This is a genomic window from Caballeronia sp. BCC1704, from assembly GCF_902833455.1.
GTDB lineage: Bacteria > Pseudomonadota > Gammaproteobacteria > Burkholderiales > Burkholderiaceae > Caballeronia.
Window position 1 is genome coordinate 111357 of record NZ_CADFFT010000002.1, and the last position, 57106, is coordinate 168462.

Annotated in this window: 51 protein-coding genes and 1 pseudogene (2 of these 52 only partly in view); 27 read left to right on the forward strand and 25 right to left on the reverse strand. The window is 63.8% G+C overall.

The features are described 5' to 3' along the window. The 6 genes from shc to HWX53_RS10385 form a co-directional block, all read right to left on the reverse strand. A protein-coding gene (gene shc, locus HWX53_RS10360) for a squalene--hopene cyclase (protein ID WP_175940770.1) crosses the window boundary here: on the reverse strand, positions 1-1220 show its 5' portion. The gene continues 760 nt to the left of window position 1, outside the view; the window shows 1220 of its 1980 coding nt (coding positions 1-1220); it begins with the start codon at positions 1218-1220; its stop codon lies beyond the left edge, outside the window. Beyond that, positions 1220-2515 (reverse strand): hydroxysqualene dehydroxylase HpnE, encoded by a 1296-nt coding sequence (gene hpnE, locus HWX53_RS10365; protein WP_175940771.1) that lies wholly within the window; start codon positions 2513-2515, stop codon positions 1220-1222. The genes shc and hpnE overlap by 1 nt, the downstream gene beginning before the upstream one ends. Further along, positions 2515-3363, reverse strand: coding sequence for a presqualene diphosphate synthase HpnD (gene hpnD / locus HWX53_RS10370; protein WP_175940772.1), 849 nt, complete (start codon positions 3361-3363; stop codon positions 2515-2517). The genes hpnE and hpnD overlap by 1 nt, the downstream gene beginning before the upstream one ends. 213 nt (positions 3364-3576) lie before the next feature. Then, positions 3577-4518 (reverse strand): diguanylate cyclase, encoded by a 942-nt coding sequence (locus HWX53_RS10375; RefSeq protein WP_175940773.1) that lies wholly within the window; start codon positions 4516-4518, stop codon positions 3577-3579. 12 nt (positions 4519-4530) lie between these two features. Continuing rightward, complete coding sequence (locus HWX53_RS10380) at positions 4531-5154, reverse strand: chemotaxis protein CheC (protein ID WP_175940774.1); 624 nt, start codon at positions 5152-5154, stop codon at positions 4531-4533. Then, the gene (locus tag HWX53_RS10385; protein ID WP_175940775.1) at positions 5147-5515 is read right to left on the reverse strand and encodes a response regulator; all 369 of its coding nucleotides are present in this window, start codon (positions 5513-5515) and stop codon (positions 5147-5149) included. Before HWX53_RS10385 ends, HWX53_RS10380 begins: the two co-directional genes overlap by 8 nt. Positions 5516-6228: 713 nt before the next feature. Here HWX53_RS10385 and HWX53_RS10390 point away from each other — a divergent pair. Further along, the gene (locus HWX53_RS10390; RefSeq protein ID WP_175940776.1) at positions 6229-8478 is read left to right on the forward strand and encodes a hybrid sensor histidine kinase/response regulator; all 2250 of its coding nucleotides are present in this window, start codon (positions 6229-6231) and stop codon (positions 8476-8478) included. A 92-nt stretch (positions 8479-8570) separates the two neighbouring features. Continuing rightward, positions 8571-9956, forward strand: coding sequence for a hypothetical protein (locus HWX53_RS10395; RefSeq protein ID WP_175940777.1), 1386 nt, complete (start codon positions 8571-8573; stop codon positions 9954-9956). Positions 9957-10018: 62 nt separating this feature from the next. Here the strand turns inward: HWX53_RS10395 and HWX53_RS10400 are convergent, their stop codons facing one another. The 3 genes from HWX53_RS10400 to HWX53_RS10405 form a co-directional block, all read right to left on the reverse strand. Continuing rightward, a complete protein-coding gene (locus HWX53_RS10400; protein WP_175940778.1) occupies positions 10019-10570 on the reverse strand; it encodes an NADPH-dependent FMN reductase in 552 nt (183 codons plus the stop codon). Between the two features lie 311 nt (positions 10571-10881). Then, positions 10882-11016, reverse strand: coding sequence for a hypothetical protein (locus HWX53_RS27895; RefSeq protein ID WP_279612490.1), 135 nt, complete (start codon positions 11014-11016; stop codon positions 10882-10884). 142 nt (positions 11017-11158) lie between these two features. Beyond that, positions 11159-12133, reverse strand: a complete 975-nt coding sequence (locus HWX53_RS10405; protein ID WP_175940779.1) for an AEC family transporter — start codon at positions 12131-12133, stop codon at positions 11159-11161. 461 nt (positions 12134-12594) lie between these two features. On the opposite strand from HWX53_RS10405, the gene HWX53_RS10410 reads away from it, so the two are divergent. Beyond that, a complete protein-coding gene (locus HWX53_RS10410; protein ID WP_175940780.1) occupies positions 12595-13164 on the forward strand; it encodes a lipocalin family protein in 570 nt (189 codons plus the stop codon). A 12-nt stretch (positions 13165-13176) separates the two neighbouring features. Here HWX53_RS10410 and HWX53_RS10415 read toward each other — a convergent pair whose 3' ends face one another. Beyond that, on the reverse strand, positions 13177-13431 hold the full coding sequence (locus tag HWX53_RS10415) for a hypothetical protein (protein WP_175940781.1): 255 nt from the start codon (positions 13429-13431) through the stop codon (positions 13177-13179). 97 nt (positions 13432-13528) lie between these two features. After that, on the reverse strand, positions 13529-14971 hold the full coding sequence (locus HWX53_RS10420; protein WP_175940782.1) for a sigma 54-interacting transcriptional regulator: 1443 nt from the start codon (positions 14969-14971) through the stop codon (positions 13529-13531). A gap of 275 nt (positions 14972-15246) precedes the next feature. Between HWX53_RS10420 and HWX53_RS10425 the strand changes: the two genes are divergently transcribed. From HWX53_RS10425 to HWX53_RS10445, 5 genes are all read left to right on the forward strand, one after another. After that, positions 15247-16647 carry a GntP family permease gene (locus HWX53_RS10425; protein ID WP_175940783.1) on the forward strand — a complete coding sequence of 467 codons (1401 nt, stop codon included), beginning with the start codon at positions 15247-15249 and terminating at the stop codon, positions 16645-16647. Positions 16648-16875: 228 nt separating this feature from the next. Continuing rightward, a complete protein-coding gene (locus HWX53_RS10430; RefSeq protein ID WP_175940784.1) occupies positions 16876-18075 on the forward strand; it encodes a GNAT family N-acetyltransferase in 1200 nt (399 codons plus the stop codon). 66 nt (positions 18076-18141) lie between these two features. Next, positions 18142-18933, forward strand: coding sequence for a 3-hydroxybutyrate dehydrogenase (locus HWX53_RS10435; RefSeq protein WP_175940785.1), 792 nt, complete (start codon positions 18142-18144; stop codon positions 18931-18933). A 138-nt stretch (positions 18934-19071) separates the two neighbouring features. Beyond that, entirely contained in the window at positions 19072-20649 is a 1578-nt protein-coding gene (locus tag HWX53_RS10440; protein ID WP_175940786.1) for a PAS domain-containing methyl-accepting chemotaxis protein, read from the forward strand. Positions 20650-20706: 57 nt separating this feature from the next. Next, entirely contained in the window at positions 20707-20940 is a 234-nt protein-coding gene (locus HWX53_RS10445; RefSeq protein WP_159839271.1) for a hypothetical protein, read from the forward strand. Here HWX53_RS10445 and HWX53_RS10450 read toward each other — a convergent pair. Beyond that, a complete protein-coding gene (locus tag HWX53_RS10450) occupies positions 20937-22961 on the reverse strand; it encodes an AI-2E family transporter (protein WP_175940787.1) in 2025 nt (674 codons plus the stop codon). The two genes, HWX53_RS10445 and HWX53_RS10450, sit on opposite strands and share 4 nt — an antisense overlap. A 227-nt stretch (positions 22962-23188) precedes the next feature. On the opposite strand from HWX53_RS10450, the gene HWX53_RS10455 reads away from it, so the two are divergent. The 4 genes from HWX53_RS10455 to zwf all read left to right on the forward strand — a co-directional run bounded on the left by HWX53_RS10455 (position 23189) and on the right by zwf (position 28553). Next, entirely contained in the window at positions 23189-23809 is a 621-nt protein-coding gene (locus HWX53_RS10455; RefSeq protein WP_175940788.1) for a glutathione S-transferase, read from the forward strand. A gap of 22 nt (positions 23810-23831) precedes the next feature. Beyond that, on the forward strand, positions 23832-25919 hold the full coding sequence (locus tag HWX53_RS10460; protein WP_175940789.1) for a pyridoxamine 5'-phosphate oxidase family protein: 2088 nt from the start codon (positions 23832-23834) through the stop codon (positions 25917-25919). 77 nt (positions 25920-25996) lie between these two features. Next, entirely contained in the window at positions 25997-26896 is a 900-nt protein-coding gene (locus tag HWX53_RS10465; RefSeq protein ID WP_175940790.1) for a LysR family transcriptional regulator, read from the forward strand. Positions 26897-27077: 181 nt separating this feature from the next. Continuing rightward, positions 27078-28553, forward strand: a complete 1476-nt coding sequence (gene zwf, locus HWX53_RS10470; protein WP_175940791.1) for a glucose-6-phosphate dehydrogenase — start codon at positions 27078-27080, stop codon at positions 28551-28553. Position 28554: 1 nt separating this feature from the next. On the opposite strand, the gene HWX53_RS10475 is transcribed toward zwf, so the two are convergent. Then, the gene (locus HWX53_RS10475) at positions 28555-29838 is read right to left on the reverse strand and encodes an FUSC family protein (protein WP_175940792.1); all 1284 of its coding nucleotides are present in this window, start codon (positions 29836-29838) and stop codon (positions 28555-28557) included. Between the two features lie 147 nt (positions 29839-29985). Between HWX53_RS10475 and wrbA the strand changes: the two are divergent. Both wrbA and HWX53_RS10485 read left to right on the forward strand, forming a co-directional pair. After that, positions 29986-30590: pseudogene (gene wrbA / locus HWX53_RS10480) on the forward strand (NAD(P)H:quinone oxidoreductase). Between the two features lie 751 nt (positions 30591-31341). Beyond that, positions 31342-31875, forward strand: a complete 534-nt coding sequence (locus HWX53_RS10485; protein ID WP_175940793.1) for a nucleoside deaminase — start codon at positions 31342-31344, stop codon at positions 31873-31875. Positions 31876-31889: 14 nt separating this feature from the next. On the opposite strand, the gene HWX53_RS10490 is transcribed toward HWX53_RS10485, so the two are convergent. Then, a complete protein-coding gene (locus HWX53_RS10490) occupies positions 31890-32660 on the reverse strand; it encodes an IclR family transcriptional regulator C-terminal domain-containing protein (RefSeq protein ID WP_175940794.1) in 771 nt (256 codons plus the stop codon). Positions 32661-32932: 272 nt separating this feature from the next. Between HWX53_RS10490 and HWX53_RS10495 the strand changes: the two genes are divergently transcribed. Together HWX53_RS10495 and HWX53_RS10500 are read left to right on the forward strand one after the other, a co-directional pair. Next, positions 32933-34339: an MFS transporter gene (locus tag HWX53_RS10495; RefSeq protein WP_175940795.1), complete on the forward strand. Its 1407-nt coding sequence runs from the start codon at positions 32933-32935 to the stop codon at positions 34337-34339. Between the two features lie 95 nt (positions 34340-34434). Continuing rightward, entirely contained in the window at positions 34435-35358 is a 924-nt protein-coding gene (locus HWX53_RS10500; protein WP_175940796.1) for a LysR family transcriptional regulator, read from the forward strand. A 47-nt stretch (positions 35359-35405) separates the two neighbouring features. Here HWX53_RS10500 and HWX53_RS10505 read toward each other — a convergent pair whose 3' ends face one another. The 6 genes from HWX53_RS10505 to HWX53_RS10530 all read right to left on the reverse strand — a co-directional run bounded on the left by HWX53_RS10505 (position 35406) and on the right by HWX53_RS10530 (position 41061). Further along, positions 35406-35624, reverse strand: a complete 219-nt coding sequence (locus tag HWX53_RS10505) for a hypothetical protein (RefSeq protein WP_175940797.1) — start codon at positions 35622-35624, stop codon at positions 35406-35408. Positions 35625-35654: 30 nt separating this feature from the next. Continuing rightward, the gene (locus tag HWX53_RS10510; protein WP_175940798.1) at positions 35655-37034 is read right to left on the reverse strand and encodes an ATP-binding protein; all 1380 of its coding nucleotides are present in this window, start codon (positions 37032-37034) and stop codon (positions 35655-35657) included. Next, positions 37031-37693, reverse strand: coding sequence for a response regulator (locus HWX53_RS10515; RefSeq protein ID WP_175940799.1), 663 nt, complete (start codon positions 37691-37693; stop codon positions 37031-37033). The genes HWX53_RS10510 and HWX53_RS10515 overlap by 4 nt, the downstream gene beginning before the upstream one ends. Before the next feature lie 862 nt (positions 37694-38555). Continuing rightward, positions 38556-38834: a muconolactone Delta-isomerase gene (gene catC, locus HWX53_RS10520; protein WP_175940800.1), complete on the reverse strand. Its 279-nt coding sequence runs from the start codon at positions 38832-38834 to the stop codon at positions 38556-38558. A 73-nt stretch (positions 38835-38907) separates the two neighbouring features. Next, positions 38908-40035, reverse strand: coding sequence for a muconate/chloromuconate family cycloisomerase (locus tag HWX53_RS10525; RefSeq protein ID WP_175942321.1), 1128 nt, complete (start codon positions 40033-40035; stop codon positions 38908-38910). Positions 40036-40137: 102 nt separating this feature from the next. After that, positions 40138-41061 carry a LysR family transcriptional regulator gene (locus tag HWX53_RS10530; protein WP_175940801.1) on the reverse strand — a complete coding sequence of 308 codons (924 nt, stop codon included), beginning with the start codon at positions 41059-41061 and terminating at the stop codon, positions 40138-40140. 172 nt (positions 41062-41233) lie between these two features. On the opposite strand from HWX53_RS10530, the gene catA reads away from it, so the two are divergent. The 6 genes from catA (at position 41234) to HWX53_RS10560 (ending at position 46377) form a co-directional block, all read left to right on the forward strand. Further along, entirely contained in the window at positions 41234-42169 is a 936-nt protein-coding gene (gene catA / locus HWX53_RS10535; protein WP_175940802.1) for a catechol 1,2-dioxygenase, read from the forward strand. Between the two features lie 98 nt (positions 42170-42267). Continuing rightward, on the forward strand, positions 42268-43626 hold the full coding sequence (locus tag HWX53_RS10540) for a Rieske 2Fe-2S domain-containing protein (RefSeq protein WP_175940803.1): 1359 nt from the start codon (positions 42268-42270) through the stop codon (positions 43624-43626). After that, positions 43623-44111 (forward strand): benzoate 1,2-dioxygenase small subunit, encoded by a 489-nt coding sequence (gene benB / locus HWX53_RS10545; RefSeq protein WP_175940804.1) that lies wholly within the window; start codon positions 43623-43625, stop codon positions 44109-44111. Before HWX53_RS10540 ends, benB begins: the two co-directional genes overlap by 4 nt. Positions 44112-44147: 36 nt before the next feature. After that, on the forward strand, positions 44148-45170 hold the full coding sequence (gene benC / locus HWX53_RS10550; protein ID WP_175940805.1) for a benzoate 1,2-dioxygenase electron transfer component BenC: 1023 nt from the start codon (positions 44148-44150) through the stop codon (positions 45168-45170). Further along, the gene (gene benD, locus HWX53_RS10555; protein WP_175940806.1) at positions 45167-45943 is read left to right on the forward strand and encodes a benzoate diol dehydrogenase BenD; all 777 of its coding nucleotides are present in this window, start codon (positions 45167-45169) and stop codon (positions 45941-45943) included. The genes benC and benD overlap by 4 nt, the downstream gene beginning before the upstream one ends. A 35-nt stretch (positions 45944-45978) precedes the next feature. Continuing rightward, a complete protein-coding gene (locus HWX53_RS10560) occupies positions 45979-46377 on the forward strand; it encodes a RidA family protein (protein WP_175940807.1) in 399 nt (132 codons plus the stop codon). Between the two features lie 807 nt (positions 46378-47184). Here HWX53_RS10560 and HWX53_RS10565 read toward each other — a convergent pair. Beyond that, positions 47185-47712 carry a hypothetical protein gene (locus HWX53_RS10565; RefSeq protein ID WP_175940808.1) on the reverse strand — a complete coding sequence of 176 codons (528 nt, stop codon included), beginning with the start codon at positions 47710-47712 and terminating at the stop codon, positions 47185-47187. 185 nt (positions 47713-47897) lie between these two features. Here HWX53_RS10565 and HWX53_RS10570 point away from each other — a divergent pair, with 185 nt between their 5' ends. Continuing rightward, positions 47898-48500, forward strand: coding sequence for a YceI family protein (locus tag HWX53_RS10570; RefSeq protein ID WP_244140131.1), 603 nt, complete (start codon positions 47898-47900; stop codon positions 48498-48500). Positions 48501-48508: 8 nt separating this feature from the next. Here HWX53_RS10570 and tdh read toward each other — a convergent pair whose 3' ends face one another. Together tdh and HWX53_RS10580 are read right to left on the reverse strand one after the other, a co-directional pair. Next, complete coding sequence (gene tdh / locus HWX53_RS10575; RefSeq protein WP_175940809.1) at positions 48509-49540, reverse strand: L-threonine 3-dehydrogenase; 1032 nt, start codon at positions 49538-49540, stop codon at positions 48509-48511. Between the two features lie 97 nt (positions 49541-49637). Next, complete coding sequence (locus tag HWX53_RS10580; RefSeq protein WP_175940810.1) at positions 49638-50840, reverse strand: glycine C-acetyltransferase; 1203 nt, start codon at positions 50838-50840, stop codon at positions 49638-49640. Positions 50841-50972: 132 nt separating this feature from the next. Between HWX53_RS10580 and HWX53_RS10585 the strand changes: the two genes are divergently transcribed. Then, positions 50973-51575: an XRE family transcriptional regulator gene (locus HWX53_RS10585; protein WP_175940811.1), complete on the forward strand. Its 603-nt coding sequence runs from the start codon at positions 50973-50975 to the stop codon at positions 51573-51575. A 124-nt stretch (positions 51576-51699) separates the two neighbouring features. Here HWX53_RS10585 and HWX53_RS10590 read toward each other — a convergent pair whose 3' ends face one another. After that, complete coding sequence (locus HWX53_RS10590; protein WP_175940812.1) at positions 51700-51888, reverse strand: CsbD family protein; 189 nt, start codon at positions 51886-51888, stop codon at positions 51700-51702. A gap of 251 nt (positions 51889-52139) precedes the next feature. Between HWX53_RS10590 and HWX53_RS10595 the strand changes: the two genes are divergently transcribed. Continuing rightward, positions 52140-52496 carry a DUF2471 family protein gene (locus tag HWX53_RS10595; protein WP_175940813.1) on the forward strand — a complete coding sequence of 119 codons (357 nt, stop codon included), beginning with the start codon at positions 52140-52142 and terminating at the stop codon, positions 52494-52496. A 169-nt stretch (positions 52497-52665) separates the two neighbouring features. Next, on the forward strand, positions 52666-53679 hold the full coding sequence (locus HWX53_RS10600) for a tyrosine-type recombinase/integrase (protein WP_175942325.1): 1014 nt from the start codon (positions 52666-52668) through the stop codon (positions 53677-53679). Positions 53680-53729: 50 nt separating this feature from the next. Here HWX53_RS10600 and HWX53_RS10605 read toward each other — a convergent pair whose 3' ends face one another. After that, the gene (locus HWX53_RS10605; protein ID WP_175940814.1) at positions 53730-54926 is read right to left on the reverse strand and encodes a DNA-binding protein; all 1197 of its coding nucleotides are present in this window, start codon (positions 54924-54926) and stop codon (positions 53730-53732) included. Between the two features lie 1724 nt (positions 54927-56650). Here HWX53_RS10605 and HWX53_RS10610 point away from each other — a divergent pair. Continuing rightward, on the forward strand, positions 56651-57106 hold the beginning of the coding sequence (locus HWX53_RS10610) for a replication initiation protein (protein WP_175940815.1). Its footprint extends 909 nt past the window's final position; 456 of the gene's 1365 nt are visible here — the first part of the coding sequence; it begins with the start codon at positions 56651-56653; the stop codon falls past the right edge of the window.

Genomic DNA, 57106 nt, shown 5'->3' on the forward strand with positions numbered 1-57106 from the left:
CGGCCGGCGCGCTCCATCGCCATCGCGACGACGGCGGTGTCATCGACATCCGGATAGTGCGGGTTCGCGAACTGGAACGCCCAGCCGCCGGGCCGCACGTTCGGACGGCGCGAGATCCAGTCGCCGCGCACGTCGAGAATCTGCAACGGACGCAGCCATTCGAGCCCGCGCGCGACGGCGGCGCGCGCCTTCGGCATGCCGGTTTCGAGCAACGCGTGCGCCGCGAGCGACGTGTCCCAGACCGGCGACAGACACGGCTGGCAATACGCCTCGCCGTCGTCCGCTTCGTCGATGACCAGCAGCTTGTCGACCGACTTGCGCGCGATCGCGCGGTTCGGATGCTCGGGCGGATAGCCGAGCACGTCGTACATCATCACGGCGTTCGCCATGGCCGGGAAGATGGCGCCGAGGCCGTCTTCGCCGTTCAGCCGCTCGTCGACGAAGCGCACGGCCTCCGCGATCGCGCGCTCGCGGCCGGCTTTCGGGAATGCGCTGTCGGTTGCGCGCAGCACGGTATCGACCATGCGGAAGAAGGTGAACCAGCCGCGGCTCTGATGCCCCGCGCGCTCCGGCATGCCGGTGTTCACGGGCGCGTCGGTGAACACTTCGTCGATGCGCACGCCGCGCGGATTGCGCGCCACCGGCCGCTTGGCGTTCAGCACGAGCAGCGGCACGATCACCGTGCGCGCCCAGTACGACACCTTCGACAGGTGGAACGGAAACCACATCGGCAGCCGCATGATTTCGACGGGCATCATCGGCACTGCGCGCCACGACACTACGCCGAAGAGCGCGAGCAGAATGCGCGTGAAGACGTTGACCTTTTCCGCGCCGCCCGCCGCGAGAATGGCGCGACGCGCGCGCTGCATGTGCTCCGCATCGGGCGAATCGCCGATCATCTTCAGCGCGAAGTACGCCTTCACGGTCGCGGAGACGTCCATCGCGCCGTCCGTGAAAAGCGGCCAGCCGCCGTCTGCGCGCTGAATGCGGCGCAGATAGCGGCCGATCTTCGCTTCCAGCTTGTCGTCAGCCGTCTCGCCGAGGTAATGCACGAGCAGCACGTATTCAGCGGGAATCGTTGCGTCGGCTTCGAGTTCGTAGAGCCAGTAGCCTTCGGGAAACTGCGCCGCGAGCAGCGCGTCGGTGGCGTGGGTGACGGCGTGGTCCAGCGCGGCATTCGACGCCGGCGCGCCAACGGCCGACAGGGATAAATCGTTCATCAGCGTTCCATCGATGGGTTCAACAGCGCATCCGCGGCCTTCTGGCCGGAGCGGATTGCGCCTTCGATCGTCGCGGGGAGGTCCGTTGCCGTCCAGTCGCCCGCGAGCGTGAGATTGGGCCAGCGCGTGCGCGTCGCGGCCCGCAAGCCTTCCTGCGAGGGCACCGTCGCGAAGGTCGCGCGTTCTTCCGCGATGACCTGCCACGGCGGCATCGGCACGGGCGGCAGGCGCACGGCTTTCGCCACGTCGCGCCAGGCAGCCGCCGCGATCTCCTCGTGCGGCGTCGATAGCAGCCGATCCGCGCTGACGATGGTCGCCGTGAGCCGGCCATCGCCTGCGCAGAGCCAGTCCGCCGCGCCGTTCACGAAGAACGTCAGCCGCTCCGAGCCGATCGAACCGATCGAACCGACCGGCGCATCCACCGCGAAGTGCACGGTGACGATCGCGCGGAATTCATCCGGCGCGACGATTTCCGGCACCAGCGCGCGCGCCGCGTCGGGCGGCACCGCGAGCACGACGCCATCGCCCGGTCCGAGCGCGACAGACTCGCCCGCGCCCTCGAAAGCGAGCGAGCTTACCCGTTCCTTCGAATCCGTGCCCGAAAAACGGATGTTCGTCGCCCGCGCGCCGAGCCGGATGTCCGCGCCGCCGTACTGCAAGAGCCGCAGCGCGGGTTCGACGAACGCATGCGCCACGCCGTTTTTCGCGATGAGCGGCCGGCACGCCTGGCCGCCCGCCGCCAGCGTCTCGCGCAGAAGATGCGACGCGACCGTCGCGCTGGCTTCGGACGGGTCAGCCTTCAGCAGCGTGCGCAACAGTGGCCGCGCAAGTGAATCCCACACGCGGCCGCGCGCGCGCATCGACTCCTCGACGGTGCGCCCCGGCTTGCCGAAAAAGAGCGGCAGCATGGGCAGATAGTCGGCGGGCTGCGTGCCGGGCAGCCGCGCCTCGGCGTCGAAGATCCAGCGCGGCAAGCGTCCCGGCGTCATGCGGATGGCCCACGCCTGACCGCTCGCGGCATCGAAAAAAGGATAGTCGGCCTGCGTCGGGCCGCTGACGTTATCTGCGGAACTGATCGCCCGCAGAAAGCCGAGCGTGGCGTGATCGCCCGAGAGCAGCAGATGACAGCCGTTATCGACCGTCATGCCGAGTTTCGCGTCGAAGTACGAGCGGCTGCGGCCGCCTGCGCGAGGCGCCGATTCGTGGAGAACGACGCGCGCGCCGCGCCGCTGCGCCTGCACTGCGGCGGCGAGACCGGCGAGGCCGGCCCCGACGACGTGTACGAGCCGGGACATCAGAGAAGATTGCGCGCGACGATCCAGAGCAGGCGCGCACGCGGCGTGCGCACGCGCGTGCGCGGCAGGTCGAAGCCGCGTTTCAGGTTCGCCTCGAGCACCGCGCGATACGCCGCCGACATGATGCGCGGCGCGCGCACTTCGTGGCGCGGCGAGGCCGCCATGATGGCGTCGGACTGCGCGTAGTGGCCTTTCGCGCGCTCGGCGAGCACGGCGCACACGCGCGGCAGCCGCGCATCGCCGACGATCGCCGCCGGGTTGCTCGTCGCGATGCCTTCGCGCGCCAGCAGTTCGCGCGGCAGATAAACGCGGCCGATGGCGGCGTCCTCGTCGATATCGCGCAGGATGTTGGTGAGTTGCAGCGCGCGCCCGAGGTGATGCGCGAGCCGCCGGCCCGCGTCTTCCTGCATCCCGAAGATTCTCACCGACAGCCGCCCGACCGCGCTCGCGACGCGGTCGCAATACAGGTCGAGCGTGGCTTCGTCGGGCGCGACGATGTCGCCGGCGGCGTCCATCGCCATGCCGTCGATCACGGCGTGAAAGTCGTCGCGGGAAAGATGGAAAGCGTGAATGTGGCGGGTCAGCGCCTCGAGGGAGCGCTTCGGCGCGCCGCGATAGCAGGCGTCGATGTCCTCGCGCCAGCCTTCCAGCGCGAGCGCGCGTTCGCGGCGCGGCAGCGCGCCTTCGTCGGCGATATCGTCCACCGCGCGGCAAAAGGCGTAGATCTGGTACATCGCGTCCCGCTGCGCAGCCGGAAGGATGCGCATGGCGAGATAGAACGAACTGCCCGACGATGCCTTCGCGGCCTCGGTGGTGGATTCGTCGGCGATGATGTTGGAAACGGCCAAGACGGACTCCGCTGTGGCGCCCCCAAGGGCAAATTAAGAGATCGGGCGCCGGTTCCGACGATCCCGTCGAGCGCGCGGAACGACGTGGCGCTGAAGAGGGAATGACCGAAGGAGACGGCCGGCGCGCGCCGGCTGCGAACTGCGCCGGAAGCGGCTAGGAGTATACCAATGATTCGGCCCGATTGTGCCTTGCGGCGGCGCGCGTGGCCGCGATCAGGCGAAGCCGACCGAGCGGTTGCGCCCCTCGCGCTTCGCCACGTACAGCGCGGCGTCGGCTTCGTTGATGAGCGCCTCGTAAGACGACGTCACCTCGCGCCGCGCGCACGCCACGCCGACACTCGCCGTCACCGGCACGCGCGCGCCCTGCACGTCGATAGGCGTTTCGCAGATCGAGTGGCGCACTTTCTCCGCGACGATCATGGCGTCGTCGAAGTTCGTGCACGGCAGAAGCAGCGCGAATTCCTCGCCGCCGAAGCGCCCGAACACGTCCTGCACGCGCACGGTCGCCGCAACGCGCTCGGCCATCACGCGCAGCACCGTGTCGCCGACCAGATGGCCGAACTCGTCGTTGATGCGCTTGAAGTGGTCGAGATCGAACAGCAGCATCGACAAATCGCCGCCGTAGCGTTGCCAGCGCGAGAATTCGTCGCGAATGCGCAGCTCGAAATAGCGCCGGTTCGCGATGCCGGTCAGGCCGTCGCGGTCGGCAAATTCCTGTAGCTTGGCCACGGCTTCGTCGCGGGCGCGCTGCATCATGCTCGCGTGGGTGGCATCGGAAATGGTCACGCAGACGGCCCGCACTTCGCGCTCGTGCGTGAGCGGCATGAACGTGCAGTCCTGCTGCATGAAGTCGACGCCGCCGGTAATCGGCCGGTCGTGATCGAACTTGAAGAGATACGGCCGCTGTTCCCACGAACTGAACGCGAAGCTGCCGAGTTGGAACACGCTTTCCACCTTGCGCGTGAGCCACACGCGCGGCAGTTCCGGAAAGCTCGCGAAAATCGACTTGCCCGTCACCTGCTCGGCCGTTTTGCCGCTGTGGTCCGCCATGAAGCGGTTCCACATGAGCACGTTCAGATCGCGGTCGAGCACGAAAATGCCGAAGCCGACGCGCTCGATCACCAGTTCGCTCAGCACATGCCGCAGTTCTTCCATATCGGCGCGGCGTCAGAAGCTGGAAAGCAGCGCGTCGAGCGCCTCGTTCAGATGCGCAATGGCGTCTTCGGCCATCAGCATCACCAGATGCGCGCGGAAGCTGTGATCCTCCAGCGCGAAGTTGACTTCGAGCAGCAGCGCCGTTTTCCACGCGAGCATCGCGGGCTGGAAGACTTCTTCGAGCGCCAGTTCCGCGCCGAGCATGCCGGGCGGCGAGAAGATCGGCGCGCGGCCGAGGCGGTCCAGAATGCACGACACGCACGCGCCGATCAACACCGTCGCCACGTCGAAGACGAGTTCCGTGCGCGTGGTCGCTTCGTAGGTGGACTTGGTGTAGGGATCGTCGACGAGCGCGCACAGGTCATCGACGCTGCCGCTCTTGCACAGCACGATCGCCTCGCCCTTGATGTCCGAGCGAAAGCCCTGGCGCACGGCGGTCACGGCGTCGGTGATGCCGGTCATCTCGCGCAGCGCGGCGGACGCTTCGGACACGTTCACCACGCGCACGCGCGGCACCGACAGTTCGATGAACGTGCCGAGGAGCTTCGACAGGCGCGTGGCGGCCTGACCCATCGCCATGTTGGCGACTTCCTGCAGCGCGTCGCGCTGGTCTTCGTTGAGGGCGGGTTCAACCATGGAGACCGTACTCCTTCAAAACGGGACGCAGCGCTTCGGGCGTCACGGGCTTCGGCAGGAACGCAATGGCGCCGAGCGCGCGCACGCGTTCCTGCGCGAGCGGTTGCACGTCGGCGGAAACGACGATCACGAACGTGTTCAGGTCTTCGTGCTGAAGCGCGTCGAGAACCTGATAGCCGGTCATGTCCGGCATCGTCAGATCGAGAAACATGACGGATGCGCGGCCCGCGCGATACAACTCGAGCGCCTCGCGTCCATTCGTCGCGTAGGAGATATCGACGTCCCAGTCCGCGGGCAGTGCGCGCGTCAACACCTTGCGCGCGAGCAGGGAATCATCGGCAATGACAATCGGCAAAGGCATGGTCGGTCGAATCGGTGAACGTTCGTGGCTGACGGGATGCATGGCTACACGGCATGCTCTCGTATGCGTTTACGGCGTGGCTGCGGAGTTCTTTAGGGAGACGGGCGGCGCGTACGTCGCCAGCCGCTGATGGCAGGCGAAATCGAATGTAAAGGCGCCCAAGCAGCGCGGCTATCCGGCGCGATGGAACGGCACGCGGCGAGCGCGCACCCGAGCGTCTGGTTCGGCGTCATGTTGCCTTGCCCCGTGCGTCGTCCGGGCGGCGAGCCGTGCCGGACCTTGGCCTTTTGTTCTGTTGCCCGCTCGCGCGGCGCGCGTGGCGAGCTTTTTCTGCCCGACATCCGCTCTGACGGCAGATTGATCGGAAGATTGCATTGTCGGCCTCGATCGACGCGAAAGCAACTCGCAGGCGCGCTGCTGCGGAATAACTCTTCTCGCGTTTCGCTCCAATCGAGAATGGACTTTCTCGGTGCGCCTAGGGCGAATTGTCCGATACTTCGCTGTACGTTTGCGCTACGGATACTCTCGCTAACTGCGCACCGCACACGCGTGCGAAAACCGGGCGCCGGCGCGAATGCCGACGCGCGGCGCGGTAGCCTCTTGGCATGGATTCTGCATTCCTCGAACGATTACGCCGCGCGCGCCTCGCCCGCCCATAATCGAACGGGCGATCGCGCCGACGGTCGAGTAAAGTTTTCCACTTCGCTGCCAAAATGACGCTGCAACGTGAGGAGCACGACGCCAAGCCTGCCGCTATAGCGCGGCAGGACGAACCGCCGTTTCCGGTCGTTCCCGAACGGAACTTCGCCGCGCAGCGCATGACGCTCTACGCGCTGCTCGTGGCTGCCGTCGTGCTTCCGTGCGTCTACGTCGCCATTACCGCGATCTCGGATTACCACGCACGCGTGGCGAGCGCCTCCGACGCGGTCGCCCGCAACGCGCGAATCGCGGAAGAGCACGCGCTCAAAGTCTTCGATCTCAACGTCACGCTGAACGAACGCATCGTCGATCTGCTCGACGACCTCGACGCCGACGCGATTCGCCGCGAAGACGGCGTCGTTCATACGCGGCTCAGTCAGTTGATCGGCGGCTACCGTCAGGTGTCGGCGGCCTCGGTGTTCGGTCCCGACGGGCAGTTGCTCGCCACCAGCCGCGCGTGGCCGACGCCCGATGTCACGGTGGGCACGCGAGAGGACTTCATCGGCCTGCGCACCGACAGCCGGCTCGCGCAGATTTCTCGCGTGATGCTCGGGAGAGTCGCCGGCGAGCGCGTGTTCAACACAGCGGTCGCCCGCAAGACGCGCGACGGGCAATTCGCCGGGATGGTGTCGATCGCGCTGCGTCCGTCGTACTTCAACGACTTCTATCGCGAACTGCTCGGCGACAGCCCGACCGTGTCGATCGGTCTCGCCCGCGCCGACGGGGAAGTGCTCGCGTGGTATCCCGAGCGGCCGCCCGCGCGAATGGCGCTCGCCGCGAGTTCGCCGCTGCGCGAGGCGTATCGCGCCGGCACGCACGACGGCGTCATGAAGATGGTCTCGGGACTCGACAACGAGTTGAAGATCGTCGCGTTTCGTCGGGTCGGCGACTATCCGCTGTATGTGTCGAGCGGCTTTCCCATCGATACCATCTGGACGCAGTGGTATCGGCACTTGACCGTGCTCGCGCTGTCGATTCTCGCGCCGTGCGTCGTGCTGTGGGGCGTGATCGGACAGTCGCTGCGGCGGCTCGCTATCGAAGAAGAAGCGTGGGAACGCTGGCAGGCCGAGGCGTCGATGCGCCGCTCCATCGAATCGGCGTACCGGCAGGCGCGCAAGATGGAGGCGCTCGGCAATCTGGTCGGCAGCGTCGCGCACGACTTCAACAATCTGCTGATGATCGTCTCCACGAACGTGCAGATCGCCCGGCGGCGCGGCCCGATCGGACTCGACCGCGAACTGAGCGCGATGGAGCGCGCGTTGAAGAGCGGCCAGTCGCTCACGCGGCAGTTGCTCGGCGTCGCGCGCAAGCAGCCGTTGCGCAGCGAGGTCATCGCCATCGGCAAATGGGTGACGGCGGAGCGCGAACTGCTGCGCGCGTCGCTCGGCGCGAAGGTCGCGCTGCACTCGGAAGTCGCGGCGGACGTCTGGACGATCCGGGTCGATCCGGCCGAGCTGGAACTCGCGCTCATCAACGTGGCCGTGAACGCGCGCGACGCGATGCCGAACGGCGGCACATTCACCGCGCGCGCGGAAAACGTGCGCTTTCGCCACGAGGACGGCTTTCCGCTCATCGGCGAATTTGTGCAGATTTCGCTGGAAGACACGGGCGTCGGCATGAGCGCGGACGTGCTCGCGCGCGCGTTCGAGCCGCTTTTCACGACCAAGCCGAAAGGCATGGGCACCGGGCTCGGCTTGCCGCAGGTCTTCGCGTTCTGCGAGCGGGCGGGCGGCATCGCGACCATCGACAGCGCCATTGGCGCGGGCACGTCGGTGCGTCTCTATCTGCCGCGGGCCGCCGCGACCGACGCGCCCGGCGCGGAGCCGGAACAGGCCGCCGCGACGGCGCAGGAGGCCGAAGGCCTGCGCGTGCTGCTCGTCGAAGACAACGAGGAAGTCGCCGCCGGCACGGAGGCGCTGCTCACGATGATGGGTCATCGCGTGACGTACGTGTTCAACGCCGATACCGCGATGACGCTGCTCGAAGCGGCCCGGGAGAACCTGGCGGTGTCAGGCTTCCCGTTCGATGTCGTGCTCTCGGACATCCACATGCCCGGCCAGCTCAACGGTATCGATCTCGCTGAACGCATGCAGCGGTTCGAGCCGCGCATCCCGGTCATTCTCGTCACCGGCTATGCCGAAGAACTCGACCGCGCGCGGCAAGTCGATGCGCGCGTGCTTGCGAAGCCCTTCGATATCGCGCTGCTGGATACGCTGCTGCGCGGCATCCGCGAGGATCAGGCGGCGCGCTCCATCGATCGCTAACGCGGCTCCGGCACGAGTGTTGCGTCCATCAAACGCATGTGCGGCAACCCGGCGTTGCCGATCCGCGGATTCCGCTCATCGAGGAGGCGACCATGCGACACACCGTCATCGGAGTATTCGATACCTACGCTGAGGCCGAGAATGCGCGCTCGGCGCTCGTCACGGCGGGCTTCGCGCGCGGCGATATCGAGCTTCAGGCGAACCCGAAGCGGGACGATGCCGCGCAGCCCTCGAGCTTGAGCGACGCCGAGACGCACGCGCAGCCCGGCGTGCTCGCGAACATCGAGCGGTTCTTCAGCATGCTCTTCGGCGGACGCGATCATCCGCCGGAGGTCGCGCATTATTCGGAAGCGGTGCGCCGGGGCGCGGTGCTCGTCGCCGTCGATACGCCGAGCGAGGCGCAAGCCGATATCGCGCGCACGACGCTGACCGATTGCGGCGCGATCGACATCGACGAACGCGCGGCGAGCTGGTCGACGCTGTCGCACGGCGCGGCCGCGACGCCGCCCACGGCCACCGACGACCGCGATCACTCCATTCTCGACGAACTCGGCCTCGGTCGGGGCAGCGGCGTTCCGGGCCGCGATCCTGTGAATCCGCCGCGTGCGGACGTGCCGCGCGCGCGTGCTTATCCGCGTTCGGACGCCGCCGCTGCCGATCCGGTCGCGCCGCCGATCGTCGACCCGCTCGCCGGTCCGCTCGGCGATCCGCTGCTCGATCCGATCGGCGAGCCGCGTACGCCGGCAGGCGGTGGAATCGGCAGCGAGACCGGCGCCGAAGCCTTCACGCGCACTGACCCCGCGACGCTGACCTCGCGCGACTACGTGACCGACCCCGCCGACGATCCGCTGATGCCGGCGACGCGCCCGCAGCGCGGCACGCCGGAGCCGTCGACGACGCAATACGAGCAGGTTGAAACGAAGCCGGCTAGCACCGCGCAAACACAGACGCAAGGACAGGCGCAAGCACCGGCGCCGACCGATCCGCTGACCGGCGTGCACGTCGATCCGAACACGGACTGGCGCTCCATCGACACGATCGAGCCGTTGAGCACGCTGGACGAGCCCGCCAAGCCGCAGCAATTGAACATGCAGAATCAGGTGCAGTCGCAATCGATGCCCGCGATGGGCGCGGCGGGCGATCCGATCGGCACGTCGGCGGCGTCGCAGGCGGCGGTTCCGCTCGGTCCGCGCACGGTGCCGAACGAGTACATGGAGTACGAAGAGGACTTCCGCGCTGACTACGCCACGAAGTACGCGACGACCGGCGAGCCGTACGAGGACTATGAAAGCGCGTATCGCTACGGCGCGACGCTCGGCAACGACGAGCGGTTCCGCAACCGCGCGTGGGACGACCAGATGGAGTATGAAATGCGGCGGGATTGGGAGAGCCGCCATCCCGAAGGCGATACGTGGGACCGCTTCAAGGCGGCGATCCGTCACGGCTGGGATCGCGTGACCGGGCAACATCACGCGTGACCGGCGATTGCTCTAGATGATGACGGCCCGCTCGCGCGGGCCGTTGTTGTTTGCAGAGCGCCTCAGGCGGCGAAATCGCGCACCCACGCGACGTATCGGTCCATGAACGTCTGCAAGAACTTGCGCGTGTCTTCGCTCGTGATGTTGCCGTTCGCGTCGATGCGCTTTTCGTCGTGCTTGATATACATCTCCGGCTGACCCATCAGCGCGACGTCGAGGTACGCGCAGACGCTGCGCAGATGCGCCTGCGCGAGCGCCGTGCCGATGGCGCCGACCGACGTGCCGATCACCGCGCCCGGCTTGCCGCCCCACGCGCTTTGTCCCCACGGCCGCGAACCCCAGTCGAGCGCGTTTTTCAGCACGCCGGGAATCGAGCGGTTGTACTCGGGCGTGACGAACAGCAGCCCGTCGGCTTCGGAAATCTTCTGCTTCAGCGTGCGCGCGGCTTCCGGGAAGTCGCTGTCGTATTCCTGGCTGTAGAGCGGCAAGCTGCCGATGTCCAGATGCTCGAAAGTGAAATCGCTCGGCGCGAGCGATTCGAGCGCGTGGGCAAGCTGCCGATTGTACGAATCCTTGCGCAGGCTCCCCACGACCACCGCGATCTTGTACGCCATGACATTTCCCCCGTCGAAAGGATGAGATTGAACGTCCGATACGTCGTCTGTAACCGACGCGAGAGCACATCATAGGCCCGCGTCAGGCGGTCGTCACGGTGATGCTGCGATGGGTGACCGGGTTCGTTTTTGTAGCCAATCGGGCAATCCAGCCCGCGCCGCATGAATGCTCGCTTTGCGGCCAGCTATCCCCACCTTTATCCACAGAAACTGTGGATAAGTCCCGGAAATCGTCAGTGGACCCCGTTTTTCGATTCACGGACGAAACAAAACGCAGCGGCAGGCCTGTTTCCGTGCGATGTGAATGCCGCTTACTGACCGAAGAAGACGTTGCATTGCGCGGCCGTGCCCTGACACGTCGACGGCTGAGAATCGGCCGCGTGCGCCGCGCCGGCTGCAGTAAAAAGAGCGATGGATGCGGCGAGAATGGAAAGAATGCGCTTCATGAGATGCCTCTGCTGAGTTGGTTGACCGACCGGTCGGACCGGATGAGGCGAACTTTAGCGGGGCGGCGACAGCGGAAAAAGCGGCTGCGACCGAAGTGGTTTTTGCCGAAATTGTAATAATCGCGGCGGTTTCGCTGAGCGATCACAGCATCACTGCAAGACAGAGCGTGACCGTGACGAGCGACAGTACCGTCGAGAAAAGAATCGTGCTCGACGTCACGCTGCCCTCGCGCCGATAGAACTCGGCGAGCATGAACGGGCCGGTGCCGGTGGGCAGCGCGCTGAGGATCACGGCGGTTTTCGCCCACAGCGGCGGCAGCGCGAACACTTGAAACGCGAGCCACCACGTCAGAAGCGGCTGCGCCAGGAGCTTGAGCGCGACGAGCGCGCTCGTCGTCCGCGCGTTGCGTGCTTCGCCCTTCACGCCGAGAAACAGTCCGAGCGCGACGAGCGCGCAGGGACTCGCCGCGCCGCCTAGCAGCTTGATGAGCGCTTCTGCGCCTTCGGGCACCGCCACGCCGCTGCCGCTCATCAGCGCGCCCGCGACCGGCGCGATCAGAAGCGGATTCTTGCCAAGCGACTTCGCCACGCGCCACAGCGTCGCGCCGATACCGCTTCCCGCTTGCAAGCCGAGTTCGATCAGCACGATCGCGATGCCGAAGAGCACGCACACGGTCATGATCGTCGCGATGACGGCGGGCGCGAGGCTTGGCTTGCCGAACGCGAGCAGGCAGAGCGGCAAGCCCACGAAACCGGTGTTCGGATAGGCGGCGTTGAGCCCGTCGATGCTGGCATCGGCGAGCGGACGCGCTTGCAGCAGCCGAACGCCGAGCGTCAGCACGAACACGACCGCCGATCCGATGCCGAACACCGCGATGAACGCTGGTTGATCGAGCGTCTTCAATGGCGTCTTCGCCATGATGTCGAAGAGTAGCGCCGGTAGCGCGAGATAGACGACGAATCGGTTCAGTTCGGACGCCGCGGTGGGCCCGAGCTTGCTGAACTTGCGGCATACATAGCCCGCGGCGATGAGGCCGAACACGGGCAAGATACTGGTGACGAGCGGACCGAGCAGCGACGAGAGAAACGCAACGGGCGAAGAAACCGGCGATGACATGAAAGAGCGGTGGCGCGCGAGCCGAATCGGAAGAGCCGAAAGCATACTCGCAGATCGACCGGTGAGAGCTTTCGGGAGCAGTCGCAGGGTGAGGACCGCCGTGCCAAGGGGTCTCACTTTTTGATCTGGCGAACGCGTGACACAGCTTTCACTCTTCGCCGCAACTCGTTGATTCCAGACAAATCGCGGGTTTCGCGGATTTCGCGCTTTCGTGAAGACGCGCTCGCCCAGCGTCCACGGCTCGCACGCGGCAGTGCTTAGAGGTGAGACGATTCGGGATGCGGCGAGCGCGGCGAACTGCGTGATCGACTTGCGAGAAAAAAACCAATGATCGCAACGCCTTGCGCAATAGCCGTCGCGCGCCTCGCGCCGCCATACGGGCGATAGGTGAGACTTTCCGGGACCGCTCGCAACGGAACGGTCATTGCTATCGAATCAATCTCCAACGGACTCTGAAGCCAATGAAATCACGACGACCCTGGGCGTACGGCGCCGCGGCGCTGATAGCGATAGGAGGCATCGGCGCGCTCGCGGCCTATGGACTGAAAGGCGCGAAGCGCAGCGGCAACGAGCATGTGCCGGAGCCGTCGAAGGCCGTGGACCTCGACCGCTATCTCGGCCACTGGTTCGAATTCGCCCGCTACGAAAACCGCTTCGAGCGCAATTGCGAAGCGGTCACCGCCAACTACGCGCGGCGCGAGGACGGTCTCATTTCGGTCATCAACGCGTGCCGGGAAGGCAGCCTGACCGGGCGATACCGGTCGGCGGAAGGACGCGCGAAGGTCGTGCCGGGATCGAACGGAACGAAGCTCAAAGTCTCGTTTTTCGGCCCGTTCTATGTCGGCGACTACTGGATTCTCGATCACGCCGACGACTATTCGTGGTCCATCGTCGGCGAGCCGACGGGGCGCTATCTGTGGATTCTCACGCGCGAAGCCCGCCCGTCGGCCGAACTGCGCCGCACGCTGCTCCTGCGCGCCGCCGCGCTCGGCTACGACACCACGATGCTGCGCGAAACACAGCACGACTGAGCCAGTTTCGGCTCAGTTCGCCTTGCAGGCGAGCAGCAGCGAGTTCTGGTTGTTGTCGCTCGACTGATCGAGCACGTCATAGCCGGCTGGACACGCAACCTTCGCGTTATCGGTACACAAGCGCCAGCCGCCATAGGCCGGACAGGTGACGAGTTGCGTCGGCCGGCCGTCGGCGGAAAAAAGCGGCGGCGCGCTGCTGCATCCGCCGAGCGCCCACGCGCTCGCAGCGAGCATGACGATATGGCCGATTGCCTTGCCGAGCTTCATCCCGCACCCCTTGTTTTCAGGTCGTTATTCTTGATTGCGTCGTTTCGCGAGTATGCCACGCGGAACTTTCGCGTCGATTTATGACGCGAAGCGCGATTCACACCTCGATGCCGAGCGCCGCGATCTTCTTGTACATCGTCGCCCGCCCGATGCCGATACGTTGCGCTGCTTCCGCCACGCGCCCGCCGCTCGCGCGCAATGCGTCGGCAAGAAAGCGGCGCTCGAAGTCGTTCATCGCCTGCGCGTAGGGTACGGCGGCTTCCGCTTGCGCCTTTTCAGCGGGCGCGGGCAGCGCGGCCGGCTTGGAGTCGATGAACGGAGCGAGCGCGCGCGCATCGATATGTTCGCTGTCAGAAAGCATCAGCGCCCGTTCGAGCGTGTTGCGCAGCTCGCGCACGTTGCCCGGCCACGCGCACGCCGTCAGAAGACGCAGCGCGTCGTCGTGAAGCACGAACTGGCGGATGCGACCCGTGCGCGCTTCGCCCGACAGGTCTTCGAGGATCGCGTACGCGAGTGCCTCGATATCGCCGAGCCGCTCGCGCAGAGGCGGCGCGTGGATCGTCAGCACGTTCAGCCGATAAAACAGGTCGGCGCGAAAGCGCCCCGCTGCAACGAGCGCGGGCAGGTCCGCCGAGGTCGCCGCGATGATGCGCACGTCCGCGCGCACGATGCGGTTCGACCCGAGCGGCTCGAACTCCTTGTCCTGCAACACGCGCAAGAGCTTGCCCTGCAACGGCAGCGGCATGTCGCCGATTTCGTCGAGAAACAGCGTGCCGCCGTCCGCCAGTTCGAACTTCCCGACGCGCCCTTTGCGTTCCGCGCCCGTGTACGCGCCCGGCGCCGCGCCGAAGAATTCCACTTCGAGCAGCGTGTCCGGAATCGCCGCGACGTTGACGGTGACGAGCGGCTTGGCCGCCCGCGTCGACGCGCCGTGGATCGCGTGCGCGAGCAGTTCCTTGCCGGTGCCGGTTTCGCCGAGCAGCAGCACGGGCGAATCGACGAGCGCGGCGCGCCGCGCCTGCCGCTTGACTTCGAGACTCGCCGGACTCGTGCCGACGAAGCTCGCGAAGGTGTACTTGGCCCGCCGCGCCTGCGCGAGCGACTGCCGCGTCGCGATCAGTTCCTGCTGCACGCGCGAGTAGTGCGCGAAAAGCGGCGTGAGCGCCTTCATCTCGTCGAAGAGCGCGAAGCCGATTGCGCCGACGGTCGCGCCCTGATCGTCCTTCAGCGGCAGGCGTGTGACGACGAGCGGCTCGCGGTCCGTCTCGAGCACGTCGAGCAGAATCGGCTTGCCCGTCGCGACGACTTCGCGCATCAGGCTGTTCGGGATGACCGCTTCGCAGTCGAGACCGATGGCGTCCGTCGGATCGGAGAAGCCGAAGCGCGCCGCATAACGCTTGTTGATCCAGACGACGCGGGCGTCCGCATCGACGATGAACGTGCCTTCGCTCAGGTTCTCGAACGTCTTGAAGAGCGACTCCATGGCGCGCCGCATGACGTCGCTGTAGTCGGCGGGTACGTTGATCCAGTCGTTGCGCATCGCGCTTGTCTCCGTTTTTCTCTTATCGGCGACAGCGTATCTCATCTTGGAGACAGGCAACAGCCTTGATGGGCTTGCGCCGAACACCGGTTAAGCGCTAGTCCGTCTCTAATCGGAGATAATCCGGCGGCCTCGGGCAGCTCGCGCCGCCTTTGCGCGCGCGCCAGTGTGAGTTCGCGATTGTTGGCACGGAAGCTGCATGATTGCGCGCCGCCGACGGCCTGCCGTAACAAGCCGCGGACGAAGGTCAAAAAACAACCATTAACGGAGACTCAATGTCGTTCCTCATCGTGCTCGCCGCCCTGGCGTTCCTGATGCTGGCCGCCTATCGCGGCTACAGCGTCATCCTGTTCGCGCCGATCGCCGCGCTCGCGGCCGTCCTGCTCACCGATCCCGCCGCCGTCGCGCCGGTGTTCTCAGGCATCTTCATGGAGAAGATGGTCGGCTTCGTGAAGCTCTATTTCCCCGTGTTCCTGCTGGGCGCGGTATTCGGCAAGGTGATCGAGCTGTCCGGATTTTCCGAGTCGATCGTCGCCGCCGCGATCCGCTATATCGGCAAGTCGCGGGTCAATGCGGTGATCGTGGCCGTGTGCGCGCTGCTCACCTATGGCGGCGTGTCGCTGTTCGTGGTCGTGTTCGCCGTGTATCCGTTCGCGGCGGAAATGTACCGCCAGAGCAATATTCCGAAGCGGCTGATGCCCGGCGCCATCGCGCTCGGCGCGTTCTCTTTTACGATGGATTCGCTGCCCGGCACGCCGCAGATTCAGAACATCATCCCGACGACGTTCTTCAAGACGACCGGCTGGGCCGCGCCGTGGCTGGGCGTGATCGGCTCGGTGTTCATCATCGTCGTGGGGCTTTCGTTTCTGGAGTGGCGCCGGCGTTCGGCCATGGCCAAGGGCGAAGGCTATGGCACCTCGCTCGTGAACGAGCCGGAACGCGTCGAGTCCGCCAATCTGCCGAATCCGATGCTCGCCGTCGCGCCGCTGGTGCTCGTGGGTGTCGCGAACTTCGCGCTCACCCGCTGGATCCCGACGTGGTACGGCGCGAGTTATACCGTCGCGCCCAACGCGCTGCCGGGCGTGCACACGCCGGTGACCACCGCGATCAAGCCGGTCATCGCGATCTGGGCGGTCGAGGGCGCGTTGCTGCTCGGCATTCTGCTCGTGTTGCTGACGGCGTTTTCCCGCGTGAAGGAACGCTTCGCGCCGGGCACGCGCGCCGCCGTCGCGGGCGCTTTGCTTGCCGCGATGAACACCGCGTCCGAATACGGCTTCGGCGGCGTGATCGCGGCGCTGCCGGGCTTTCTGGTCGTCTCGGACGCGCTGAAAAGCATCCCGAATCCGCTCGTCAACGCCGCGATTTCCGTGAGTTCGCTCGCGGGCATCACCGGCTCCGCGTCGGGCGGCATGAGCATCGCGCTCGCCGCCATGTCGGACCTATTCATCAAGGGCGCGGAAGCCGCGCATATTCCGCTGGAAGTCCTGCACCGGGTGGTCGCGATGGCGAGCGGCGGCATGGACACGCTGCCGCACAACGGCGCGGTCATCACGCTGCTTGCGGTCACCGGGCTCACGCACCGCGAGTCCTATCGCGACATTTTTGCTGTCACCGTCATCAAGACGCTCGCGGTGTTCTTCGTCATCGGCGTGTACTACGCGACTGGAATCGTCTAATGGGTCGAATGGCCGCACGCTTTAAAGCGGCGGCCATTCGCTATTGTTTGTCCGATTAAAACGAGCACGTTTACCCTTATTACCGCCCGATAGTCGGTCATCTAGTATCTAATGCGCCAGTTATGTGCTCGATTAACTGATGCCTGATAAAATGACGGGACGACAGTGTCATCCAGCGTAAGCATGTGCTCACGCTTAATCTGGAACATCTTAATCGCGGGCTTTTAAGTGAATCTGACTCCTGAAAAAGAAAATGTCTCTCGCGCTGATATTCCGACGTCCGCCGATCGGTCTCTGACATTCGAGCACTGCCGCGATCCTGAAAGCATTCGCGCTCTCCAAGCGGAATGGAGCGCATTATATCGCCATGTCGACGGCGAATATTTTCAGTCATTCGAGTATTGCTATAACAGCCTGATGTGCGAACACGTCGGCACGCGGCGCAAACCGCATTGCGTCGTCGCGAGGCGCAATGGAAAAATGGTGGCCGTGTGGCCGCTGCTCGTGTCTTATCGCAATTGCTGGAAATTCGCTGAACCGCTGACACCGCAAAACCGTTCGCCGAGCGATATTCTCGTCGCACCGGAAAAGGACGCGCAGCAAATCGTCGAAGCGCTGTACAAAGAGACCGTGCGAGCCACGCGCGCCGACGTTTTCGAGTTATGGCGCGTTCGCAAGACTTCGCCGCTTTATGCGTGCGTGAAGCGCCATGCCGTAATTCGCCGCGAAGAAGATGACCTCACGCCTTACGCGGCGTTACGCGGCGTTCAAGACTGGGATGCTTTCAGCCGCTCGCGGTCCGGACGCGAGAAGACCAAACCGGAGTACCTGAAACGGCGGCTCGCGAAAGAAGGACAGTTCAAAATCGAATTAATCGACGCTTCCGATCCGCGTCTCGAATCGTTCATCGAATGGTTCGTGGTTCAAAAGCGAAAGTGGGCGACCGAGAAAGTCGGCGAGAGTCAATGGACATTCTCCGATGCCAGCCTGAAATTCTGGAAAGCGCTTCTTTCCGGTCCGGCCGCGGCCTCCGGAATCTTTCGGCTCTTCGTCATGACGTTCAATGGCGAACCGGTCGCGGCGAATATTGTTTCGATGAATAGCGATACGTTCTATCTCATCGCGATCACTTACGATTTAAACCTGAAGAAATTCTCACCCGGCACCATTCTCGTCGATGAATGCGTGAAATGGGCTTTCGAACATCATTTGGACTTCGACTTCGGTCCCGGCGACCAACGCTACAAAACGTCGTGGAGCGGCGGCGAGTCGTATCCGATGTCCTCATTCATGGTGCTCGCGACGCCGTGGGGACAAACCGGTTATATGACGAAGCAATTCGTCAAACAGACGCGGGAACGCGCCATGCGCGTCGTTAATCGCGTCGTGCGAAAATCGGCTGCCCCGGCGACGCCTGAAAGCGATTAGTTGTTTTTGTCGAAGCAATATCGAAGATAGTCGTACCCGCAGCGCTACAGAAAAAGGAAACCGCTCATGACTCAGTCCGCATCGAACACCCTCGCCGGCAAGACCGCGCTCGTCACCGGCTCGACGAGCGGTATCGGCCTCGGCATTGCCACGGCGCTCGCGCAAGCGGGGGCGAATCTCGTGCTGAACGGCTTCGGCGACGTGAGCGGCGCGCTCGCGCAGATCGAGGCGACCGGCGCGAAGGCCGTGCATCACGCAGCCGACATGACCAAGCCCGCCGAGATCGAGGCCATGATCGCGTTCGCGACAGAACGCTTCGGCGCGCTCGACATCCTGGTGAACAACGCGGGCATTCAGCACGTCGCGACCATCGACGAATTCCCGGTCGAACGCTGGGACGCGATCATCGCGATCAACTTGAGCTCCGCGTTCCATACGATGCGCGTCGCGCTGCCCGGCATGCGCGAGCGCGGCTGGGGCCGCGTCATCAACATCGCGTCGGTGCATGGGCTCGTCGGGTCGGCGGGCAAGTCAGCGTATGTCGCGGCCAAGCACGGCATTCTCGGACTCACGAAAGTGGCGGCGCTCGAAAACGCGCGCACGGGCGTGACCGTCAACGCCATTTGCCCCGGCTTCGTGCTGACGCCGCTCGTGCAAAAGCAGATCGACGATCTCGCCGCCCGCGAATCGCTCTCGCCCGACGCGGCCCGCGCGAAACTGCTCGGCGAAAAGCAGCCGTCCGCGCAGTTCGTCACGCCGCAGCAGATCGGCGACATGGCCGTGTTCCTGTGCTCGGATGCCGCGAGCGAGATGCGCGGATCGGCATTGCAGATCGACGGTGGATGGAGCGCGCAGTAAGCGTCAGCGACAATGCGCCGCATGCGCGCGGCGCCTTTGTCCGTAAAGGTTGTGGGGCTATTAGCCGTTAAGTCCTTGTAATGCGAGGCCGCGTTCGACGTCGGAACGCTCCTCGCGAAGCGAACTTACAAGGACATCATGCGCGACAACCAGCCCGTCACCCAGCGAGAATTCGATTTCCCCGCAGCAGAAATGCTGGTCTCCGCCACGGATCTCTCCGGCAACATTCAGTACTGCAATCCGGCTTTCGTCGACGTGTCGGGTTTCTCGCGCGAAGAACTGATCGGCCAGCCGCACAACATCATCCGGCATCCGGACATGCCGCGCGAAGCCTTCGCGGACTTGTGGGCGACCGTGCGTGCCGGCCGTTCGTGGACCGCGCTCGTCAAGAACCGCCGCAAGAACGGCGACCACTACTGGGTGCGCGCCAACGTCACGCCGGTCATGGAGCACGGCAAGGCGATTGGCTATCTGAGCGTGCGCGTGAAGCCGAGCCGCGCCGAAGTCAAAGAAGCCGAAGCCCTCTACGCGACGATGCGCGCCGGCGATGCGCCCTTCCGGCTCGAGCGCGGCGCGCTCGTCCGGCGCGGCATCGCGGGCAAGCTGGCGGCGCTCGGGCGCGTGCCGGTGAGCGCGCGCGTCGCGGCGGGCTTCGCGGCCGCGCCAGTCACCGCGCTGATTGCGGCGCTTGCCGCCTGGCGCGGCGCGCCGCCGCTGCCGTTCTGGATCGCGCTCGGCGCGGGCGCGGCGGCGAGCGTCGCGGGATGGCTCGCGCTTTCGCGTCAACTGGACGCGCCGGTGCGCACCATGTCCGGCTTTGCCGCCCGCATGGCGGCGGGCGATCTCACGGTTGACATGCCCGCCGCGCGCCACGACGATCTCGGCGACGTGCAGCGCGCGCTCGGCCAACTGAAGGCGAATCTCGCGGCGATCGTCTTCGACGTGCGCGGGCAGATCGGCGGCGTGCTGGACGCCGCGCGCGATATCGCCAGCGGCAACACGGATCTGTCGCGCCGCACCGAGTTGCAGGCGGCGTCGCTCGAACAGACGGCCGCGACGATGGACCAGCTCACCACGACCGTTCAGGGCAACGCGGACGCCACGGTGCGCGCGCTGGAACTCGTGAAGGAAGCGCAGTCGGCAGCGGAAGACGGCGGACGCATCGCGGGCCAGGTCGAGCGCACGATGGCGGGCATCACGGCCGCGTCGCGCAAGATCGCGGATATCACCGACGTGATCGACGGCATCGCGTTCCAGACCAACATTCTCGCGCTCAACGCGGCCGTGGAAGCGGCGCGCGCGGGCGAGGCGGGCCGCTCGTTCGCCGTCGTGGCGACCGAAGTGCGCAATCTCGCGCAGCGGTGCGCGGCGTCGGCGAAGGAAATCGAGAACGTCGTCGCCACCAGCGTCGCGCAGATCGAGGAAGGCACGAACCTCGTGTCGCGCACGACGAGCCAGATGCGCGCCATCGACGAAGCGGTGCATCGCGTCTCGACCATCATCATGGAAGTGGCGAAGGCGAGCGGCGAGCAGGCGGAAGGCATCGCGCAGGTGAATCAGGCGGTCGCGCATCTGGACGATTCGACGCAGCAAAACGCCGCGCTCGTCGAGCAGGCGGCGACAACGGCCAAGCGGCTCGCCGAGCGCGCGGTCGTGCTGGACGAAGCCGTGCGGCTCTTCACGGTCGCGCCGCCGCGCGAAACGGCGACGGCGTAGTCTGCAAGCGCGCCGCGCTTGGTACTATCGGGACATTGCCAACGAGGAGTGTCTCCGATGACCGCTGAGAACAATCGCGCGGAAGAAGCGCGCGCGATGGAACGTATCGTCAATGCCACGCGGCAGGTGCAGTCCGCGTTCGTCGCGCTGCAGAAGCAGTTTCCGCCCGAAGGCGACGGCCGGCCCTCGCAGATGGCGCTCCAGACATTCGACGCCGCGCTGCAGGAGCTCGAAGACGCGCAGGCGTCCTTCGACACCATGCTCAACGATCTCTTCGACGGCAATCGCTAGGCGTCGCCCAGCACGTTGCGCAAGGCCGGCGCGTCGGCTTGCGCGGCGCGGCTGCGGTTATCCACGGTGGGCGCGGACGCCTGCGAATCGAGGCCGGCCCACGATACGCCGTCGGTGGACTGGCGGCGCGCGGCCGCCACGCAGGCATCGACCAGTTCCTTGAACGACACCGCCGCCGAACTCGTCCGCACGAGTACTTCGCCTTGCAACGGACTTTCCGCGACCACGAGCCCGACGATCAACTCCGCCGCAGGCGCGCGCTGATGCAGCCGGCGCAGCAGATTGCGCAGATACGGCGGCGATTCGGCGGCGTCGAACGAGACAACGCAGATGATCGTCACGCCCGACAAATCCACTTCGCCGAAGCGCCCGCGCGAGAACCGCTCGTAGCCGGTCAGATCCGCGCCCAGCCCGTGCTTGCGGAAAAGCTGCACGGCGATGGTCGCGGCCAGATCGTCCAGCGGACTTCTCCCCGCGATGCACAGCACCGACGCCGTGTGCCCTTCGGCAGCGGCGTCGAAGTACTCGGGCGGAGATTCGGATGCGATTGCCGTCGTATCGTCGGCGGCGAGGTTCACGAGCGGCTCTTCTTTGCGCTGAACCACGGGCGTCACGTCTTCGGCGTCCTCCAGCCCTTCGATGATGTCGAGCGCCGATTCGTTGATACGCTTCAACTGGTCCGCCGTCACGACGCCGCGCAGCACGTCGTTATGCGCGAGGCGCAAGCCTTCGAGCGCGACTTCGTCGTAATACGCGACGAGCGAGCGGTCCTTCAGCAGCGATTCGGCCTGTACGAGCGCCTCATCGGGATCGTTGGCAAGCAGGCGCTGATAGAAGTTCTCCGCTGGTGTCAGCGCGGGCCGGTCGCCGAAGAGCACATCGAGGAATTCGAGGCGGTCCACATGTCGCCCGAGAATGACGAGGCAAAGCGTGAGCGGCGTCGAAAGGACGAGGCCGATCGGCCCCCAGATCCAGCTCCAGAAAATCGCTGCGACGATCACCGCGAACGGCGAAAGGCCCGTGCTGTGGCCGTACAGAAGCGGCTCGACGATCTGCCCGGCGATGATGTCGGTTGCGCCGTATAGCACGATGGTCCAGATCAGCATGGTCCAGCCCGGCCCGACCGCCGCCGCGAAGATCACCGCGAGCAACGCGGCAATCCACGTCCCGACGTAGGGCACGAAGCGCAGGAGCGCCGTCATCACGCCAAACAGCAACGCACCCGGCACGCCGATCACCGCGAGCCCGATGCAAATGACGATACCCACCCCGACGTTGATGCCCAGCTGCGCCAGAAAATAACGCGAGAGGCGGCGCGCGGCCTCGTCCATCGCGGTGGTCGCGCGGTGCAGGTCGCGCGAACCGAAGAGCCGTATGAGCCGGTCGCGCAGGTCTTCCCGCTGCAACAGGATGAACACCGCGACGACGAGCACGATGCCGGTCGTTTCCAGCGGACTGATGACGGGCGATAGAAACCGCTGCGCCAGTTCCAGCGGCGACGGCGCCGGCTCGTGGACTTCGACGGGCATCGGCTGATCGATGGGCGAAGCCGCCGGGTTGTCCTCGTTCGCGTGGGGTTCTTGCTCGCGCGCCGGCGACAGGCGCTTCAGCGCACGCGACGCGCGCCCGAGAAACGCGTCCGCGCGGCCGACCGTCATGCGCTGCACGCTGTCGACCTTGCGCTCGACGGCCACCTGATACTTCGGCAGATCGCTCGCGAGTTGCGCGACCTGCGCGCCGATCAGCGCGCCGACAGCCGTGAGCACGGACAACGCGACGAAGACCGCGACGATTACCGACGGCACCTGACCGAAGCGCAGCCGCCGCAGAAAATCGACGAACGGCGCGAGCAGAAAACTGAGCAGGATCGCGAGGATGATCGGGATCATCACTGCGCGCCCGAAATACAAAGCGCAAATCACGACGACGACCGCCACGAGCGACGCCAGCGCGCGCAGGCCCGGCGCGTCGGGCGGCAGGATCTTCGCAGGAGGCCGGCGCGGGCCGGGAAGTGGAGGCATGGAGTCGGCTCGTAGGAAATACTTTCCGAAAGAAGCAAGGCGCGTGCCGGTGAGAGTTTTCGGGAGAGCTGCCTCAAAAGGTGAGCGGATACGGGATGACGCGCGCTGATTGATCTGGAAACGAGAACAGTGATTTGATTTCCGCTCGTATTCTGCTTCCCGGCGCACGAACCCATACTGCTTCTCACGCGATCGGGATTCCCCCGGTCCACATGAGAGGAGTTGCCATGAAGCTCTACCACCACCCGCTTTCCGGCCATTCGCACCGCGCTCGTCTCTTTCTGCATCTGCTGAACATCGAGCACGACGAAGAGGAAGTCGATCTCGCCGCCCGCGCGCACAAATCGCCCGAGTTCCTGCGCCTGAACCGCTTCGGCCAGGTGCCCGTGCTCGTCGACGGCGAGCACGTCGTCCAGGACTCGAACGCGATCCTCGTCTACATCGCCAAGAAGGCGGGCGCGACGCAATGGCTGCCCGAAACGCCCGCCGAAGCCGCCGCCGTGCAGCGCTGGCTTTCGGTCGCGGCAGGGCAGATCGCGTTCGGCCCGGCGGCCGCGCGTCTCGTCACGGTGTTCGGCAGCAAGTTCGACGTCGATGAAGTCATCGCCCGCGCGCATGCGGTGCTCAAGGTGATCGACGACGAATTGCAAAGCCGGGACTGGATCGCGGATATCGGCAACGCGCATCCGACCATCGCGGATATCGCGCTTTACAGCTACATCGCGGGCGCGCCGGAAGGCAATGTCGATCTGTCGGGCTATCGCAACGTGCTGGCGTGGCTCGCGCGCATCGAGGCGTTGCCCGGTTTCGTGCCGTTCCAACAGACCGCTGCGGGCCTGCGCGCCTGACCCCTTGCCGGAGACGACGATCATGCCTGCCACCGCTTCGATTACCGCGCCTTCGCCCTGGCATCGCGGCGAAGTCGAGATGCAAACCGCCGCTGGCGTCGCGGCGCGCATGCACGACGTCGGACAGCGCGTCGTGCGCTCGTTCATGCCGGAACAGCATCGGCAATTCTTCGCGCAGTTGCCGTTCATCGTCGCCGGTACGGTCGATGCCGACGGCGACGCCTGGGCCACGTTCCTCACCGGCCGCCCCGGCTTTATGAGCACGCCGGATGCGACCACGCTTTCCGTCGGGCACATTCGCGATCCGCTCGATCCCGCCGACGCGGGTCTTGCGGACGGCGCGTCGGTCGGCTTGCTCGGCATCGAACTGCACACGCGGCGGCGCAATCGCGTGAACGGCGCGATTCATCGCGACAACGCTGCTCACGGGCAAGCATTCGAAGTGGCCGTCGAGCAAAGCTTCGGCAATTGTCCGCAGTACATTCAGTTGCGCGACTTCGCGTTCGTGCGCGACGCGTCGGCGCCCTCGCCGTCCAGTTCCGTTTCGCTCGATGCGCAGTCGCCGCGCATGCGGGCGATGATCGAGCGCGCCGATACGTTCTTCGTCGCGTCGTACTTCGATCGCGAGGACGGGCATCGTCAGGTGGACGTGTCGCATCGCGGCGGCAAGGCGGGCTTCGTGCGCGTGTCCGACGACGGCGCGCTCACGATTCCCGACTTCGCGGGCAATCTGTTCTTCAACACGCTCGGCAATATCGCGGTCAACGGCCGGGCGGGACTCGTGTTCGCCGACTTCGAAACCGGCGACGTCCTGCAACTCACAGGCGATGCGCAAGTGCTGCTCGACTGGCCCGAAACCGCCGCTTTTCAGGGCGCCGAGCGCCTGTGGCGCTTCGTGCCGCGCCGCGTTCTCTTGCGCGAAGACGCGCTGCCGCTGCGCTGGACGTTTCGCCGCGAAGGCTGGTCGCCGAACTCGCTGATGACGGGCGACTGGAACGAAGCCGCGCAGCGCATGAAGGCCGCGGCGCTCGCGAATGCGTGGCGGCCGTATCGCTTGAGCCGCATCGTCGACGAAAGCGACGTGATCCGCTCGTTCTGGCTCGAACCGGCGGATGGCGCGGGCATCGTGCCGCACGCGGCGGGCCAGCATTTGCCGGTGCGCGTCGCGCTGCCGGGTGAAAGCAAGCCGCTCGTGCGCACGTACACGCTGTCCGTCGGGCCGGCTGACGGCGTGTATCGCATCAGCGTGAAGCGCGAAGGCCGGGCGTCGGCGTATTTGCACGACGCGCTGAAAGTGGGCGACATCATTGAAGCGCGGCAGCCGGCGGGCAGCTTCACGATCGATCCGTTCGAAGCGCGCCCCGCCGTGCTGCTGGCCGCGGGCGTCGGCATCACGCCGATGCTCGCGATGTTGCGTCATGTCGTCTACGAAGGACTGCGCAAGCGGCGCGTGCGTCCGGTCTGGCTGATCGCGTCGGCGCGCACGCTCGCGAACCGCGCGTTCGCCGCCGAGATCGACGCGCTCGCCAGAAGCGCGGAAGGCGCGGGCGGCGCGGTCAACGTGATTCGCGTGCTGAGCGACCCGCAAGGCGCGCAGCTCAAGCGCGATTACGACGTGTCGGGCCGCATCGACATCGATCTTCTGACGAGCGTCCTGCCGTTCAACGACTACGACTTCTATCTGTGCGGACCGGGCGCGTTCATGCAATCGCTCTACGACGGCCTGCGCGCACTGAACGTTGCCGACACGCGCATTCATGCGGAGGCGTTCGGTCCTGCATCGCTCGTGCGCACGCCGGATCGCGGCGTCGAGATGAAGCCCATGCGCCCGCCCGCCACCGAAGCCGTGCCCGTGCGCTTCGTGAAGTCGCAACGCGACGTGCAATGGCAGCCCGCGAGCGGCACGCTGCTGGAACTGGCCGAAGCGTCTGGCGTGGAGACGGAATCGAACTGTCGCGGCGGAACGTGCGGGACGTGCAGAACGCGCATCGTGAGCGGCGCGGTGTCGTATGCGAGCGAGCCGGCGTTCCACGTCGACGAAAAGGAGGCGCTGATCTGCTGCGCCCGCCCGGCAGCGGACGCCGACGCCCCGCTGCAACTCGATCTGTAGACCAAAGCGCCATTGCGGGACGTCCCGGCATGCCCGAGAATGCACGGCAACTTTCTCGCCCGCTTCCCGCATCCGACATGGACCGTTTTCAGGCAATGTCGACCTTCGTCACGGTGGTCGAAACAGGCGGCTTCGCGTCGGCCGCGCGCAAGCTCGATGTCTCGCCTTCGGTCGTGAGCCGCGTCGTGACTGAGCTCGAAGAGCGCCTTGGCGTGCGCCTGCTCACGCGCACCACGCGCGTCGTGCGCCTGACCGACGCTGGCAACGGCTTCTTCGAAGACTGCCGGCGCATACTCGGCGAAGTGGACACCGCCGAGCTCGCCGCGCGAGGCACGCACGCATCGCCGCGCGGCGTGCTCTCGCTGACCGCGCCTGTGCTCTTCGGCCGGCTGCATGTGACGCCCATCGTGCTCGACTACCTGTCGCGCTATCCCGAAGCCGATGCTAACTGCTGGTTCGTCGACCGCGTGGTGAATCTCGTCGACGAGGGCATCGACGTGGCCGTGCGCATCGCGCAACTGCCGGATTCGTCGCTTCAGGCGATTCCCGTCGGACGTGTGCGGCGCGTGCTCTGCGCGTCGCCCGCCTATCTCGCGAAGCACGGCACGCCGTCGCGCCCGGAAGACCTCGACGCACACACGATCATCGCGTCTACGGGATCGTCTTCGCCGCCGGAATGGCGTCTTCACGATGGCGATCGCACCGTGATCGTCCGCACGCGGGCGCGCTTCATCACGACGACGAACGATTCGGCCATCGATGCCGCGCTCGCGGACTTCGGCATCGCGCGGCTCCTGTCGTATCAGGTCGCGCATCATGTGAGCGAAGGCCGGCTCGTGATCGTACTCGCCGAATTCGAGCCGCCGCCGCTGCCTATTCATCTCGTGCATCGCGAAGGACGCCACGTCACGCAGAAGGTCCGCGCGTTTCTCGATCTGGCCGTGGCGACCTTGCGCGCGGATGCATCGTTGCGCTAATCGCGCTAAACGAAGCGCGTGGCGGCTTCGTGAATCTTTGAGGAATCGAACGCCCGTTAGCGCGCGAGCCGTGCAAAATGGCGGCAAACCATGCAACATAGCTCTCTTCGGCGTATTTGCGCTTCCAGCCGCGTTCCGGCTCGACGAACCGGCTCTTCCGAACCTCAACGGCTCACGCACCATGACGAACCCGACCTCTCCTAACAATGAACGCCCGCTCGACATGATCATCTTCGGCGGCGGCGGAGACCTGGCGGCGCGCAAGCTGCTGCCCGCGCTGTACATGGCGCATTCGCACTGCAACCTGCCCGCCGAGACGCGCATTCTCGCGATCGGCCGCAAGGACTGGACGCGCGAAGATTATCTGAAGAACTTCATGGAGAAGCAGTCGCGTCCGTTCATCGACGAGAAGGCTTTCGATGCGCAGTCCTGGGACAAATTCCTCGCGCTGTTCGACTACGTGCGCGTCGATGTCGAGAATCCCGACGACTTCCGCCGCCTCGCCGAAGCCACGCGGCCGAACGTGCAGCGCGTGTTCTATCTCTCGACGTCGCCCGAACTGTTCACGACGATTTGCGACAACCTCTCGGCGGCCGGCATCGTCGACGATCAAGCGCGCGTCGTGCTCGAAAAGCCGCTCGGCCATGATCTCGCCTCCGCGCGCGCCATCAACGACGCGGTCGGCCGGCACTTCAAGGAAGAGCAGATCTACCGTATCGACCATTATCTCGGCAAGGAAACGGTGCAGAACCTGATGGTGCTGCGCTTCGGCAATCCGATTTTCGGGCCGCTGTGGCAGGCGCCGTACATCAAGAGCGTGCAGATCACGGTGGCGGAAACGGTGGGCGTGGGCAGCCGCGCGGGCTTCTACGATCACACCGGCGCGCTGCGCGACATGGTGCAGAACCACTTGCTGCAACTGCTGTGCATCGTCGCAATGGAGCCGCCCGTTTCGCTCGATCCGGACGCCGTGCGCGACGAGAAGCTGAAGGTGCTGAAGTCGCTGCGCCCGATGACCGTTTCCGACACCGCCCGCGACACCGTGCGCGGCCAGTACGCGGCGGGCGCGGTGGGCGGCGAGCCGGTCAAGGGTTACTTGCAGGAAGACAACGTGCCGCCCGACAGCCGCGCGGAGACGTTCGTCGCGCTGCGCGCGCATATCAACAACTGGCGCTGGGCCAACGTGCCGTTCTTCCTGCGCACCGGCAAGCGCATGCAGACGCGGCGCTCGGAAATCGTCATCGACTTCGCGGACCTGCCGTTTTCCATCATCCCGAGCGGGCCGCGCAATTACGGCAACCGGCTCATCATCACGTTGCAGCCGGAAGAGTCCATCCAGTTGCAGATGCTCGCGAAGGAACCGGGCAGCGGCATGCAGATGCTGCCCGTGAACCTCAATCTCGATCTTCAGCAGGCCATGACCCAGCGCCGCGCGGAAGCGTACGAACGCTTGCTGATCGACGTGATTCGCGGCCGGCTCACGCACTTCATGCGCCGCGACGAACTGGAAGCGGCGTGGGCGTGGGTCGAGCCGATTCTCGACGGCTGGAAGGAACTCGGCGACCGGCCGCGTGGCTACACGGCGGGCACGTTCGGCCCGGCGGCGTCTTCCGCATTGATGGCGCGCGAGAATCTCGCGTGGGCGGAAGAAGGTTGATTCAGCGCATCGCGGGGCGCGCCGCGCGCCACGATGCGAGCGCCTTTGCCGCGGCCATCACCGCCGCGAGCACGCCGATTCCGCAGAGAATGCCCGCGAGCCGAAGCGCCGCGGGCATCGGATCGGACGACCAGTGGTAATCCTGCACGAACACCATGATGAACGCGATGGTGAATTGCCGCCCGACATAGCTCGCGCCCTGCGCGCCCGTCTGCACATGACAGCCGATCCACACGCCCGCGCATAGCGCGAGCATGCAGGCGGGCTCGCTATCGCCGATCAGCGGCAGAAGCGCGAGACTCGCCGCGCCCGCGATCAGGCAGCCGAGCACGCGCTGCACCATGCGCGACCCAATCGGCCGCCGCGTCGGCTTGCCCAGCGCCGATGCGGGCAGAATCAACACGGCAATCGCCGTGACCATCGCCTGCGCGAAGCCGGGCAAGTTCCACGCATACGCCACTGACGCCAGTATCGCCACCGACCACGCCGCATGCCACGCGAGGCGCTTGCGCATCGCTCGGGCGGACTGCATTTCCTGCTTCGCGCTGAGTGCGTGGAGCGGGCCGGACTGAATGATGGAGACGGCTGCCGTCTCGTGGCTCGATCCATCGACGCGATCCGCCGTCGACGACGCCCTCGCGCTCGATACGGGCGCCGCGCCCCGCGACCTCCGATACTGCTGCGCGGCCGCGTGAAAGAGCGCGGACACGGCCACGCACGCGAGCGTCCCGACGACGACTTCGGCCACGCGCGATAGCGCAAACGAAGCCGTCGCCGAAGCCGACGCCAGCCGATGCGCCTCGAACGTCACCATCAGCGCGGTCACCGCGCCGAGCACCCATGCATAGCCCGCATCCGAAGCCAGCGCGCGATACACCGACACGCCCGCGATCAGCGCCAGCAACGGCACGAAGAGCCACGGCGTATCGCCGATCAGCGGTCCCGCCGTCGCGCCGAGCAACGCGCCGGCGATGGTGCCGAGCACGCGATGCACGCCACGCTGCGCGCAGGCCGAGAACTTCGACTGCATGACCGCGAAGCCGCTGATCGCCGCCCACCAGATATGTTCGAGCCGAAAGGCGTATGCAAGCGCGACCGCGAGCGCGACGGATGCCATCGCCTGCGTCGCGAAGAACGCTCGGGCGGGCGTCGGCCGGATGGCGGCGAGTTCGCGCCCGAGCGATACGAATGCCTCGCGCACGAGATCAGCGAGCGCGTCGAATGCAGCGAAGGCGCTGCGCGACGTGGCGGAAGGGTCGTGAATCGTGGAATGGTCGTTCGGCATCGTCGGCGGTGGCGGGGTCTTGTCTGAGCGTAGACGCGGATCGGCACGAGCGCAATGGATGCGTCGGCATCCGGCAGCATCCGCACGCCGATGCTATGGTTGAGACTCGCAACCCGCGATCAACCGGCGACATTACAAGGACATTCCATGGCGAAAGTACTGGTGCTCTATTACTCGATGTACGGTCACGTCGAAACGATGGCGCAAGCGGTAGCCGAAGGCGCGGGCGGCGTGCCGGGCGTCGAGGTCACGGTGAAGCGCGTGCCGGAAACCATTCCGGCGGATCAGGCGGCCGTCATCGGCGTGAAGCTAGACCAGCAGGCGCCCGTGGCCACCATCGACGAACTCGCGAACTACGACGCCATCATCTTCGGCACGCCCACGCGCTTCGGGAACATGGCCGGGCAGATGCGCACGTTCCTCGACCAGACGGGCGGCCTGTGGGTGAAAGGCGCGCTGGTCGGCAAGATCGGCAGCGTGTTCACGTCTACGGCTTCGCAACACGGCGGGCAGGAACTACCATCACGTCGTTTCACACGACGCTCCTGCATCACGGCATGATCGTCGCCGGCGTGCCGTACGCGTGCGCCGCGCTCACCAGCATGGCGGAAATCTCGGGCGGCACGCCGTACGGCGCGACCACCATCGTCGGTGCGGACGGCAAGCGTCATCCGACGCAGAACGAACTCGACATCGCGCGATATCAGGGCAAGCACGTCGCCGAACTGGCAGTCAAGATCGCGGGCAAGTGAGACGCTCGACTGAGTGGCGCTGGCCGACACGCTTGACTCAGTCTGTTGGCGCTTATGCGACAAGTGCGATGCGCGGCGCTCGCGCTAGCCTCGCTGCAAGCCGTCGCGAGAGGATTGGCACGCTCGCTGCATAGCGAGTGCGTCGCGGCTTGCTGCCTGCCACTGCAAGGCGCGATCGGACCGGCCGCTGCTTGCGCCGGTCCGTTTCTTGTTCGGCGCGTGGTCGCATGGAAGTGGGTATCACCGGCTCGCAGCAAGCATTTTTGACGGCGCGCCGCCGTACATCTGCATTCTGCAAGTGCCGACGCGTGATCCGCTGTTGCCGGCAGCGGCGCTGACCACCGCGATGGATCAGGTGAACGGCAGCAATGGCACAGGCGACCCGACCGTGTACACCGTCGCGGGTTCGTGCAACGTGTCAGGACCGCCGCGCCGAATGACGCACGATGTCGGCGCTCGAGCCATCCTCGTTTGGACAGCTAAACATATCGCGTCTTCACTTTTCATACGCCAGGCCGCGTGCGGTCGCTGCATTGCATGACTATCCCAGCCGGCCCGTGTGCGAGAACGCAGACAGCGCGACGTTACTCGTCCCATCGTGCCGGTTGCGTCGGAATCGAGGACGCTTTACCGTTGCTCACAAGTGCGATGCTTTCGAACCGAAGACGCGCGTCGACCGAGCACGGACGCTCCCGAAAACGCTCACCGCAATCCAATCCCGTAACTCCTCACCTTTGCCAAGCCCGCCACCATGAGCCTGACCGCCCCCGCCTCGCATCCCGACAATCTACCGCCGCAGGGCCTAACGCCCACGCGCGAGCAAATCATCCGGCATCTGCGGCACGCGAGCGCCGTCGCCGAGCGCGCGACCTTGCTCGGGCATCATCCGTTCGGCGCGATTCTCGTCGGCCCGGATCAGGAAAGCGTGTTGATGGAGCAAGGCAACGTCGATACCGTCAACCACGCGGAATCGGTATTGGCGCGCGTCGCGGCGCTCAACTTCACGCCCGACTATCTGTGGAGTTGCACGCTGTACACGTCGGTCGAGCCGTGCTGCATGTGCGCAGGAACGGCCTACTGGGCCAACATCGGACGCGTGGTCTACGGGCTGACCGAAGCGCGCCTGCTGGAAGCCACCGGCAATCACGCCGAGAATCCGACGATGAGCGTCTCGTCGCGCTATGTCTTCGATCATTGCCAGAAGCAGGTAGAGCTGATCGGCCCGATCGCCGAAGTCGAGGAAGAAGTCTTGCGCGTGCAACGGGCCTTCTGGTCTACGCGATAAAACGGCGCGCGCCGCTAGATCACATTGAGCATCGCGAGCGCCGTTTCCTGCAACGGCGGCAATACGCGGGCGAGCGCGGCCTCGCTCGTCTCTTTCCCGATCGGCATGTTCACGGACAGCGCCGCGACCACTTGTCCGTGCCGGTTCTTGATCGGCACCGCGACACCGCGCACGCCGACCTGCAACTGCTGTTCGAAGACCACGAAGCCGTCCGCGCGCGCCTGCCGAATCTTGTCGTAGAGCGCATCCTTATCGGTGATGGTGAGCGGCGTGAACGGCCTGAACTCCGTTGCGTCGAGCCATGCGCGCACCGCGTCCTCGTCCGTCTTGTAGGCGAGCATCACGAGTCCGGCCGACATCAACGCAGCCGGCACGCGCGCGCCCAGCACGAAGCCGGTGGTCATCACGCGCGAGGCGCCGTTGCGCGCAATGATGACGAGATCCCATTCGTCGAGCACGCTGACATACACGTTCTCATGGATCAACGCGCTCAGGTGCTGCAAATACGGCTGAACGATGCGCGGCAGCCGCGCCGAGTCGAAATACGACCAGCCCACGCGCAACACGCGCGGCGTCAGATTGAAGAGCTTGCCGTCAGTCTGCACGTAACCGAGGTGCGCGAGCGTGAGCAGATACCGCCGCGCCGCCGTGCGCGTGATGCCGGTGCGCACGGCCGCTTGCGTCGGCGTCATGCGCGCGTGCTGGTCGTCGAACGCTTCGAGGATCGCCAAACCCTTCTCGAGCCCGGCGATCCAGTCTCGCTTGTCCAGTGCCGGTTTTGTCATATGCGGTTCGAGCCTTTGCTAGTGCTAACCCCCAAAGCGGCCGATTATCGAACGCGTGCGTGCGATAATCGCGCACAATTTATCACAAATCGTTGCCCGCGCCGGCCTGGGCTCTTATGCTCGTTTCACTTGTAAGGGACATGTTCGCGAGCCTCGATCGATTGCCTTGCCGCCCGACCACGCGGCGGCGTGAATCGGCACAAAAAAGCAGGTAAGAAGAAGGCGACGGCGCAACACAACCACTCGTTAAATCATCATTCGGAGACACTTCTATGGCTAGCCCTAAGGAAGAGGCGCACGGCGGCCGCCAGGCGAAAAAAGCGACGGCGAGCGGCTGGATCGGCTCGGCGCTCGAGTACTACGATTTCTTCATCTACGCGCAGGCGGCGGCGCTCATCTTTCCGCAGCTGTTCTTCCCGTCGGGCAATCCGAAAGTGGCGATCGTCGCATCGCTCGCAACGTACGGCGTGGGTTATGTGGCGCGGCCGATCGGCGCGTTCGTGCTCGGTCATCTGGGCGACACGCACGGCCGCAAGAACGTGCTCCTGATCTGCATGTTCCTGATGGGCTTCTCGACGATGGCGGTCGGTCTCTTGCCGACGTATCACAGTGTCGGCATGCTGGCGCCCACGCTGCTCGTCGTGTTGCGGCTGATTCAAGGCTTCGCGGTAGCCGGCGAGATTTCCGGCGCAAGCTCGATGATTCTGGAGCACGCGCCGTTCGGCCGACGCGGCTACTACGCGAGCTTTACGCTTCAGGGCGTGCAGGCCGGCCAGATCCTCGCGGCTGCCGTGTTCCTGCCGCTCGCCGCGTTCATGCCCGAGTCCATGTTCAATTCGTGGGGCTGGCGCGTGCCGTTCCTGCTGTCGGCACTGGTGCTGGTCGCGGGCTACATCATTCGTCGCGAAGTTCACGAAACGCCCGCGTTCGCAGCGGAAGGCGCGCACGGCGAGCTGCCGAAGTCGCCGATCAAGGAAGCCTTCGCGAACAGCACGCCCGACATGATCCGCGTCGTCTGCATGGCGCTGATGAACGTGATCCCGGTCGTCGCGACCATCTTCGGCGCGGCCTATGCGGTGCAGGCTTCGTACGGCATCGGCTTCCAGAAGAGCGTGTATCTGTGGATTCCGGTCGTCGGCAACATTCTCGCGGTGCTGGTGATTCCGTTTGTCGGCAACCTGTCCGACAAGATCGGCCGCCGCATGCCGATGATCGTCGGTTCGCTGCTCGCGGGTCTCTTGTCGTTCGCGTATCTGTATGCCATCAGCATCCGCAACGTGCCGCTCGCCATCGTCATGTCGCTGTTGATGTGGGGCGTCGTGTATCAGGGCTACAACGCGATCTTCCCGAGCTTCTTCCCCGAGCTCTTCCCGACGCGTTCACGTGTCTCGGCGATGGCGATTGCGCAAAACATCGGCACGACGATTACCGCGCTGCTGCCCGCGCTGTTCGCGGCGGTCGCGCCGCCGGGATCGGCCAACATCCCGCTCACGGTCGGCGCGCTGGCGTTCGGCGTGACGATCATCGCGTCGATTGCGGCGTGGTCGGCGCGCGAGACGTATCGCGTGCGTCTGGACGACCTCGGCAAGAAAGACGCCGTGCCGATGAGCGAGCAGGAATACGAACGCATGCGCGCCAATTCGATGGCCGTGGAGAAGGTGGCCAAGGCTCACGCCTGACCGAAACACGCGTGCGTTTCACAGGGCCCTTCGGGGCCCTTTTTGTTGCTTCGCGATAACATGCGAGCCACTTCTTGCATGACGCGGAGGCATGAATGGCGGGGTTCAACGAGCGCATCCTGAACGGCATCAGCGTGTTCGCGGCGATCGTCGATGCGGGCACGTTTGCCGCAGCCGGCGAGAAGCTCGGCATGTCGCAACCGGGCGTGAGCCGCGCCATCGCGCGTCTGGAAGCGCGCCTGAACATACGCCTGTTCGACCGCACGACGCGCACGGTCTCGCTCACCGACGACGGCCGCCGCTTCTTCGAACAAGTCATGCCGCATCTGATCGGCCTCGAGGAAGCGGCGTCCACTGCGTCGGGCAGCGCGACGGCGGTGCGCGGGCGGCTGCGCGTGAACGTCGACCCAATCTTCTCGCGGCTCGTGCTCGGACCGAAGCTCGAAGCGTTCATGGAAGCGCATCCCGAGCTCGAACTGGAATTGCTCACGCGCGACCGTCTGGGCGACATGATCGCCGATGGCTTCGATCTCGCCGTGCGCTTCGGCGAGCCGCGCAATTCGAGCCTCGTCGCGCGCAAGTTGCTGGATACGCCGGTGCGCACGGTGGCCGCGCCTTCGTATATCGCGCGCTGCGGGCGGCCGGCGACGCCGCAGGCGCTTGCGAGCGGCGCGCACACGTGCATCGAATTCCGCGATCCGGAAACGGGGCGGCCGTTTCCGTGGGAGTTTCATCGGAAAAAGAAGCGGCTCACGGTCGAGACGCGCGGGCATCTGACGCTGAACGATCCCGGCACGATGCTGAGCGCGTGCCTGTCGGGATACGGCATCGCGCAGATACTCGAACTCGGTCACGCGCATCTGATGGCGGAGGGCGCGCTGATCGACCTGTTTCCGGACTGGCCCGACGAGCGCTTTCCGCTCTATGCATTTCATCCGTCGCGGCATCATCCGCCGGCCAAGACGCGGGCGTTTCTCGACATGGTGATTGCGTTGACCGGGGCGGAGACAGGCGGGTGATTGCGGTGTGCGGCGTTTATCGAAGTCGCGCTGATCGCGCGGCGTGATCAGCGCGCGCAGTTATCCGGCCGCGCTTTCGCGCCGCGACGCTCGGGCGGCACCTTGCAATTGTCGACGCGTTGCTCGTCGCTGGCTTTGTCGCCGAGCCGTTCTTTGAGCGTCTTAGGCTCGGAGGCGGCGGACGCGCTGGCGGCATCGTCGGCGTGGGAAGTCTGCGCCGATGCGAGGCCGATAAGCAGCAAAGCAATACGAAACCAGCCGTTCATCGTGGTCGAGCCTCGCGAAAGCTCACAGCCTCACCGCATCGCCACCGCAGCGCACTCCGTTGTTTGCTCTTTCATTTCGACGCCGCGCAACCCGCGCACCGACACCGCGAGCCCGCCCGCGCCCGCGCGGTTCTCGACGGTCAAGGCCGCCTGATGCCGCTGCGCCACGCGCGAAGCAATGGCAAGCCCGAGCCCGCTGCCCTGCCCGTGCGTCCCCGCGCCGCGATAAAAGCGGTCGCACGCTCGCTCGATCTCGTCGGGCGGAATGCCGGGGCCTGTGTCGAGGACCGTCAGGGCGATGCCGTTCGACTCGCGACGCAGCGTCACATCGACGCGTCCGCCGGGCGGCGTGTGGCGGATCGCGTTATCGAGCAGATTGTTGAGCAGCACGGCGAGCGCATGCGTGTCGCCGAGAATCGCGAACGCGTCGTCCTCGCTGCGCGCATCCTCCAGTTCAAGGCCGAGGTCGATCGACTTCGCCTCCGCAATCAGCGAGAAGTCCGACACGCGCGTCTCGCATAGCGTGCGCAGGCTCATCGGCGCGATGGCCGCCTCGCGTGCCGCGTCCTCGCGTGCCATGCTCAGCAACTGCTGCGCAAGATGGATCAGCCGGTTCAGCCGTCCGTCGATCTTGCCGACCGTCGCGTCGTCCACTTTCAGCGAGCCGTCGCTGATGGCGCCTTGTATCTGCAATTTGAGCGCGGTGAGCGGCGTGCGCAGTTCGTGGGCGGCATCCGCGATGAACGTGCGCTGTGCCTCCGCCGCCTCGTTGAGACGCGTGAGCAGGCCGTTCAGCGCATCGACGAGCGGACGCAGTTCGACGGGCGTGCTCGCGGCAAGCGACACGGGCGCGACCGATTCCGGCGAACGCGCGGCGAGCGACCGCGAGAGCCAGCGCACAGGCGCGAGACCGCGCGCCACAACCACGAGCACGATTACCACGACGACCGGTATCAAGAGCGCGAGCGGCCAGATGGTGCGCAGCGCGAGCGAAATGGCCATGTCCTCGCGCACGAAGTACGGCTGCGCCACCTGCACGAAGCGATCCGGCAAGGTCATGCCGAACGCGCGCCAGCGGTAGCCTTCGCGCTCGGCGGACCGGAAGCCGTCGCCGAAACGCGGCAGCGCGGGTTCATGCGGCGAGTGATAGATGAGCCGCCCGGTTTTGTCCCAGATGTCGATGACGAGCCGGTCGTCGGCGATGCCTACGAGGTCGTGGCTGCGTCCCTCCGCGACATCCGACGCAGTGATGTTGCCCGGCAGCGAGACCGCGACGGTGCGCAGCTCGTAGTCGAACAGTTCGCCCGCCTCCAGCTGCGCCATGTGAAAGATGCCGTAACCCGCGAGCAGACACGCCGCGGCGAGTCCGCAGATGAGCCAGCCGAGCAGCCAGCGCCGGATGGAGTTCATCCGATCCTCTTCAGCCGATAGCCTACGCCGCGCACGGTCACGATCTGCTCGGCGCCGATCTTGCGCCGCAGGCTGTGCACGTGGACTTCGATCGCGTTGCTGCCCACTTCCTCGCCCCATCCATAGAGTTTCTCTTCCAGCTCCGAGCGGCGGAATACGCGCGACGGCTCCTCGATCAACGCCTGAAGCAGCGCGAATTCGCGCGGCACGAGATTCAGCGCGACGCCGCCCTTCGACGCTTCGTGCGCGGCAGGATCGAGCGACAAGTCGCCGTGCGTGTACACGAGTTGCGTATGGCCCGTGCGGCGGCGCAGCAGCGCGCGCACGCGAGCGGCGAGTTCGTCGAGATCGAAAGGCTTGAGCAGATAGTCGTCCGCGCCGGCGTCGAGGCCACGAATGCGGTCATCCACCGCGTCGCGCGCCGTGAGGATCATGACGGGCGCATGGCCGCCGTTCTTGCGGTAGACGCCGAGCAGATCGAGGCCGTCGCGCTTCGGCAAGGTGAGATCCAGCAACACGAGGTCGTACACGTCGTTGCCGAGCGACAATTCGGCCGCGCGGCCATCCTGCGCCCAGTCCACGGTGTAGCTGGAGCGGCGCAACGCGGCCAGCACCGTCTCGGCGATCATTTCGTCGTCCTCTACCAAAAGCAGGCGCATGCCCTTCCCCAAGCTTTGACGTCGCGGCCATTCTCCTTGCGTCTTGCTTAAGCGCCACTTAACGCCCGGCACGCCGGACTTAAGGATCGCATAAGCAACCAGCCCGCACTATACCGCCAGGCGCGCCGCGAACCGTGCACGCGCGCTTCTTGGGTGCGAGCGACCGTTCTCGTTTTGCAGCGCGCATGCTGTGCTTATGGCGCTAATGCCGCGCGGTCTGCGGATGCGCCGGCGGGCGCACAGGCTTCGCGACGCTCGTATCCGACGCGGTTTACGGACGATGCTGCGCGGCTCGTCCAACTGCAATCTGCCGAAAGCCGTCGTGCCGCGGCTGCTGCCGTCGTCGCGGCGCGCTGTCGGCGAGAAGTCCACGCGGTCGGGCGTGACTCGGAACTCGCCCGGTCCGGTTCGAGCCCGGCTCTTGGCCGGGCTCTTTTTTTGTCCGGCGCGCGCTCGGGCTCGCTTAAGGTGAGGGTTTTCGGGAATCAGGTGGAGGAACCGCCCGCCGGCGGGCTTCTGCGCGTGGCTCAGGTGAGGTTTTTCGGGAGCAGCCTTTCTCCCCTTTCCCGCGAAACGCGCCAGTAAGCGCGAGGAAGGCACACGTTCCGTCGACGCGTGCTGACAGTTCGTCGGAGAACAACGTGCGGCGCCGTTCCGGGAACGATTCTCCAAAACCCGAAGCCGAGTCCCACGAAGCTCGAATCCGAGGCAGTCGCGATGCTTCTCCATCACCCTCGTCCTGCACGATGCCAATAGAGCCACGCCGAGCTAGCACTGCCACGAAGGCATTAAGATGCGCGGCGAACAGGCAATTGCTGATACAGACCGCTCGTGCTCCGACTCATGGCGGCAACGGGTGCCCTCAACGAATCGACGACGGATGCCGTGCGAGCGGCGTCACGTGCATCGTCATATACGGGAACAAGGGCAACGCCGACAAGATGGTGTGCAATTCGTCGTGCGAGTCGACATCAAAGACACTGTAGTTCGCGTACTCACCAACGACGCGGTGCAACTGCTGCCACTTTCCGGATCGCTGTAGTTCCTGCGAATAGGCCTTCTCGCGTGCTTTGATTTCATCGGCCTGTGCCGCCGGCATATCGTGCGGCAGACGCACGTCCATTCTTACGAGATACAGCATGTTTCCTCCTGAGGGGGACACTCCCGTTGCAAGCGAGAAGGAGCGTCATGTCGATGTTCTTGTTGACGCGCGCTTAAGCCTTCTTGTCGCGGCGGTAGAACGCCAGCTTGTCTTCGTCGATGTGCAAGCCCAGGCCCGGACCTTCCGGAAGATGCAAGTCGAAGTCACGATACTGCGGACGGGCCGTCACGATGTCATCCTTGAGCAACAGCGGTCCGAATAGTTCGGTACCCCATGCCAATTGCGGGAGCGCGCTGAAGCCGTGCGCGGATGCAATAGAGCCGATGCTGCCCTCGAGCATCGTCCCGCCATAAAGCAGTACGCCCGCCGCGTCGGCGATGGCAGCCGTGCGCATCATGCCGTAGATACCGCCCGACTTCGCGATCTTGAGCGCGAAGACATCGGCGCACGCGCCTCGCACCAGGTCGAGCGCGTCCTCTGGCCCGGTGACGGCTTCATCGGCCATGATAGGCACGACGAAGCGCGCAGCCAGTCGTGCAAGCGCGCCGCGTTGCTCGCGAGGCGTCGGCTGCTCGATGAGGTCGATACCTGCAGCTTCGAGCGCTTCGATGCCTAGCGCAGCATCGACTTCGTTCCATGCCTGATTCACGTCGACAGTGACTTTGGCGCGGTCACCCAGCGCGGCCTTGATTTTCGCCACGTGAGCCACGTCATCGCGCACGCTTCGGCGGCCGATCTTCAACTTGAAGACGTTGTGGCGGCGTTCGGCGAGAAACATCTCCGCTTCTTCAATGTCGCGGTGGGTGTCGCCGCTGGCGAGCGTCCACAGCACCGGAAGCGTCTCGCGGGCCGAGCCACCGAGAAGCGCTGACACGGGAACACCTAGGCGCTTGCCCTGTGCGTCCAGCAATGCCGTTTCGATGCCTGACTTCGCGAACCGGTTGCCTCGGGCGACCTTGTTGAGCTTGAGCATGGCGGCGTTGATGTTGGCCGCGTCCTGACCGATCAACGCTGGCGCCAGGTAGGTGTCGATGGTCAGCTTGATGCCTTCCGGAGATTCCTCGCCGTACGAGAGTCCACCGATGGTCGTGGCTTCACCGATGCCCTCGATGCCGTCGCTCGAGCGTAGGCGGATGATGACCATGGTCTGTTGCTGCATGGTCGCCATGGATAGCTGATGCGCGCGAATGGTCGGCAGATCGACCAGAATCGCTTCGACGGATGTAATGTGGGCGTTCATACCTGGAGCGGCAAGGTGGAGTGGTTGCTCCAGTATTGACCGGCAAAACACCGTGTGTCCAACACCTTGCACGTCTAATGCCATACTCGTCGGGTATGACGACTACCGCCCCCTTTCGACACGCGGGACGTAGGGGATGTGATGCTCTTCGTAAAGGCGATAAATGAGCTCGAGAATCTCGCGCAGGTCCCGGGATTCGTCCATTGCTCGCGTGCTCATGATAATGGGCGATACAAGCGTCGGGTCGTCGAGTTCCATATAGCTGACATCGTCCCGCTTCAATCCATAGACGCTACTGGGAACCACGGACACCCCTTCTCCTGCTGCGACGAGACCCAGGGCAATCTGAAGTTCGCGCACCTCGTAAATGCGCCGAGGCTTGAGGCCGCGCTCGTCGAATGCCGCCAGTACCTGGTCCGCATAGCTCGGGCGAGGCGCCTTGGGGAAGATGATCAGGGTCTCGTTGAGCAGGTCACGTAGCGCGATGACAGGTTTCGCGGTCGACAGCGGATGCCCGAAAGGGAGTGCGGCAATCAACTTCTCTTCCCGCAGCACGACCCGGCCGATGTTCGCATCTTCGTTCCTGATGCGGCCGAATCCGACGTCGATCCGTCCTTCTTTGAGCGCACGGAGCTGGTCCATCGTCGACATCTCGTGAAGACTCAGTTCTACAGTCGGGTTCTCGTCGCGAAAGCGCCGGATGATTTTCGGAAGCAAGCCGTAAAGCGTCGAACCGACGAAACCGACGGAAAGACTGCGCTCGATGTTGCCCACCCGCCTCGTCATCGATTCGAGTTCGGCCGTTTGAGCCAGCAACTGCGACGCGTGGCTGTAGAAGAATTTCCCCGTCTCGGTGAGCTTCAATGGCCGGGAGTTGCGCTCCAGAAGCTGAACGCCAAGCGTCTCTTCAAGCTGCTGTATCTGGCGGCTCAACGGAGGCTGGGCGATGTTCAATCGCTGAGCGGCGCGCGTGAAGTTTTTCTCTTCCGCGACGGCGACGAAGTACCGCAGATGCCGCATCTCCATCTCTATACCTCCAAGATATAGCCCGATACTAAAACAGTGTTGGACCGAGGGTTATTCGGTCCACTATCCTGCATTGACACGCTATTCCGACGGCCAATTATACCTTCTAAACATAGAAGGCCAGGCGAAAGGCGAGGGTTAACCCGACTGATAGAGAGATTCAGGAGCAGACATGAGCGTCAAAGTGTTCGACACCCCGGAAGTACAAGACCTGCTGAAAGCCGCCGCGAACCTGGGCTGTGACGATGGCAATGCGCGCGCCAAGCAGATCGTCCATCGCCTGCTGAGCGACCTGTTTAAGGCCATCGACGACCTCGACATGACGCCCGACGAAATCTGGGCCGGCGTCAACTATTTCAATAAGCTCGGTCAAGACGGCGAGGCCGCCCTGTTGGCCGCTGGCCTGGGTCTCGAAAAATATCTGGATATCCGCATGGATGCGGAAGACCGCGAAGCCGACATTCACGGCGGGACGCCGCGCACTATCGAAGGGCCGCTGTACGTTGCTGGCGCTCCTGTGCGCGATAGCGTCTCGAAGATCGACATCAACGCGGATGAAGACGCGGGTCCGCTGATTATCCGAGGCACGGTGACCGGACCGAATGGGAAGCCTGTGGCGGACGCAGTTGTCGAGTGCTGGCACGCGAACTCCAAGGGCTTTTACTCGCACTTCGACCCGACGGGCGCGCAGGACGACTTCAACCTTCGCGGCGCGGTAAGAACCGGCGCTGACGGCAAGTATGAATTCCGTACGCTCATGCCTGTGGGCTACGGCTGCCCGCCTAACGGCGCGACGCAGCAGTTGCTCAACGCCATTGCCCGTCATGGAAATCGCCCGGCGCACGTGCACTTCTTCGTGACCAGCGACAACACACGCAAGCTCACGACGCAAATCAACATCGAAGGCGACCCGCTGATTTGGGATGACTTCGCTTACGCAACGCGCGAAGAGCTCGTGCCGCACGTAGTCGACAAAACCGGCGGCCTCGCGCTCGGTCTCAAGAACGACGCATACAAGGAAATCGAGTTCAACTTCACGTTGACTCCGCTCGTGCAAGGCAAGGACAACCAACTGGTGAATCGTCCGCGCGTCGCCGTCACAGCGTAACTGCTCGTTGGCGGCCGCCCTCAGGCCGCCACCTCTGCGCACTACCCATCTGAACCGATACTGCGGGCTTCAACGAGAAGCCCGCAGGGAGACGACTCATGTCTGCAACTATCGATAAAGCGCGACAACTGGACGATTTGCTCAGCAATGCCGTTCAGGACGATAAGGAAAATGGTGTCTTCCGTTGCCGCCGCGACATTTTCACGAATCCCGACCTGTATGAACTCGAGATGAAGCACATCTTCGAGAGCAACTGGGTCTATCTTGCGCACGAAAGTCAGGTCCCGAACAACAACGACTACTACACCACGTATATCGGTCGTCAGCCGGTTGTCATCACTCGGGACAAAGCCGGCGAATTGCACGCGGTCATCAATGCGTGCGCGCATAAGGGCGCGATGCTCTGCCGTCGCAAGCATGGCAACAAGGGCAGCTTCACGTGCCCGTTCCACGGCTGGACGTTCTCGAACGCCGGCAAGCTGCTGAAGGTGAAGGACGAGAAGACGACGGAATATCCCGTGCAATTCAACAAACAAGGCTCGCACGACCTGAAGAAAGTCGCGCGCTTCCAGAGTTACCGAGGCTTCCTGTTCGGCAGCCTCAGCGAAGACGTCTTGCCGCTCGAAGACTATCTCGGCGAGACCAAGGTCATCATCGACCAAATCGTCGCGCAGGCGCCGGACGGACTCGAAGTGTTGCGTGGCAACTCGTCATACATCTACGAGGGCAACTGGAAGTTGCAGATGGAAAACGGCTGTGACGGCTATCACGTCAGCACCGTTCACTGGAACTACGCCGCGACCATGGGTCGGCGCAAGGTCGAAGGCACGAAAGCGGTCGATGCGAACAGCTGGAGCAAATCGGTCGCTGGCGTGTATGGCTTCGAACACGGCCATATTCTCTTGTGGACCAGAACGATGAACCCAGAGGTCCGTCCGGTCTACCAACATCGCGACGAAATCGCAGCACGCGTGGGCGAAGACAAGGCCAACTACATCGTCAATCAAACGCGCAATCTTTGCCTGTATCCGAACGTGTTCCTGATGGACCAGTTCAGCACACAGATTCGCGTGGTCCGTCCGATCAGCGTCGACAAGACAGAGGTCAGCATTTTCTGCTTCGCGCCGAAGGGAGAAAGCGCAGAAAACCGCGCCGTTCGCATCCGTCAATACGAAGACTTCTTCAACGTTTCGGGCATGGGCACGAGCGACGATCTGGAAGAGTTTCGTGCTTGCCAGGCCGGTTACGGTCCCACCACGTCCATGTGGAATGACATGTCGCGCGGTGCGCCGCTGTGGGTCCACGGACCCGATGAGAACGCAAAGGGTATGGGCCTGAATCCGCTCATCTCGGGTGAGCGCAGCGAAGACGAAGGTCTGTTTGTCGTGCAACACGAGTACTGGGCAAAGGTCATGCGGCAAGCACTTCAAAAGGAACAGGCGGAGGCAACGGTATGAGCTTCGAGTACCAGAAAATCTGCAATGCGCTCTATCAAGAGGCGCGTTTCCTGGATGACCGGCAGTGGGACGAGTGGCTCGACTGCTATACCGAGGACGTGACGTACTGGATGCCGGCCTGGGACGACGACGACAAACTCACCGAGGACCCGCAGAGCCAGATTTCGCTCATGTATTACCCGGACCGTGGTGGCCTGGAAGACCGCGTCTTCCGCATCAAAACCGAGCGAAGCGGCGCGTCCATGCCGGAACCGCGCACGAGCCACAACGTGACGAATGTGGAAGTGCTGGCCGAACGCGACAACGAAGTCGACGTCCGATACAACTTCAACACGCTCAACCATCGATACAAGATCACCGACCAGTTCTTCGGCACCATCTACGTCACGTTTCGGAAAGTCGACGACCGTCTGCTGATCTCCCGCAAGAAGATTGCGTTGAAGAACGACTACATCCGGCAAGTGCTCGACGTCTACCACGTCTGAGTGTGCTGCCGGTAGAGAAATGAAGTAGGAGGCAACATGTCCAGCTACAACATCGCACTGAACTTTGAAGACGGAGTGACCCGCTTCGTCGAATGTAAAGCCGGCGAGAAGGTCCTCGATGCCGCGTTTCGCGCCAAGATCAATCTGCCGATGGATTGCTCCGATGGCGTATGCGGCACCTGTAAGTGCCGCGCCGAGAGCGGCAGTTACGACCTGGGTGATGACTACATCGAGGACGCGCTGACCGACGACGAAAAGGACAGCGGTCTCGTGCTCACCTGCCAGATGGTGCCGCAGAGCGATTGCGTCATTGCGGTCCCGGCATCGTCGACCTCGTGCAAAACGGAACATAACAAGTTCTCCGCGACGGTCACGAAGGTGGAGCAGCACAACGACGCAGCCGTTGTACTCGAGCTTGACGTGGACGGTGTTCCGCCCGTGTTCCTGGCCGGTCAGTACGTCAATATTGACGTGCCGGGAACCGCTCAGCATCGCTCGTACTCGTTCTCATCGACGCCAGGCGCATCAAAAATCAGCTTCTTGATTAAGAAGATCCCGGGTGGCGTGATGAGCACCTGGCTCGAATCTGCTCAGCCGGGGAACACGGTGCAGATGACCGGACCGATGGGAGTTTTCTATCTGCGCGCTGTCGAGCGACCGCTGCTATTCCTGGCGGGCGGAACAGGACTCGCCCCTTTCCTGTCGATGCTCGAAGTACTCGTTCGCGCGAACTCGCAGCAGAAGGTACACCTCATCTACGGTGTAACGCGAGACCTGGACCTGGTGCTGGTGCAGGCGATCCAGGCGTACACGGAGAAGCTTCCGAACTTCACTTTCAGTACTGTCGTTGCGGATCCGGAATCCAGCCATCCACGCAAAGGCTGGGTGACCCAGCATGTGCCCGCTGAATGTCTGAACGACGGGGATGTCGACGTTTATCTTTGCGGCCCTCCGCCGATGGTCGACGCCGTACGCAAGTACTTCGACGACAGTGGCGTGAAGCCGAATAGCTTCCACTACGAAAAGTTCACGCCTAACGTTGCGCCGGTGATGTCATGAACGAGCGCAGGTTCGAAGGAAAAGTGATGGTCGTCACGGGAGCCGCGCAGGGAATCGGTCGTGGCGTGGCGCTGCGTGCGGCTGCGGAAGGCGCGAAAGTGGTGTTCGTCGACCGCGCCGACTTCGTCTCCGAGGTCGCAGTCGAGGCGACCGGCGCGGACACCGCCGGCTTCGTCGCGGACTTGGAAACTTACGAAGGCGCGGCCGCTGCCATCGACTTTGCCGTGCGGAAGTTCGGTCGGGTCGACATTCTGGTCAACGGAGTGGGTGGTGCGATTCGCATGCGGCCGTTCGCCGAATTCGAGCCGGCACAGATCGATGCCGAGATTCGCCGCTCGCTGATGCCCACTTTGTATGCGTGTCACGCCGTGCTGCCGCACATGCTAGCGCAAGGTGGCGGAACGATTGTGAATGTCTCGTCGAACGCCACGCGCGGGATCCGCCGCGTGCCGTATTCCGCCGCCAAGGGCGGAGTGAATGCGATGACTCAGTCGCTCGCGATGGAGTACGGCGAGCACAACATCCGTGTCGTCGCTGCGGCGCCCGGTGGAACGCAAGCGCCTCCGCGACGCGTGCCCCGCAATCTTGCCGGCGACAGCGAGCAAGAGAAGACCTGGATGGCCGAAGCGGTGAAGCAGGTCACTGAGTCGACGTTCTTTAAGCGTTACGGAACGCTCGAGGAGCAGATTGCGCCCATTCTGTTCCTTGCCTCGGACGAGGCAGGTTACATCACAGGTGCCGTGTTGCCGGTTGCTGGTGGAGACAACGGCTAAAGCCGCGAATGAATAACGATATCGGAGACGCCTCGATGAGTGAACGCAAAGCCATTGTCCCCGCTGGGATGGAAGCCGTGTACGAGAAGATTCGCTACGCGCCTGCTGTGAAGGTCGCGAACACGGTCTATGTCTCAGGCCAAATTGGCCGGGATGCCAGCATGAAGCTGGTGGCAGAACGCGAAGCGCAGATTGTGCAAGCGTTCGAGAATTTGAAGGCAGTGCTCGAAGCTGCCGGCGGCACGCTTGCCGACATCGTCGATGTGACCACGTTCCACACGGACATGCGCGACCTTCCGTTGTTCATGGAAGTGCGTGACCGGTATCTCAACACGCATCCCTTGCCTGCATGGACCGCTGTGGGCGCACACATGCTGGGTGGCGCCGCCGGATACATCATCGAAATCAAGGCTATTGCCGTGTTGGCTGATTGAACGTTTACCGCACGAATCTCAAGACGGAGCCGGTCTCTTGCTGCGGGTCGGAGGGGATATCGCAAAGGGAAAGAGTCGACTACGGACAAAAGGCTTCGGCTTATAGAACCGGAGACCGCGCGAATTCTTCCGCATTAGAAGACTTAGAGTCCGTCGGGTCGTGCTTGTTCGTCGACACTCTGCTTACTCGATGCGATCGACAAGTCCGACTATCGACAAAGCTCGAGCGTTATAAGTGCGGTCGATCGCTGGTAGCTCGGCATGCGACCCCTTGCAGTTTTCGAGCTGTTGAAGCATAGACGCGATTCCTCGTCCGTTGAGCAAAGGTGACCAGCTCGGAGCGTCGCGCAACCGCCGCGTTTCGAAGAACGCGCCAGCGGTGACGCAATCCCGCAAAACAAAGTGAATCGCGACCTCCGAGTCGAGGAGCATAGGTGCTATTTAAGGTCGCTAGCATGCGGTCCCGGAAATGCTCACCTACGCAATGTTCGGAGGTCTAAATTGTTCTGGGCGAGAGCCGAGCACACGGTGGGACCGAGCCATACGATCGAAAGGTGAGCATATGCGGGAGCCGAACTGCAGTCTTCGCGCGCCGCGCCAACACGCTGACGTAAGGCCGGCGCGGTATGTCGATAGCAAGCGGTGCGATCCACCGCTTCTTGATTGACGTTCGACTAGTAAGAAGCCGGAGTTTTGCGGCTGTTTCTTTGAGGCGGGAACGACTGTCTGCGCTCAGCGAGATGGTCGATGCTGTTCAAACAACCCCTCTCCAAACTTGCCCGGAACTTGGATGTCATCCGACACGTATCAGAACTTCACTCGAAGCTGAAACCCGATAGTGAACGGCAGGTCGCTGGACGGAATCGGCGGGATGAGAATGAAGTTCGCGCCGACGCGCTTGTAGTCCACCATCACCAGCGGCGCGGCCACGGGGCCGATCATGTGATCGTGGCCGATACCCCAGCGGCCGTAGTCATAGCCGGAGATCAGGCCGCCCATTGCCGCAAGCCTCACGAAGCCCCAATGGAGGAATTCGGGCGCCCAGACGCCGCCGCCATAAAACGACGGTTTCGACAGCGAGTTACGAAAATAGCCGCCCGTTACGGCCCACTGCGGCGCGAGCCAGCACTCCGCGCCAATTCCCGGATTGAATTGCTCGAAGTGCTTGTCCGGGTGAAAGTGGTGAGAGCCGATCATTGCGTCGATCCAGAGCCCGTCGTCACACCATGCCGCGTTCGCAGGCGACGCCCACGCGAACGCGGCCGAGACGATCAGCAGCGCGACAGTAGACCAGCGAGAACGGAGCGGGTAAAGGCGGTGCCGCAAGGAGCGCATGTTTTATCCGCCATCGCGCGTGGCCATGGCGCCTTTTTGAGATGAGAATCGACGCGAACTCTACATGAATCGCGTGATCTTCGCGTGCGCGGACGAAATGGGCGCGGCGGCCGTTGTATTCTGATTGCAGATGACGGTGTTACGGGAGTGAGTTCATGATGCACGCTGCGAGGCACTATTTGACGATGGTCTGCGCGGTTGCGCTGCTATGCGGATGCACGGCGTTTGAGGTCGTGACGCACCACGTTTCGGCGAACGAGGCGAGCGTTCCGGTCGGATTGTATGAGCTGGATGCGCACCATTGGAACGTGAGCTTCGACGTCGATCACTTTCATTACTCGCGATTCGATATGCGCTTCGACAAGGTTTCGGCGCGCCTAAACTGGAACGCTGGCGGAATTGCGGCGAGTCGCGTTGAGGCGACTATCGACGCGTCGAGCGTCGATACGAATGTGCCGCTGCTCGACCGGATGCTGAAGGGACCCGACATGTTCGACGCAGCGCGGTATCCGAACATCGCTTTTCAGAGCACGACCTTCGAGCGTACGGGTGATGACACCGGCACACTCACCGGCGACTTGACCATTCGCGGCGTGACACGGCCGGTAAAGCTGACTGTCACGTTCAACGGCCACGCGGTGAACCCGCTGACGAAACAGGAAACGCTCGGGTTCTCCGCCGACGGGCATTTCAGCCGCGCGGCGTTCGGCCTGACGACCTGGTTTCCCGCAGTCGGCGACGATGTCCACGTCGCCATTCAGGCGGAGTTCGGAAAGCAGAAGGAATAACTCGGAGGTCAGGCCGCAGTCCAGTCGAGCACGACTTTGCCGCTGTTGCCGGAGAGCATGGTCGCGAACGCCTGCTCGTAATCGTCGACGGAAAAGGTATGCGTGAGGATGGGCGAGAGATCGAGCCCGCTTTGCAGCATCGCGACCATCTTGTACCAGGTCTCGAACATTTCTCGCCCATAGATGCCTTTGATCTCCAGTCCCTTGAAGATGACCTGATTCCAGTCGATAGCCGTTTGCGCGGGCGGAATACCAAGCAGCGCGATCTTGCCCCCATGATTTATCGCTTCGAGCATGCCCGTGAAGGCGCTCGGCACGCCGGACATCTCCAGGCCGATGTCGAACCCTTCGGTCATGCCGAGCTCGCGCATGACGCCGCGCAAATCCTCTTGGGCGACGTTGACGGTACGCGTCGCGCCCATCTTGCGCGCGAGTTCGAGCCGATAGTCGTTGACATCGGTAATCACGACGTTCCGCGCGCCGACGTGCCGGGCAATGGCAGCCGCCATCACGCCGATCGGACCCGCGCCGGTGATGAGCACGTCCTCGCCGACGAGGTTGAACGACAGGGCGGTATGCGTGGCGTTGCCGAAAGGGTCGAAGATGGCGGCGAGGTCGTCAGAAATGCCGGCCGGGATCTTGAAAGCGTTGAACGCCGGAATCACGAGATATTCGGCGAAGGCGCCTTCACGGTTGACACCCACGCCGACCGTGTTGCGGCACAGGTGGCGTCGTCCCGCGCGGCAATTGCGGCAGAAGCCACATGTGATGTGACCTTCGCCCGACACCCGATCGCCGATCGCAAAGCCGCGCACTTCCTGGCCCATCTCGACGATCTCGCCGACGTACTCGTGACCTACATGCATCGGCACCGGCACCGTCTTTTGCGCCCAGTGGTCCCACTTCCAGATATGGATGTCCGTACCGCAGATCGCCGTCTTGCGAATACGGATGAGAACGTCGTTATGACCGACCTCGGGACGCTTCACGCGGGTCAACGTGAGGCCAGGCGCGCGTTCGAGTTTGGCTAGAGCTTTCATGTGCTGTTGATCCTGACGGTTGTCGTTGCGGTTTTCGCGTGCGGGCGAGCGATGGCCCTTTATGCGCATAAAGCTCTGCGCCGACTGAGTGACACGCTCACCGGATCACGCCAAGCGACCTTCCCACACGAGCGAAAGCCGCCACCGCGCGATCGATCTGCTCTGGCGTATGCGCCGCGCTCATCTGCGTGCGAATGCGGGCACGTCCCCGTGGCACCACTGGATATGAAAAGCCGATCACATACACACCTTCTTCGAGAAGTGCGTCGGCCATCCGAGAGGCGAGCTGCGCATCGCCGAGCATGACGGGAATGATCGGATGCTCGCCCGGCACGAGATCGAAACCGAGAGAAGACATCGCGTGACGGAAGCGAGCCCCGTTCTCGCGCACGCGCGAGCGGAGCGTCGCACCTTCATCGCTGTCAAGCAGGTTCAACACTTCCAGCGACGCCGCCGCGATGCTGGGCGCAAGCGTATTGGAGAACAGATACGGCCGGCTCCGCTGGCGCAGCAGTTCGACAATCTCCTTGTGAGCCGCGATGTAACCGCCGGAAGCGCCGCCGAGCGCCTTCCCGAGCGTGCCGGTGATGATATCGACGCGATCGATCACGCCGCAGTGCTCGGGCGTGCCGCGTCCTTTCTCGCCGATGAATCCGACCGCGTGCGAATCGTCAACCATGACGAGCGCGCCGTAGCGGTCGGCCAGATCGCAGATACCCGCGAGATTCGCGATGATGCCGTCCATCGAGAACACGCCGTCGGTAGCGATCAGCTTGTAGCGTGCGCCGGCGGCCTCGGCTTCTCTCAAACGCGCCTCGAGATCCGACAGATCGTTGTTCTTGTAGCGCAGGCGTCGCGCTTTCGAAAGCCGCACGCCGTCGATGATGCTGGCGTGATTCAGTTCATCGCTGATGATGGCGTCTTCTTCGCTCAGCAGCGTCTCGAACAGGCCGCCGTTGGCATCGAAGCAACTCGAATAGAGAATCGCGTCGTCGGTTCGAAGGAACTGCGCAATGGCGTTTTCCAGCGACCGGTGCACGGTCTGCGTGCCGCAAATGAAGCGCACCGACGCCATGCCGAAGCCGTCGGCGTCGAGGCCCGCTTTGGCTGCTTCGATCAGACGCGGATCATCTGCAAGCCCCAGGTAATTATTCGCGCAGAAGTTGAGGACGACCCGTCCATCCGCGAGGCGGATCTCCGGCGACTGCGGACTCGCAATGACGCGCTCGTTCTTGTAGAAGCCCGCAGCGCGAATATCGTCGATGACGTCGCGCAGGTAGGACAAATATCGGTCTCTCATGGCGTGGTCCGGTTGCATCCGCGTACGCACGCGGTCGTTTAGCCCTGTTATAGTCGAAACATCGCATTGGACACGTTCGATATTTCGAACGAAATTCCAATATGGAGAACACTCTAAGGGAAGAATCGCGTCATGGCAAGTTCGCGCTCAGAACCGACGGCCGCCGAATCAACGGCGGCCGGACCTGTGCCGCCGCGGGTCGGCGAGTACATTCAACGGCTGCGCAACGAAAGAAAGCTGACGCTCGACGATCTGTCGCGCGCGGCGGGCGTATCGAAGTCGATGCTGTCAGAGATCGAGCGGGACAGAGCGAACCCGACTATCGCAGTAGCATGGCGGCTGACAAACGCGCTTGGCATCAGCTTGGACCAGTTATTCGCGCAACAACGTCCTGCGGAGGCGATCCGGGTCGCGAGCCCGCACGACATACCGACCTTGAGCGGTGACAACGGTGGCTATCAATTACGCGTCTGGGGGCCGATAGAACTCGCGGGCAAGTTCGAGTGGTACGAGCTCACGTTGCAGGCCGGCGCGGCGCTGCGCTCCAACGCTCACGAGCCAGGCACGCGCGAGCATTTGACGGTTTTGAACGGAACGATCGAAGTGGAAGTAGCCGCGCTGACGCGTCGTCTTAAGACAGGCGAGACCGCGCGTTATGCAGCGGACGACAGTCACGCGATTCGCAACGCGGGGCGCTCGGAAGCCAAGGCGTTGCTAGTCGTGATTCATGGTTGATTCAGCGAACGGGCGTCGCTGACTTTATGCGCATCAAGTTATTGTCGGCGTGCGGGCCACGCAAAGCGGGGGCGTTCAGTGGACGCCTCCGCTTCGAATAACACTGTGATGGCTGGTTCTCTCGTTACGGGTTTTTCCGCACGCTGTCTTTCAGATCTTCGTGGACATCGCCCGCTCCCTTCTGAATCTTGCCGGCGACCTGTTGCATGTCACCCTTCGCCTCTTGCGCGGGATCGTCAGTAGCCTTGCCGACGACCTCGTTGATCTTCCCCTTCACTTGTTCGCCGACGCCCTTAACTTGGTCCTTGTTCATCGCTTTTCTCCTTGAGGTTCAGCGGGAAACAGTCTCGATGCTGATCGCAGAAACTGATGTGCGGCTACAGAGGTCTGCTCCGAGCACAGTTTCAGGATGCGCTATCCCACCACCTTTCGGCAGCCGCGGATGTCTGAACAACGCGTAGGCGGAATCGCACATACACCGAGTGAGAACGGCGCGACGCTATTTTCAGGCGCGAAGATACTGTATATTTATACAGTACAAAGACCGGTGCGAGAGGTGACAACATGGAGTCAAACGGCGAACATCTGAGCAAGAAACAGTTCGAGCGGGCCGTGCGCGACCTGGAAAGCATCACGCGGCAGATAGCGGCTCGCTACATCGACAAGGGCGTGCCGTTGACGTGGCGCCTCTTGCACGCCATCGAAGCCGAGGCAGTTGCAGACCTCGGGTTTGCGGGGCGTCACGAAGCCGCGCTGCGTGAATTGTTCGCGCGCCCCGACAACTTTGCCTATCCAGAAACTGACGACGTAGTGGACATCGCGTCGTCCGACGCTTTGCCGGCAGTCTTCGGCTTCGCCGTCGATGCGTACGAGTGTGCTGCCCGGCAAGGCCAGCCGCGACTAGCCCTCGCGGGCCATTGATTGGGCGAGGCTACGGATCGCGGCCCGAGGTCGTGCCAAGCTGACTTCGCCGATGAGCATACGGGCGCAGCAAGCGCGCAGGGTTCGATACAGTGGATGGTTGACGCCCGCCGCGCGAAGCCCGACTCTTTCTGCAAAGCGAACAGCGTCATATCGCCCTTTGAACACAATGCCGACTACCACCGATCTCTTCGACCAACAGCGGGCGGACTGGCAGGCCGACCCGCACGCTGCCTTCGACGCATGGCTTGCCCAACAAGAATTCCGTGCGTCTTCGGCAGACGTTTATCGCGCGCAATGGGGCAACTTCCTCGAATGGCTTCAGGCGAAACGGGCGACGCTCCATACCGTCCAACGGCCGGTCATCGAACAGTTCGTCTCGCAGCTCGACATTCGGCGTCCGCAGCGGATGCGCTACTTGCGTTTGATCGAACGCGTGCTCGATCACGTGCGGAAAATCGAGGCCGCGGGGACCAATCCCGCGCGGTTCATCGCGCAGGATGGCGATGCAGCCTGGCGCAAAGCCCGCGACAACGAGCCAACCGGCTTTCTGACGCACGACGAGCGCGCCTTGCTGATCGCGCATCTGTTTTCGCCTTTGGGCGCGCTGCCTGCCGGACAGCGGTGGCGTGAACAACGCGACCGAGCACTGGTTGCCGCCTTTTTGGGCGCAGGGGTGAAAACCGGCGAGGCGGCGCAGTTGACCGTCGATTGCTATGCGCCTGGCGCGCCTTACATAACAGTCGATGCATCGAATCCGCTTTTGATCCGCCAGGCGCGCCTTGCGCCGTTCGCCGTCGAGTTGCTGGACGGCTGGATCACCGAGCGCCGAGCAGCCGGGCTGGAGGGCGAACTGCTCTTTCCCGCGGCGCCGTCCGGCCGGCCGATGCACAAGGCGACGATGCTACGCGCCATCGATGCGGTCGTCGCTGCGTCGGGCATCGCAGCGTCTCGCGTCGCGCGAGCCAGCCCGCAGACGCTTCGCAACTCCTACGCGGCGGAGCTGTTCGACGAAGGCGTCGAGCCCGAGCACGTTGGCCAGTGGCTAGGTTTTCAGCAGATGATCTCGGTGCATCGGCTGCACCGGGCATGGCAGGACTGGATGGGTGAGCAAATACGGGAGCGCGATATTGCTCAGGCCCGTGCCGGTTCGAGCGACGAGGCAGGCATCACGGGACTCTGACGACGCTCCCGAAAACGCTCACCTTATCGCTCGGACGAGCCGGTGCGCCATCAGGCGCGAACTTTCGAGGCATGGCGGAAGCCATACAACGCCGACAATTTCGACGAGGCCGGCCCGGACGTTCGCTCGCATTTGGGACAACACAACTCGTATTCGTCCTCGTGCAACTGCAATTCAGGCTCTCCGTCTTCGCAGCCGGGGCAGGCCCCCGGCACGGCCACATACGGATCGGCTTGCGTTCCGAGGGCAGCGATCTCTTCGTCCGCGAGCCGTCCTTCCGCGACCAGCGACGCGAGCAATTCGCCGACTTCCGTGCTCATGCGAGCCCGCACCCGGTGGGCGTCACGCTCGCGCGTGAGTGCGTCGATCTCGTCGGACTGCGCGCGTACCTGCGACTCCAGGCGATCGGCACGACTGCGCGCGACGCTAAGCTGTTGAATGAATTCGAACTCCTTGCGGCCGGCTTCGCGGATGCTCGCCTGATAGGTCGCGGCGACACCTCTTAGGCCGTCGAGTTCGACAAGCATCGGCTTGACGCGGCGCTCTGCGTCCTTTACGGCGTCGTTAATTTGCTGGGCGTAACGTTCTGTGTTGCTACGCAATTCGTCTTGAAGTTCGTCTAGCCGGTCGCGCAGACGCGCCGTTTGGGATTGCTCTGTCGCAAGACGCTCCGCAAGAGCCGAGTTCTCAGCCTGGGACCGCGCAACTGCGTTGCGAAGTTCTTCTTGAATCTCAAGCTCGCGCTGGCGCAGCCGGCTTACTTCGGATTCGAGCGACGCTATGCGCGCCGCGGCCGATTCGGCTCGACTCTCGGCAACTTGGCGTGCCTGCTCCATCGCTTCGCAGCGAATCTCTGCTTCGTGCGCGCTCGCTGCAGCATGCCGAGTCATCGCATCCACTTGCGAGCGTTCATCGTCGAACGTAGCGGCCGCCTGCCGCCTGGCTTCGTCGAAAAGCTCCGCCAACAATTCGCCCGCGCGTTCCTGAAGTGCCTGCGGGATGCCGCCTGCCTCGACACGCACGCGAACACTCGAGCGCACGGTTTCCCAAAACGCGTCGATGTCTCGCGGGATGTCGGTGGCACTCCCGACCTGCGTCAGATCTCGAACGGTCGTGACCGACGGACGGATTCCGAGGTCGAAGAATAATCGTCGGCAAGCGTGCTGGGAGAGTTCGTGGCGACGGGCGCCGGCTGAACGCATTCTTTCTAGCTCTTGGCGAACGGTGTCGCGCAGGTGCGAGTCCATTGATCCTCAACTAGACATGTTATGCCTGTCACGTTTTACGTTTCAGGCGATACAACAAGCGACTTGGGTTGCAGAAACGCGGTTATTTTGCTGCCCGCCGTGCGTTTCGAGTACGCGATGCTGGCAATTGTAGACCATCCGTTGTGAAACATGATGAGGATGTTCTTCTAACTTCGTGATTCGACACGGTTTAGTGTGATCGCGAGAGAAAACGCACTGTTCCACAGGTGTTTCGTACGAAAAATCAGTCCTTGTGCAATGACGTTGGGGCGATCTTCTGCATTCAAGCGCGCAGCTTTGAGAGTAATAGAAGTAAACACCCTTGAACCCTTGTTGAAACAGTTAACGCCTCTGCAAACCCTTATGGAGCAAGGCTCTCCGGCCGTCTCGGTGAGCGTTTGCGGGATACATGGTGAGTCTCTACGGGTGTCGTGGGTGGTCGGCTTCGGGAGGCTCAGTGAGGAGAAGCAGGATACATAGTGAGCGGCTTCAGGGAAGCGAATCTTTCGATAGGTGAGCGAATACGGGATAACAAGGCATTGAGCGCCTGATGGCGCCGTGGTGGCCGAACTTCCGTGTGTTCGCGTCGGTGAGACGAAGCAGGAGCCGTCCAGTAGCATCCGTTCTGTACTTTTTTGTGTAGTTTTTTTCCTTTGGTGAGCATTTACGGGCCAAATTCGTCCTCCAAGGTGAGCAAATGCAGGAGCGAGAGCCGGCTTGTAGAGGCTAAAGACGTGTTCGCACCATCCGAGGTGAGCCTTTGCGGGAGCGCAAAGGACCAGCGCAGTGGCCAAAGGTGAAGGTTTTCAGGAGCGAATTGTCCGTTGAGCCGGCCCACTCGTGATCGGTGAGAACATTCGGGATATGCGAATATTGGGCCGCGCCGCGCACGTCCTGCAGAGACTGTGTAGTTTCATCAACGACTTAGACCACACCTGTAAAGTATGTTGGAGGCCTTGGAAGCCCTTTGCCTCGGCTGCAAATCCGAGCACTGGCTAAAGTGAGCATTTTCGGGAGCACCCGACGTCAACGGACAACGCATTCTTCTGAAGCCGCCTTTCTTGCGTGCCTTGCAGCTGCGCTAATCTCAGAGGTGAGTGCTTGGCGGACGCCTCAGGTGAGTTTTTTCAGGAGCCGATTTGCATGTCCCGCGTCGGCAAGGTGAGACGTTTCGGGACTCGGCGTCCCCAGTTCCAGCATGCGCGGCAGTTGCGAGAGCCGGTGGATGACTTACCTCGCGCGTAAAGGTGAGGCTTTGCGGGAGCGACTGCCGCTAAGTTTGCCCAACAGCGACTACTAGCCGCCGCAGCGCTTACGGCGCGACGGTATCGACTGCTGTCCTTATTCGAGGAGCTTCGCGATGAGCGCGGCACCGGCCTGCGCGCACGTGCTGCAAGGACGCACTGCGCAAAAGAGATCGAACGACTTTCCGGTGTCTCGCGTGCGCCACACCATATCTTCGTAACGAAATCTTCTTTAGGTGAGTATTTTCGGGAACCTTGTCGTACGCCAAGGCCGTGGGCTAAAAACACAGCGGTCCGTTTACCCGCGCGGGCGCTCGACGCATCTGCTAGCGACAACCGGTGAGTGGTGAGCCTTTTCGGGAGCGCACCGCAGTGAGTCGCCGAACTGCGTTCGCGATCACCGTTCAAGGGTGAACGCACCCGGTAGACGCGAATCACCGCGCCCGTTATGCTTGCCGCAATACTGAATTTGATACCTGTATGGCGACCAGGCGCGCAAAGAAGACCGACGTAGTCAGCCCCAGCTCCGCGGAACTGCGCAAGGCCGTTGAGGCCATCGCGATTCAGCCTAAGAGTGGGAAGATCACGCTGCTGACGCGCAAGCTGTTCAACGTGTTGCTCGCCGTCGCCCAACAGGCGGACGAGTCCGGTGATACCTATCGCGCGCTGCTCTCCGACATAGTCGCGAATTCGGCCTTCGATTCGAACGACACGGCACTGGTCAAAGAACACTTGCGCCGCATGGTCTCGGTCCAAGTGGAGTGGAGCACGGGTACATCGAGCCAGAAACCCGGCCGCAAGTGGGGCATATCCACACTCATCGCGGACGCGGAAATTCTCGAGGACCCGTCGACGCGTCGGGTTTGGGTCGAATTCTCGTTTGCGCCAAAGATAAAAAAGAAGCTGCTTGACCCGGTTCAGTATGCCAGGTTGAGT

Excerpts from the sequence above, each read along its gene's own strand:
- HWX53_RS10380 (WP_175940774.1), bottom strand. The coding sequence starts at position 5,154 with ATGGTTGAACCCGCCCTCAACGAAGACCAGCGCGACGCGCTGCAGGAA.
- HWX53_RS10515 (WP_175940799.1), bottom strand. The coding sequence starts at position 37,693 with ATGCGCCTGCTTTTGGTAGAGGACGACGAAATGATCGCCGAGACGGTG.
- HWX53_RS10585 (WP_175940811.1), top strand. The coding sequence starts at position 50,973 with ATGGCAAGTTCGCGCTCAGAACCGACGGCCGCCGAATCAACGGCGGCC.
- HWX53_RS10405 (WP_175940779.1), bottom strand. The coding sequence starts at position 12,133 with ATGTCATCGCCGGTTTCTTCGCCCGTTGCGTTTCTCTCGTCGCTGCTC.
- zwf (WP_175940791.1), top strand. The coding sequence starts at position 27,078 with ATGACGAACCCGACCTCTCCTAACAATGAACGCCCGCTCGACATGATC.
- catA (WP_175940802.1), top strand. The coding sequence starts at position 41,234 with ATGAGCGTCAAAGTGTTCGACACCCCGGAAGTACAAGACCTGCTGAAA.
- benD (WP_175940806.1), top strand. The coding sequence starts at position 45,167 with ATGAACGAGCGCAGGTTCGAAGGAAAAGTGATGGTCGTCACGGGAGCC.
- HWX53_RS10400 (WP_175940778.1), bottom strand. The coding sequence starts at position 10,570 with ATGGCGTACAAGATCGCGGTGGTCGTGGGGAGCCTGCGCAAGGATTCG.
- HWX53_RS10505 (WP_175940797.1), bottom strand. The coding sequence starts at position 35,624 with ATGAACGGCTGGTTTCGTATTGCTTTGCTGCTTATCGGCCTCGCATCG.
- benB (WP_175940804.1), top strand. The coding sequence starts at position 43,623 with ATGAGCTTCGAGTACCAGAAAATCTGCAATGCGCTCTATCAAGAGGCG.
- HWX53_RS10565 (WP_175940808.1), bottom strand. The coding sequence starts at position 47,712 with ATGCGCTCCTTGCGGCACCGCCTTTACCCGCTCCGTTCTCGCTGGTCT.
- tdh (WP_175940809.1), bottom strand. The coding sequence starts at position 49,540 with ATGAAAGCTCTAGCCAAACTCGAACGCGCGCCTGGCCTCACGTTGACC.
- HWX53_RS10525 (WP_175942321.1), bottom strand. The coding sequence starts at position 40,035 with ATGAACGCCCACATTACATCCGTCGAAGCGATTCTGGTCGATCTGCCG.
- HWX53_RS10530 (WP_175940801.1), bottom strand. The coding sequence starts at position 41,061 with ATGGAGATGCGGCATCTGCGGTACTTCGTCGCCGTCGCGGAAGAGAAA.
- HWX53_RS10600 (WP_175942325.1), top strand. The coding sequence starts at position 52,666 with ATGCCGACTACCACCGATCTCTTCGACCAACAGCGGGCGGACTGGCAG.
- HWX53_RS10415 (WP_175940781.1), bottom strand. The coding sequence starts at position 13,431 with ATGAAGCTCGGCAAGGCAATCGGCCATATCGTCATGCTCGCTGCGAGC.
- HWX53_RS10485 (WP_175940793.1), top strand. The coding sequence starts at position 31,342 with ATGAGCCTGACCGCCCCCGCCTCGCATCCCGACAATCTACCGCCGCAG.
- HWX53_RS10420 (WP_175940782.1), bottom strand. The coding sequence starts at position 14,971 with ATGCGCAACGACTGGATCAACGTACCCGCCGACTACAGCGACGTCATG.
- HWX53_RS27895 (WP_279612490.1), bottom strand. The coding sequence starts at position 11,016 with ATGAAGCGCATTCTTTCCATTCTCGCCGCATCCATCGCTCTTTTTACT.
- HWX53_RS10395 (WP_175940777.1), top strand. The coding sequence starts at position 8,571 with ATGCGACACACCGTCATCGGAGTATTCGATACCTACGCTGAGGCCGAG.
- HWX53_RS10495 (WP_175940795.1), top strand. The coding sequence starts at position 32,933 with ATGGCTAGCCCTAAGGAAGAGGCGCACGGCGGCCGCCAGGCGAAAAAA.
- HWX53_RS10570 (WP_244140131.1), top strand. The coding sequence starts at position 47,898 with ATGGTCTGCGCGGTTGCGCTGCTATGCGGATGCACGGCGTTTGAGGTC.
- HWX53_RS10445 (WP_159839271.1), top strand. The coding sequence starts at position 20,707 with ATGACCGCTGAGAACAATCGCGCGGAAGAAGCGCGCGCGATGGAACGT.
- benC (WP_175940805.1), top strand. The coding sequence starts at position 44,148 with ATGTCCAGCTACAACATCGCACTGAACTTTGAAGACGGAGTGACCCGC.
- HWX53_RS10450 (WP_175940787.1), bottom strand. The coding sequence starts at position 22,961 with ATGCCTCCACTTCCCGGCCCGCGCCGGCCTCCTGCGAAGATCCTGCCG.
- hpnE (WP_175940771.1), bottom strand. The coding sequence starts at position 2,515 with ATGTCCCGGCTCGTACACGTCGTCGGGGCCGGCCTCGCCGGTCTCGCC.
- HWX53_RS10580 (WP_175940810.1), bottom strand. The coding sequence starts at position 50,840 with ATGAGAGACCGATATTTGTCCTACCTGCGCGACGTCATCGACGATATT.
- HWX53_RS10540 (WP_175940803.1), top strand. The coding sequence starts at position 42,268 with ATGTCTGCAACTATCGATAAAGCGCGACAACTGGACGATTTGCTCAGC.
- HWX53_RS10435 (WP_175940785.1), top strand. The coding sequence starts at position 18,142 with ATGACTCAGTCCGCATCGAACACCCTCGCCGGCAAGACCGCGCTCGTC.
- catC (WP_175940800.1), bottom strand. The coding sequence starts at position 38,834 with ATGCTGTATCTCGTAAGAATGGACGTGCGTCTGCCGCACGATATGCCG.
- HWX53_RS10390 (WP_175940776.1), top strand. The coding sequence starts at position 6,229 with ATGACGCTGCAACGTGAGGAGCACGACGCCAAGCCTGCCGCTATAGCG.
- HWX53_RS10410 (WP_175940780.1), top strand. The coding sequence starts at position 12,595 with ATGAAATCACGACGACCCTGGGCGTACGGCGCCGCGGCGCTGATAGCG.
- HWX53_RS10465 (WP_175940790.1), top strand. The coding sequence starts at position 25,997 with ATGGACCGTTTTCAGGCAATGTCGACCTTCGTCACGGTGGTCGAAACA.
- HWX53_RS10605 (WP_175940814.1), bottom strand. The coding sequence starts at position 54,926 with ATGGACTCGCACCTGCGCGACACCGTTCGCCAAGAGCTAGAAAGAATG.
- HWX53_RS10500 (WP_175940796.1), top strand. The coding sequence starts at position 34,435 with ATGGCGGGGTTCAACGAGCGCATCCTGAACGGCATCAGCGTGTTCGCG.
- HWX53_RS10595 (WP_175940813.1), top strand. The coding sequence starts at position 52,140 with ATGGAGTCAAACGGCGAACATCTGAGCAAGAAACAGTTCGAGCGGGCC.
- HWX53_RS10490 (WP_175940794.1), bottom strand. The coding sequence starts at position 32,660 with ATGACAAAACCGGCACTGGACAAGCGAGACTGGATCGCCGGGCTCGAG.
- HWX53_RS10510 (WP_175940798.1), bottom strand. The coding sequence starts at position 37,034 with ATGAACTCCATCCGGCGCTGGCTGCTCGGCTGGCTCATCTGCGGACTC.
- HWX53_RS10440 (WP_175940786.1), top strand. The coding sequence starts at position 19,072 with ATGCGCGACAACCAGCCCGTCACCCAGCGAGAATTCGATTTCCCCGCA.
- HWX53_RS10590 (WP_175940812.1), bottom strand. The coding sequence starts at position 51,888 with ATGAACAAGGACCAAGTTAAGGGCGTCGGCGAACAAGTGAAGGGGAAG.
- HWX53_RS10560 (WP_175940807.1), top strand. The coding sequence starts at position 45,979 with ATGAGTGAACGCAAAGCCATTGTCCCCGCTGGGATGGAAGCCGTGTAC.
- HWX53_RS10475 (WP_175940792.1), bottom strand. The coding sequence starts at position 29,838 with ATGCCGAACGACCATTCCACGATTCACGACCCTTCCGCCACGTCGCGC.
- HWX53_RS10460 (WP_175940789.1), top strand. The coding sequence starts at position 23,832 with ATGCCTGCCACCGCTTCGATTACCGCGCCTTCGCCCTGGCATCGCGGC.
- HWX53_RS10455 (WP_175940788.1), top strand. The coding sequence starts at position 23,189 with ATGAAGCTCTACCACCACCCGCTTTCCGGCCATTCGCACCGCGCTCGT.
- HWX53_RS10375 (WP_175940773.1), bottom strand. The coding sequence starts at position 4,518 with ATGGAAGAACTGCGGCATGTGCTGAGCGAACTGGTGATCGAGCGCGTC.
- HWX53_RS10425 (WP_175940783.1), top strand. The coding sequence starts at position 15,247 with ATGTCGTTCCTCATCGTGCTCGCCGCCCTGGCGTTCCTGATGCTGGCC.
- HWX53_RS10385 (WP_175940775.1), bottom strand. The coding sequence starts at position 5,515 with ATGCCTTTGCCGATTGTCATTGCCGATGATTCCCTGCTCGCGCGCAAG.